Raw genomic sequence first — 57,671 nt, forward strand, 5'->3', positions numbered from 1 at the left:
TTGTTGACGGTGAAAAGATTGAAACACTAAGGCCGATGACTTCACGCTTAAGAGAGCTGAAGCAGTTCATTGACCAGCAGGTAGAGCAGCTTGTTGAAAAATATGGTGCAAATGTTTATCTGTCTAGACGCTTCGAGTACTAATGTCGAAGCGTCTATTTTTATGTATATAGCAATATAGGTATTTTGATGTAGACGTTGGGAAAATATGTTTAGACAATCTCATCCATTTCCATTATTATTAATTCATACAAAAATGCTAGGGATTAGAATTGGAGGAGAAATTGATGAATTGGAATTCTACTAAAAAAATTGCCGCATTAGCACTTGCAGCCAGTATCGTTGTTTTCCCGCTTGCCAAGCCAGCTTATGCTGCCCCTCTTACTGCTGATGAGTACCGAACTTTTTTAAGCAGTAAATTTGATTTAACGGTTTCCGATAACGTAACAAAAGGACAATTTATTTCCTATGTTGCAGAGCTTCTGCCAGGTGAAGCTGCAGAAGAATATACATTCACTGATCTTGCAGCAAGCGATGAATTTTACAAAGCAGCTGCGGAATTGTATGAGAAAGGCTATCTTTCCAGCACGACCGTTGAGGCAAAGCAGCAGCTTGACCCATGGGTAGCTGCGATTCTAGCTGTACGTGCAGCCGGATTGCAAGAATTGGCCGCCACATATACGGATGAAAAAATCGAATCTGCGCTTGCAAAAATCAACTCATCCTCTTCACGTTGGGTAAAGCATGTTGCTCAAGAGCTTGCTGTTGCAATTGACAACAATATCGTTCCCGAACAATTCTATAGTGAATTGACTGCAAAGCAGCCTGCCAGCTCTGACTTTGTCGCTTATGTACTAGGTGAAGTTGCAAGCTATAACGGCAGCTACAAAAACTATTTGGGTTACGCTTCTGACGCAAGCTTAATTGCTAAGCTGATTAGTGCGTTCAATTCCTCTGACATTATTCAAGTCAGCGAGCTTCAAAAAATTGTTGACACAGCCTTGGAGCAAGAAATTATTACTGGCTATAACTTCAAGGATGCGCGTTATGAAGCAAACTTCGTTGATGAGTACGCAATTACATATGGTCATTCTGATTTGAAACATGCGATCCAGCTAATCGGCCTGCTGCGCAGCGAAGGAATCGATGCTAAAGTTCAACTTGAACCAAAAACTTCTGCCTTCCTATACTTGAGTGAATGGGGCGAGCCTTCTGAGTCTGAATCTTTCCAGGTAAAACAAATTAATAACGGCAATTATGTTGCATTCTCCAAAGAGTACGATCTTAGCTTTGAATTCAACACGATCGAAGATAAGGAAGCCTTCCAGCAAATCGTGCTTGACTACGCTAAAAAAGATGCGGACGATGAGCCAGGACTGATTTACGGCTCATGGTGGCAACCGCTTTACTATACGAATACTCAGCTTGAGGATTATGTTTCCATCTCCAACAATAAAGTATCCCTTGGCAACTATTACGCTCAAACCTTCTCATTAAATGAGCAGGTGAAAGATATCGCTGAAGGATTCAAAAAGGTTAATGCTGATGTTGAAGTCGAGAGCTACCAATTCTGGGCTAACATCGCCTTCTACAACTACCTTGGCGGAACTGATTTCAAATAATAGTAAAAGAGGAGACCAATTCGGTCTCCTCTTTTCAATTCCGTTTACATTACATTAATGTGATCATGGATTAGCGAGATGCATTAAGCATCTTTAAAGCTGTCTGCACAAAACTTCTCAACCATTACAAGCTCATCGTCTTCCATCTCGATGTCGAGATAAGCGCCAGTGCCTGCGGTCTGAAATTCGTATCTCACGACTTTGCCATTCCCGTCAATAACGGCGTACACAACACGCAGCCTAACCCCTTCTTCATGAAACAGCTCGTCGTCTTCCTCAACCTCAACATCAATCATAAATTCATAGCGCTCGCCTTCCAAAATACGAAACGGATCCGCTACTGTTTCTACCGTATATTCCTGAATTGTAAACATTATTAGTCTCCTTTTTCCATGCCATTCTTACGTATTATACCACTGCTTGCCAACTTGTGCTATGTCGGCTACTTGGAATTCACTAAATACACTGCGAAATAAACAAGCCAAGCGCAACTAATTCGAGCAGTTACGCTTGGCTTACTGTGTCCTTATTGTTGGGCGGCCTCGACAAAACTGCGAAACAACGCCTTGCTTGCCTCATCCGTTTCGTGTGAAAACTCAGGATGCCATTGAACCGCCTTTAAAAAACGATATGCTGGGTGCTCAATCGCTTCAACGACTCCATCAGATGCACGTGCCATCACTTGACACCCTGGTGCCAGCTCATGAATAGCTTGATGATGATAGCTGTTGACATTCAGCATGCTCGTTCCCAGCAAGCGGTAAAGCGAGCTTCGTCGCTCAATCATCACCTCATGACATGGCTGATGATAAGGTGGGCGTTGCTGATGATTTAGCCTCGTCTCATATTGTGTTGGAATATCCTGATATAGTGTACCGCCGAGCAGCGCATTAAACAGCTGAATACCGCGGCAAATGCCGAACATCGGTAAATCCACTGCATGAGCAAGCTGAAACAACCGCTTTTCCATCTCGTCTCGTTCTGTAATAACTGTTCCACATTCCTCGACAGGCTGCTGTCCATACAAAGCTGGATGTATATCGTGACCACCAGTAAACAATAGCCCGTCTATTGTCGTAATGAGCTGCTCCAATACGGACGAATCATTGGTTAGCGGAAGCATTAGTGGAATCCCTCCCGCTTCCTCAATCGCCTTCATGTACCCTGGCAGCATCCAGTAGCTTTCTTTATGTTCATCATATAATGGAGATATACCAATTAACGGTTTTCTCATTTTTCTGCCTCCTACTTCTCCTAAACCAGTATATCTCCATTGTATAAAACGAAGTATGTTAGCTGAATACACTACTTTCATGAAGATTTACACTTCCTGCATAAGGATCGCGTTGAATCCCCTTACATAGCAACTATGAGAGGGAATTGCTTCACGTTGATTCACTCAACAAGCTCCTGGCCCTGTTCAGTATGCTGTTTTAACGCTTCGATATAGGCTTCTGCTAGCATAGACAAGGTAACATTGCGATGTGCAATCCAGCCAATTTCGAGATGGTCGTCAATATCAAGCGGTACAGGTATTATTTCATTGCCATTCAGGTCTTTGCTAAGCACACCAGAGGATATCGTGTAGCCGTTTACGCCAATTAGCAGATTAAATAAGGTTGCCCGATCATTTACTTTAATGCTTTTAGGCCTTGATACGGTACTCTGAATTTCCTCAGAAAAGTAGAAGGAATTATACTCCCCCTGCTCAAATGACAAATAAGGGTATTCCTCCAAATCCTCCATTGTAACGCTTTTTCGAGAAGCTAGTGGATTGTAGACGCTAATGAATACATGAGGCTTGGCTACAAATAATCGATGAAACTGCAAATTTGCTTCACGTAGCAGCTTCGATATGACTTTTCGGTTGAAGTCATTTAAAAACAAGATTCCGATTTCACTTCGCATCGTCTTAACATCTTCAATAATCTCATACGTTTTTGTTTCTCGAAGGGCAAACTCGTATTTTTGCTGTCCATGCTCCTTAACAAGATGAACAAATGCGTTTACTGCAAATGCGTAATGTTGAGTGGAAACGGAAAAATGCTGCGGAGATGGGGCTGCGTTCATATATTTCTTTTCCAGCAGCTCGGCTTGCTCTACTACCTGTCTGGCATAGCTAAGAAACTCAATGCCCTCCTGAGTCAGTGTAATGCCTTTATTCGTTCGCTCAAAGATCGTGATGGAAAGCTCCTTCTCCAGATCCTTGATCGCATTTGAAAGACTTGGCTGAGATATAAAAAGATGCCTCGCGGCTTCGTTCATTGAACCGTGTTTATTCACTTCTAGCACATACTTCAACTGCTGTAATGTCACTTCAATCCCTCCCACCTAGCTCCATTGTAGCGATTATGGCACTGCATGACTAGACATTTACGTGTTCCGTACTACTTGATGCAACAAAAATAGACGATTCCTCTATGAAGAATCGCCTTGGATTGTATTATTTTATACGTTATTGTATCTCTAACAGCTTCAAAATTTGTCTCGACATGGCATTCGCCTGTGCGAGCAAAGACACGGATACTTGAGACAGCATGTTGGCACGTACAAAGTTCGTCATCTCCTCAGCCATATCCGCATCACGGATTCTGGATTCAGCTGCGGTTAGATTCTCAGCATAAGTTAAAACAAAATTGTTGCGATGCTCCAGTCGATTCTGATAAGCCCCTAGCTTGGCGCGTTCATTGGAAACATCGTTTACCGCTTTTTTCAAATCCCCCATTGCTTGTTGAGCGCCTGCACTTGTTGAAAGATCCAATCCATTCAATATGCCAAGCAAGCTTTGCAAATTCGGCATATCCATCTCCAACGTATCATGTGCTTCACTGCCGATTTGCAGCACTAGCCCTTTTTTATTGTTGTTTGGATCCTTCGCAGTGTCGCCATTCAGAAGCATAATACCGTTGAATTGTCCGCCATTAGCAATACTAATAATTTCTTCTCGCAGCTGATCAAATTCGAGCTGCAGCTTGTTGCGATCGTTATCATCATACGTACCGTTTGCTGCTTGGTTGGCAAGTACATTCATTCTTTGAAGCATTGCATGAATTTCATTCATGAAGCCTTCAGCTGTTTGCAATAGTGAGATTCCGTCCTGAATATTACGCGAAGCCTGCTTCAAGCCATTGATCTGATATCGCATTTTTTCAGAAATCGCTAATCCTGCAGGATCATCAGCTGCCCGATTAATACGATAACCAGTAGAAAGTCGTTCCATTGATTTGGCTAACTGATTTTGGTGTGTCTGAAAATTACGCAGCACATTTAATGCCATTGTATTCGTATTGATATACATGGAACGCTTTCTCCTTTACGATCTATTCACGGCTACGCGTGTTCTGCCTATATTATACAAGACTTACCATCATTTTTACAGGTTTTTGGCAACTTGTTTTGCTGTTTTTCATTATTATTTGTAAGTGTTGTGTCAGTTTGGCAGCAGTCCTTGTAGCGTTTCCCTGTTTTTTCTTGACGTACGGACACATCGAAGCACTAACTACTAATTACTTTTTATGGTAAACTAACAATCGTGGAGGTGAGAACATGGTAAGCTTATTGCGATATATAGCCTGGGCAGCTTTGCTTGGAGGTTTTGTGTTAGGTTTTGTATACGGAATAAAAGTCAATATACTCGCTCCAGGGTACCATCAAACTGAATTCAGTATTCTAACTGCTCTCGTTTGGTGGGTGAGTGGAATCGTAGCCTCTCTACTGTTTTACACGCTCTCTTACGCGATTGCTGTTATCGAAGATATTCAAAACAAGCTGGAGCAATTATTACCTAAATCTTCAGGGCAAAGAGCATATCCCGAAACAGGAAAATCGAAATCAACAGCAGATGTCTTGGAACCCAGTGATGATTTTAAGCTGCCACCTATTGATAAAAATTTGTAAAACAAAAGGAGATAGAATTCCTGTTACAGGGAACCTATCTCCTTTTTCGTTATGGGTTGTGATGCGCAATCAAAAATACCGATTTCATCGAGTATTCACTCCATATAATCGGTATTTTATAATGTATGTATTATGTAAAGGAGTAAGACGCCTCACTCCTCATCCTTTCAAGACACCTTATGCTCAATTCTTAGCTTATCTGCCACCATCGCTATGAATTCGCTATTGGTTGGCTTAGATTTGCTTATGTTGACCGTATAGCCGAATAGGTGGCTGATACTGTCGATGTTGCCGCGCGTCCAAGCGACTTCAATCGCATGACGAATGGCGCGTTCTACGCGTGATGGTGTCGTTTTGAATTTTTCGGCGATTGCAGGATACAATGTTTTCGTAATTGCACCCAAAATTTCGATGTTATTGTACACCATCGTAATCGCTTCACGCAAATACTGATAGCCTTTAATATGAGCTGGAACACCAATTTCATGGATAATGCTTGTGATGTTCGCATCAAGATTTTTATGCTTGCCGATTGGGACCACATTAGAGCGGCTAGTTGACAAGCTTGAAGTGAATGAGGACGATGTCGTCGAAGTTGACGGCACACCTACAAGCTGTCTAATACGATTGGATAGCATATCCATATCAAATGGCTTAAGCATATAATAGGATGCACCCAATTGAACAGCACGCTGTGTAATATTTTCTTGACCAAATGCTGTTAGCATAATCACTTTTGGCATCGGATTAAGATCCATTTCACGAATTTTTTCTAATACACCAAGGCCATCGAGATGAGGCATGATGATATCTAGGACAAGTACGTCAGGTAGCTTTCTTGTACTTTCTAAATGCCGCAACACTTCTTCTCCATTATAAGCTACACCGCATACATTCATATCACTTTGACTGGCGAAATACTCCGATAATAAGTTTGTAAATTCTCGGTTGTCATCTGCTAATAGTACGTCGATCTTCTGCAAGATGTTTGCCTCCCTTTAATTAAATATGAATGTAAGATTAACTTCTGTCTTTTACAATTTCGACATGCCCATCATAATTCCTCCTGTCGAAAAACTTTTTTCTTTATTTTTTTTCATCTTTTCGCTATAATTAATAATTCACAACAAAAATCATTCTGATTCGACATAAGCAACCAGATTTCATCATAAACAAGAAAATGCTGTCCGATCTCCAATGAATCGGATAGCATTTTCTTGTTTATGAAGCTAAGTCCGTACCTTCTGCTTCATTTGTGTGAAGCAGTACACCAGCGTCCTGAAGCATCCATTCAATAAAGCATCCATAGCCTGATGTCGGATCGTTAACAAAGACATGTGTCACTGCACCAATGAGCTTGCCATCCTGAATAATCGGGCTACCGCTCATTCCTTGTACAATTCCACCTGTTTTGTTAATTAGACGTTCATCCGTTACCTTAATGACCATACCTTTAGTAGCAGGTGAGGATTGCTTCGCAACATGAACAACCTCGATATCAAAGCGCTCCACCTTTTGGCCGTTTACTACAGTCAAAATATGAGCTGGTCCTTCCTTAACATCCTCTGCGAATGCGACAGGAATAGCTTGTTCCTCGAAGCTGTGTGTTGGCATTTCATTCATTTTGCCGAATATGCCGAACGCAGTATTTCTTTCAATGTTGCCAAGTATTTGCTTTTCTTTTACAAAATGTGCCCGTTTTTCTCCGGGATCGCCTGTTTGACTTTTATTAATCGACGTGACACTTGCTTGAAGAATTTCTCCGTCACCAACGACAATGGGTGTTCCAGTATCCATATCCGTTATAACATGACCTAATGCACCATATACGCCTTGGTCAGGGGCATAAAACGTTAACGTTCCGACACCAGCAGCGGAATCTCGAATATACAAGCCAATTCGCCATTCCTTCTCCTGCACATCATAAATCGGCTTTAGCTTCGTTGTCATCGATTTGCCATTGCGTAAAAACGTAACCGTTAATGGTTTCTTATGAGAACTGTACTTTTCACAAAGCTCGCCAAGTTTTTTTACGTCATTGACCTTTACCTTATTGATTGCTGTAATCATGTCACCAAGACGAAGGCCTGCTGTCTCTCCAGGAGACTGCTTGTTGCCCGCTTCGTCCACCACTTGATGATGTCCAACGACAAGAACACCTGCGGAATTCACTTTTACACCAATCGTTTGACCGCCTGGTACAACTTTTAGGTCTGGAACAATGTCAACCTTAACGGTTTTGAAGGGAATTTTGCCAAAAAGCTTTACCTTCATTTGTGTTTTTCCAATTTGATAGGAATGTAATGATAACGGTTCTTTCAAACTAACGGATAATGACGATTGTGCTTTACCATTCACTTGCAGTACTTCTGGATCAACCGTTAGTTCAGCCTGTACAGGCACACTGTACTGTACGTTTTTAAGCTGTCCTGTAAATAGTCTGAGCTCATTAGGGAATGCTACAATTTTCTGCATCGGTGTAGACACCCCGATTAGACCGACTAATACGACAAGAATTAATCCAAAAATACGTTTAGGTTGCTTTGGGTCCAATCTATTCACGCTCCTGTCATTCCATCGCTTAATCGCCAATGGCGTAACATTAAGTTACCCTGTGCAGAAAGATTTATGACCACAAAAACATCCCAAATTTCCTTGATTCAAGCACCTTTCAAGCCTGTAGCCAAATCAAGCATCTCTTGTGCATGATGTTTAGTTTTTTCCGTAATTTCCACACCACCAAGCATACGTGCAAGTTCATTAATACGCAGTTCGCCTTCAAGCTCAGTAACAGAGGTGAACGTTCGCTCACCTATAAATTGTTTACTTATCTCATAATGGTGATCAGCCATGCAAGCCACTTGCGGTAAATGTGTAATCGAAAATACTTGGCAATCATTAGCAAGTCTGGACAGCTTCTCTGCGATGGCCTGTGCAGCACGTCCACTAACCCCAGTGTCCACTTCGTCAAAGATAAGAACTGGGATTTGATCGATCGTCGCAAAAATGGTTTTAAGTGCCAGCATAATCCGCGACATCTCTCCACCGGATGCAACCTTATGTAATGGTTTTAATGGTTCACCAGGATTCGTACTCATCATAAATACAGCATGATCAATTCCAGTTGCGCTTAAGCGAACCGAGCTCGCATCTTCATGAGGAACAGTTTGCATATTCACTTCAAAATTAGCTGCGCCCATTTGCAGCTGTGTTAAATGCTCTTTAATTTCTGAAGCAAGCTGCTGAGCAGTACGTTGTCGCAGCATGGAAAGCTTTTGTGCCAGAACGAATGCAGCTGAATAAATCGCTTCTTCCTGCTCCTTCAACTGCTGCAATAGCTCATCTCGATTTTCCAGCTTATCTCGCTCTTCCATAATTTTTTCGAGATATGCATTAATTTCCTCAATTGTTTCACCGTATTTGCGTTTCAGGCTGCGAATAAGATCAAGCCGATCCTCAACCTGTTGGAGCTGCAATGGATCAGATTCAATGCCGTCACGGTAACCACGAAGCTGATACATGACGTCCTCTGCAGAATAAAAAGCTGATTGCAGCTGTTCAAGCATCGGCGCAAGAGCTGCCTCATCGTAGCTTACAATATCCGTAAGCCTGCTAATAGCGCGACTAATCGCATCCAGGCCTTGTCCGTCGTTCAGCAAGCCATATGCCTCATTAACAGAAGCTGAACGTTTTTCTGCATACATCAGCATTTTACGCTGCTCCTGAAGCTCCTCGTCCTCACCTGGCTTTAGCTTAGCAGCGCTAATTTCATCAATTTGAAACAAATACAAATCCTGCATCTGTACATTATGTCGAGAGGTATTGTCCAACTCGTGAAGCTGTGAACGAACAAGAAGCAATTGCTCATATTGAGCGCTATATTGCCGCTTCAGAGAAAGCAGCTCGGCCCCTCCGTACATATCAAGCCATTCCAAATGCTGCTCGCTTTTTAACAGAGATTGATGCTCATGCTGACCATGAATATTGACAAGACTTTCACCAATTTCCCGCAGCATTGTAATCGTAACCAGCTGCCCGTTGACACGACTGCTGCTTTTTCCAGAGGAAGTAAGTTCCCTTCGTACGATGAGCATTTCCGATGAATCATGCTGTATGCCGAGGTTGGATAAGCGCTGCCAAACAGGATGCTCCATTGGCAAATCAAACAAAGCCTCTACTTCAGCCTTCTCGCACCCGTACCTGACCATGTCAGCAGAGCCTCGACCACCTACGACAAGACTTAATGCATCAATCAAAATAGATTTACCTGCCCCTGTTTCTCCCGTTAAAACATGAAAGCCCTTATGAAATTGTACGTTCGCTTCTTCAATTACTGCCAAATTTCGTATCGACAGCTCGTGTAGCATGAAGAATCGCCTCCTTGAACTATTCCTTCACTTTACTTATCCGAAACTTTTCTGTTCGCGATTTCTATTTCAGCATGGCAAGAAACCGTTCGACAACCGCCTTGCTTTGCTCCTTCGAGCGACAGATGATCAAGATCGTATCATCCCCTGAAATTGTGCCCATAATATCTGTCGTATCCATACTGTCAATTAAGGCGGCAATCGCGTTAGCTGTACCAGGCAAGCATTTCATCACAACCAAATTATCCGTATAATCGATATGTGTAAAGTGGTCCTGCAACGCTCGCTTCAGCTTATAAATTGGATTGGCCTTCTGAGTCTCACCGGGCATGGCGTATTTGTAGCCACCGGAGGTTGAAGGTATTTTAATAAGCATCAGCTCTTTAATATCGCGTGAGACAGTGGCCTGAGTTACATTCATGCCGCTTTCACGCAAAGCATCCACAAGCTCCTCCTGTGTTTCAATATCACGGTCTAAAATAATTTCCTTTATTTTAAATTGCCTGATTCCCTTCATACTGTCCTTGTCCCCTATTCATTTTATTCCGCAACATGGAACGCGATTTTATGAATATAATTTTCTTTATGGTTGATATACAAAATGCCGCTCATATCCGGCAATAATAAGGTGTACATAAGCAGCTGCTTCTTCAAATCAGCTGCAGTCAATTCTATAGGCTGACGTTCTCGCTCGTACTTTACAATGTATGACAAGCCTTTTTTCTCTGCAATATAATCAATAATGATGGATGTTGAACGTTCTAGTATGTCATTGTCAACTTCTACGACAACTGGAATCTGATGTCTTCCAGAGATGACAACATATCCATGTCGTTCAAGCAGCTCTACGTTCGGATCATTATCTTTAAGCTTCCCACCACGCCCTAGCTTAATTCTTGATATCGTTGCCGGGGCATGCAGCCATCGATAAAAAGAGCGATACAACAAAGCCAACAAAAATATGCCTGCTATAATCATAATAAAAAGTTCAACAAGGTTATCCATATTCGCCGATCTCCTCTCAGCTTATTCACAATAGAGAACACTTGTTTGCATTTCTAGTTTATCAAATGAGCTTGCTTGCTGTAAAGAGAAAAGATGCCTTCCGAATAAACTCGTTAGGCATCTTTGCTGTGCGTATTGATTTATCGTGATATTTTAAAGGTTGTATTCGACTCTTCAACCACATCATGTATTAACTGTGTAGAGGTTTCATCAATAAACGGCTTGTTTTCCCAAGTCCAGTGCGCCAAAAATTCAATATTCCCTTCTCCACCGGTAATCGGTGAAAAAGTTAAATGATGAAGCTTATATCCGATCTCAGACGCCATCGTTAAAACCTGATTGAGCACCTCTTTATGAACGGCAGGCTCCCGAACAACTCCGAGTTTCCCTACTTTTTCCCTACCTGCTTCAAATTGCGGCTTTATTAATGCTACAACCGAAGCGCCAACTGGCAGCAGAGTCGATAAATTCGGCAAAATATGCTTAAGTGAAATAAACGATACATCAATGCTTGCAAAATTCGGAGAAGGCCCTTGCAAGTCCTTCATCGTCAAATAACGAAAATTCGTTCGTTCCATGACATTTACTTGCTGATGCTGTCTAAGCGACCAATCAAGCTGATTATAGCCTACATCAATGGCATACACGTATGCTGCACCGTGCTGCAAGGCACAATCCGTAAATCCGCCCGTGGATGAGCCGATATCCAGCATCGTTACATCCTTAAGATCCAGCTCAAAGCTTCGAATTGCTTTTTCCAGCTTCAACCCACCGCGGCTAACATAAGGGTGCAGCGCCCCCTTAACCTTTATCTCAGCTGTGCGAGCGACCTTCATGCCAGGTTTATCAATCGGAACTTCATCAACCAGCACTAATCCTGCCATTAGCGCTTTTTTTGCTTTTTCACGACTATCAAAGTATCCGCCCTCAACGAGCAATACATCGATTCGCTCCTTAGGTACTGTTGTCATCTTTTACCTACCTATCCAACCAGCTAATTCGCATTTCTTTTACGCTTAGCTTTCATACTTTGAACTAACTGCACGATGCTCAATGCATTCAAGCCTACCTCATTGCGCTGTTCTACAATGCTGCCATGCTCGATGAACAGATCCGGAACCCCTTTAATGCGAACGCTCATATCATCAATGCCCTGCTGAGCATAAAACTCCAGAATCGCACTGCCTAAGCCGCCAAGCTCTGCACTTTCCTCAATCACAACCAGTTTCTTATGCTGACTGGCAAGGCGAAGCAGCATTTCGTTATCCAAAGGCTTTATAAACCTTGCATTTATAATTTCTACATCAATACCTTCTCTAATAAGCAGCTCCGATGCTTCTTTTGCAATTTTCAGCATTGGACCAATCGCCAAAATGGCATAACCAGACTCGCCTTCCTTTAGCACTTCCCAAGTACCAATTGGAATAGATGTAAGCTCAGGCATAAGCTCGACGCCATCTACATTAATTCTCGGATAACGAACCGCGATTGGACCATCATTGTAATCAACGGCTGTTTTCATCATTTGACGAAGCTCATTTTCATCCTTCGGCATCATAAGCACCATATTCGGTACATGACGCAAATACGGAATATCATATACGCCTTGATGCGTTTCACCATCTGGGCCAACAAAGCCGGCACGATCAATAGCAAAAATAACATTCAGGTTTTGTCTGCAAATATCGTGCACGACTTGATCGTATGCTCGCTGTAAAAATGTAGAATATACCGCGAACACAGGCTTCATGCCCTCGATTGCAAGTGCAGCTGACATCGTTGCCGCATGCTGCTCAGCAATCCCAACGTCAATCATCCGTGTCGGGAATCTATCTGCAAATTCAAGCAGCCCTGAGCCGCTAGGCATAGCAGGTGTAACCGCAACGATTCGTTCATCCTGCTCAGCAAGCTCAATCAGCACATCACCGAATACTTTTGTATACATCGGAGGCCCAACTGCTTTTACCATTTTTCCGGATTCGATCTTGTACGGAGATGCCCCATGCCATGTATGTGAATCGTTCTCAGCAGGCTTATAGCCCTTGCCTTTTGTCGTAATGACATGTACAAGCACGGGACCATTAATTCGATCTGCCTGCTTCAGCGTTTCCAGCAAAGCCTCCGTGTCATGACCATCGACAGGACCTAAGTAAGAAAGACCAAACTGTTCAAAAAGGATGCCGCTCATGAGCAAATACTTTAAGCTGTCCTTAAATCGCCCGACCGTTTCAGCCAATTTACCGCCAATCGCAGGAATTTTATTAAGCAGCTGATGAACATCCTCTTTTGCTTTTTGGTATTGTCTGCCTGTTCTAATTTTCCCTAAGTACTGATGAAGCGCTCCAACATTAGGAGCAATAGACATTTCATTATCATTAAGAATAACAATCAGCTTGCGCTTCTCATGACCAATATGGTTAAGCGCCTCCAAAGCCATACCGCCAGTTAGCGCTCCGTCCCCGATAACAGCCACGACACGGTTTTTTTCTCCTTTAAAGTCGCGCGCCGTCGCCATGCCGATCGCAGCTGACAGCGACGTACTGCTATGTCCTGCTTCCCATACGTCATGCTCGCTCTCATTACGTTTTATAAAACCACATAACCCTTTGTACTTACGTAATGTATCGAATTGATCCTTGCGTCCCGTAATAATTTTGTGAACATACGATTGATGACCTACATCAAAAATAAACTTGTCGCTTGGACTATCAAATAAATAATGCATCGCCAAGGTAAGCTCGACAACTCCAAGATTCGGAGCAAGATGACCACCCGTGAGAGACAATTTTTCTATTAGAAATTGACGAATTTCTTCAGCTAATTGATCGAGTTGATCAACCGTTAATTGCTTCAAGCGTTTCGGGTCATCTATTTGATCTAAAAGCACATCGCTTTCCTCGCTTTCAAAAAAAGAGTGGTTATCCCAACTAACAGACACTTATCTGTATTATATCACAATCTTTGACATCCTACATAATAACAGTTTTGGATGATGGTTAGGACTCCCGATTAACCAAATAATCTGCCAGCTCCAATAATTGATTAGGGAAGGCCAAATCAGCAGCAAGAACAGCAGCCTTCGCTTCTTCTGTCAGCTTAACGACTAGCGACTTGCTTTCTTCCAATCCAATCAAATATGGATAGGTAACCTTCTCTTCTGCAATATCACTTTGTACAGGTTTGCCCAGCTTTTGCTCATCGCCAATAAGATCGAGCACATCATCTTGTATCTGAAAAGCCATACCTATATTACGTCCATACAGCTCAAGTTGTTGCAGTTGATGCTCGTTGGCACCTGCGATTCTCGCACCAGCTTTAACGGAAAAAACAATTAAATCGCTTGTTTTATGCTGATGAATGAATTGAAGCTGCTCAATTGAAGTAATCCCCTGTTCGCCTTCCATATCTGCTACCTGGCCGCCAACCATACCAAGCGCACCTGCATAAGTAGAAAGCTCGTCAATAATATCAACCGCGATGCGAGCATCCAGCTGTCCATCGCGAACTAATGAAGTAATAAGGCCAAATGCACCTGTTAATAAGGCATCTCCTGCTAATATCGCCAGCGCCTCGCCAAACACTTTATGATTGGTCGGCTTTCCGCGACGAAGATCATCATTATCCATGGCGGGCAAATCGTCATGGATGAGGGAATACGTATGAATATACTCCACTGCACAGGCAGGAGCTATCGCTTTCGCGACTGTTGTCTCATCAGCATTAATCGCATAAGCTGCTGCCAATACCATATATGGTCTGATTCGTTTCCCGCCAGCTGTTAGCGAATATTCCATTGCTTCAATCAGCTTTTCAGGAGCTCCGTCATATGCCTTCAATGAACGCTTAAGCTCCTCCGTTATTTCACTTGCCACCATATGTATATGCTCTTGTATGGATTGTGAATGCTTCAACGTGTTCTACTCTCCTTTATCAAGTTGGGAAGCAGCAAATGCCTTCGTTGCCAGCCCTTGCTCAGTCTGAATTAGCATTTCGATCTTGCTTTCAACCTGCTGTAGCTTGCTGCTGCATATGCTCGACAGCTTCATCCCTTCCTGATACAGCTCAATTGCTTGTTCTAGCGGAACATCCCCGCTTTCAAGCTGCGCTACAACTTGCTCCAACCGATCCAGTGCTTGTTCGAAGCTGATATTTTCCAAGTCGCTCATGCTTTCTCCTCCTTTTTATGTTCCACTTTGCATAGTAAGCTGCCGTCCGTTACCCTTACCTTAATCGTATCTCCTACGTTTACCTGTGAGACCTGCTTCAAGAGCTTGTTATCCTCCGTATAGCTAAGACTGTAGCCTCTAGCCATTACCTTTAACGGACTTAGTGCATCAAGCTGCCGAATTAACGCTCCAGTTTGCAGCTGCTTCTGCTTGTATGTTGTTTTCATTAGCTCCAGCATTTGCTGCTGCAAATGATCAACCTGTCTTTTCAGCATTTGAACACGTTGTTCAGGATGCATACGTACCAGCTTGCTTTGACGTTCCGAAAGCTGAAATTTACTGCGCTGCAGCTTGTCCTGTAAGCTGTTTTTCAACATAAGCTGCAAGAAATCCACACGTTCAGCATGCTGCAAGAAATAACGCTTTGGTTGTGAAAATACCGTGCTTCGCTGCACGCGTTTCAAGCGCTCGGCATAGCTTAGAACTTTACCTTTTATAGCATGGTCCAAGCGTTGATGATAGCGCTGCAGAGCAGCCTTCATCTCCTGCACATGCGGAACAGCTAGCTCTGCTGCTGCTGTTGGAGTTGCTGCACGCACATCTGCAGCAAAATCTGATAGTGTATAATCCGTCTCATGACCGACTGCACTTATGACAGGAATAAGGGAGGCTGTTATCGCCCGCACAACCACCTCTTCGTTAAATGCCCACAGCTCCTCCATAGAACCGCCACCACGACCCACAATCAAAACGTCACAAGCCCCAAAGTCATTCATTGCTGCAATCGCTTTGGCGATAGAGGGTGCTGCTAGCTCTCCTTGAACATGAACTGGAGCGAGCAAAATATTGGCAGCAGGAAATCTGCGTTTAATCGTCGTTATAATATCTCTGACAGCTGCGCCTGTTGGTGAAGTTATAACCCCTACCGTATGCGGAAAAAGAGGAAGAGCACGTTTGCGTGACTGAGCAAACAACCCCTCCTCTTCTAGCTTTGCTTTCAGCTGCTCATAAGCAAGATATAAGCTGCCCAAGCCATCCGGCTGCATCGCGTTGGCATAAAACTGGTAGGCTCCATCTCGCTCGAATACTGAGATTGTACCTCTGGCAAGCACTTTTGCCCCTTCCTTAGGTACAAATCTCAATCGAGCATTATGGGAGGCAAACATCACACATTTAATACGACTGTCCTTATCCTTCAAAGTAAAATACATGTGGCCACTTGAATGGTGAGTGAAATTGGAAATTTCCCCACGCAGCCAAACATCAGACAGTACAGCATCGCCGTCCATCTTCATCCGTATATACTTGTTAATATCCTTTATCGTATAAACATGTGGCTCCAGAAGAATCACATCCCATTTGCTTTTTTAGCCGCTGTAATCGTATTTTTCATCAGCATCGTAATCGTCATCGGTCCTACCCCACCCGGAACAGGTGTTATATATCCTGCTGTTTCAAGGCAGCTTGCATAATCAACATCTCCAGCCAGCTTGCCAGTATCAAGTCGGTTAATTCCAACATCAATAACAACTGCACCTGGCTTAATATAAGAGGCATCAATCGCATTTGCACGACCAATCGCTACTACTACGATGTCAGCCTGCTTGACCATCTCTTGCAGATTCGCTGTACGAGAATGACAGATTGTAACAGTAGCATTTTCACGAAGTAGAAGCATGGCGACCGGCTTACCTACAATATTGCTTCGGCCAATTATGACTGCATGCTTTCCTGATATTTCCACACCGCTGCGCTTAATAAGCTCAATTACACCCGCTGGCGTACATGGAAGCAAGCTGTCATCTCCAATCACAAGATTGCCGACACTTTCAGGATGAAAGCCGTCTACATCCTTATGTACACTAATCGCATCTATGACCGCTTTTTCGTTGATATGCTTTGGAAGCGGCAACTGTACCAAGATTCCATTAATCGTTGCTTGATTATTCAGTTTGTCAATCAAGGCAAGAACATCCTGCTCTGTTGTATCAGCAGGCAGACGATGCACCTCAGAGTACATGCCAAGCTGAATACAAGCCTTCTCCTTCGAGCCAACATAAACCTTGCTTGCTGGATCTTCACCTACTAAAACAACTGCCAAGCCCGGTGTAATTCCTTTTTCCTTTAATACGTTTACTTCAGCTTCCATCTCAGCACGCATTGCCGCCGAGATTTGTTTTCCGTCAATTATGTTAGCTGCCATCACGAATCTCTCCTCTTCATGAACAAATTGTATATATAAAAACAACACCTGCTAACAATAAAGAAGCTTATCGCCATAGGAGCGACAAGCTTATGCTTTTGTTGAATCCAAGTTTTTCAACAGCTTGGCAAGAACGCCATTAACAAACTTTCCTGATTCCTCTGTGCCATAATGCTTTGCAAGCTCAATCGCTTCATTTACCGCTACTTTAGGCGGCGCATCATCACTAAATACCATCTCAAAACATGCTAAACGTAAAATCTGGCGATCAACACGCGACAGACGATCCACCTGCCAGCCTGTTAAGCAGCTTGTCAGCAAATCATCAATTGCCGCTTGATTCTCCACTACACCGAGCAGCAGCTTGCGCGCAAATTCATTCGTATTATCATCACTGAATTTATCGCTTACTTCATCATCAGCCATAATTTCTTCAATGACTCGTTGCAATGCCTCATAAGCCTGTACCTCGTTTAGCTCCATGCTATACAAGCTCGAAATAACCATCTCTCTTGCTAATCGTCGTTTCATGTACCCTCCACGTATATCCCATAATGCGAACCATATCCATATGATCTCGTCCCTGCTGCGAATCGCATCTTCCTATCCGAAGCACGGAGGAGACCACAGCTTAGCGATATGGTCTAAAAAGCTTCGCGATTGATTGCCACATTCGTTCCCAATGAAAAACAGAACCGGATGTGAATTCCTTTTGCTTGCCATACCAATAACCTGCACCAATTAGTAATCCTAAGAATAGCATATCCCAAAAACCAAACGCTAAATAGATGATTCCAAAAAACAAGCCTGCTCCTGCACCAATGATTCGCTTCCAGTACTGATTCCAAAGCTCTTTCCACATCAATAGACTCACCTCTACTCAACACGACTTTTAATCGTATTGGTTTGAATGATATTGGCAATATATACGGAAACGTTCGTTACAGGAATACCTGTAATTTCCTCCACATAGCTTTTCACTGCTTTTTGTACATCTTCTGTCAGCTGTGGAATAGCTACTTCACCATCTACAACCGTTCTAAGTACGATGTCCATTCCCGCATCAGTAGCATGTACACGAGCACGAAGATCCTTGACACCGCGCTGCTTCATAGCTGCTTTTAGCGCCAGATTTTCCATCGTTTCAATGGAAATGCGAATATCACCGTATTCCGTACGTTGATCTACAGACTGGGAAGAGACTGTTCCTCGAGAAAGTGAGACAATGAAAAATCGAAGACTAATGAGTAACAATACGATTCCAATAATAGCGATCGTTATTTGAAGATTGCTATTGCTATACAGCCTGTCGATTGCATCAATCGTCATTGAGCCAGTAATCCATCCAAAACCGATGCAAATAGCAGCAACAGAGATGACAGCAATCACGATACTGTACAAAAACAACAATAACTTGTCCACAACTCTGATCAAGATCTTCATCCTCTCGTCTAACGTAATCAACCCCCTGCGCCGAGCGCATTGCTTAGGCTTCTAGGGGGTTAATAATTCACTTACTTACTTCACACGCTGCGATTGATCATCTGTCTCGATTTTTTCCTCTGATTTAAGATGAACATCATGCACATGTACATTTACCTCTACCACGTTCAAACCTGTCATAATTTCAATAGAACGCTTAATATTCTCTTGAACACTGTTCGCAACCTCAGGAATTTTAAATCCATATTGAACGATGACTGATACATCGACTGCTGCTTCTTTTTGACCGACCTCTACTTTAACGCCTTTAGCAACATTTTTCCTACCAAGCAATTCAGCAATTCCACCTGCAAGACCACCACTCATGCCTGCGATACCTTCTACCTCGATTGTTGCAAGGCCTGCAATGACTTCAATAACTTCTGGAGCGATTTGAATAGTTCCCATATCTGTTTTTTCGTATTCAGCGATTAAACTCATGTTAGTTACACCTCCACATTATCAATACACGCATATGGTCATGCTTACCTTTGTTACTTATTTCTATACTATAACATTGAGCAAGAATTATGACAAACACTTGTACTGATTCTTCTAAGATGCTCCGTTAATATCATGATCCTCAAGGAATTTAATATCAAAATCACCGCTTACAAACTTTTCGTGCTCCAGTACTTTCAAGTGGAATGGAATCGTTGTTTTAATGCCTTCAATTGAGAACTCTTTCAAAGCACGCTTCATACGAGCTATTGCTTCTTCACGCGTCGCTCCCCAAACGATCAGCTTCGCAATCATGGAATCGTAATGCGGAGAGATTGTATAGCCAGGGTATACTGCACTATCTACACGCACACCGATACCGCCAGGAGGCAGGTAAAATGGAATATGGCCTGCTGATGGCATAAAATTGCGTTCAGAATCCTCTGCATTGATACGGCATTCAATCGACCAGCCATGAATGTTAAGATCATCCTGCGAGAATGAAAGCGGATTGCCTTCAGCAACCGAAATCATTTCCTTTATCAAATCAACATTCGTAACCATCTCCGTCACGGGATGCTCAACTTGAATACGCGTATTCATTTCCATAAAGTAAAACTTCTGATCCGGACCTAGCAAAAACTCCAGCGTACCTGCACCAGAATATTGAACAGCAAGCGCTGCACGAACAGCTGCTTGTCCCATCTCTTCTCTAAGCTCTGGCGTCAGCGTAGCACAAGGCGCTTCTTCGATCAGCTTCTGACGACGTCTCTGAACCGAGCAGTCGCGTTCAAATAAATGCACCGCATTGCCATGCTTATCGGCCATAATCTGCACCTCAACGTGCTTCATGCCCGTAAGAAACTTCTCAAGGTAAACTCCGCCATTGCCGAAGTTGTTCAGCGCTTCCTGCTGCGCAGTCGTAATCTGAGAGATCAGGCTTGCTTCATCCTCAGCGATACGAATCCCTTTTCCTCCGCCGCCAGCTGTTGCTTTAATAATGACAGGATAGCCGATATCACGCGCCACCATAATCGCTTCATCCAGATCTTCAATGAGACCATCAGAGCCTGGGATAACAGGTACGCTCGCATCCTTCATTGTTTGTTTTGCTACCGCCTTGTCGCCCATTTTGCTTATAGCTTCTGGAGACGGACCAATAAAGGTAATATTGCACGACTCGCAAATTTCTGCGAAGTCAGCATTTTCTGCCAAGAAACCATAGCCTGGATGGATGGCATCGCATTCAGCCAACGTTGCTACACTCATAATATTCGTCAAATTCAAATAGCTGTCCTTAGATGCAACTGGACCAATGCAATACGCTTCATCTGCAAGCTTAACATGCAGAGAATCGCGATCAGCCTCAGAAAAAACTGCTACTGTTTGAATTCCAAGCTCTCGACATGCTCGGATAATTCGAACCGCGATCTCACCACGATTCGCAATAAGAATTTTTTGGAATTTCATTTTAATGAGAACCCCTTTCAAGCTTCTATTCACGACAGTGGTAAACAGCTAGTCCGCTTTAACTAGGAACAATGGTTGTCCGAATTCAACCAATTGACCATTGGAAACCAGAATCTCTACAATTTCACCATTTACTTCTGCTTCTAATTCATTCATAAGTTTCATTGCTTCAAGAATACATACAACTGACTTCGTATTCACACGATCGCCGACTTTTACAAATGGCGCTGCCTCTGGCGATGGAGAGCTGTAGAATGTCCCTACCATTGGCGATGTAATTTTATGATAATTGTTCGAAGCCGCTGATGACTGCTCTGGAGCAGCAGTTGCTTCCTGTACAGGAGCTGCTTGTGGAGCAGACTGGGCAGGAATTGCAGCAGGTTGTGTATATGTATGCATAACTGGAGCTGGCTGCACCGTAACCACTTCTGATTTACCAGGCTTACGAATATGGAGACGTGAACCCTCATTTTCAATCTCGAGCTCTTCAACGGAAGTTTGATCAACTAATTTGATTAACTCTTTAATCTCGCTCAACTTAAACATGAACGTAATCACTCCTTTTTTCACATAACGTTTAACATTATATCACATTCTTTTCATAACACGAATTATTTTTTGCAAAACGCTGAATAACTCCATTACAAGCGATATATTCGCTTGTAATGGAGTTATTTCCTGTATGACTTCAAAATTTTTTTTCAAATGTACAATTTATTGTTTATTATGGATTAGGAACAAACTCCACGGACACTTGATCCGGACGCACCTCAAGGTCTGCGATTACTTGCTCAATAATTTGAGCAGCTTGCTTTTTCTCGAGATTGTCGCTAGCGATTACAACTTTGAACTTATCGTCCACCTCTTCTGAGATATGAGCAATCTCATAGGTTTCCTGCAACTCACTCTCCAATTGAGTCAGCTTCTCCATTTTTTGCTCTAGTGCAGCCAGCTCACTAATTGCATCCTGTGTACGATCCTTGTCAGCAGAAACATCTGCAAGAACCGACATAACTTGATTTTCTTTTTCCTCTAGCTGATTTTCGCGCTTAGCAATCAAATTGCTGAACGTGCTGCTGTTGAAATAGCCATCCTTTTCAAGCTGAGTTAGCATTTCCTGCTCAAGATCGCTAATTGTGTAATTGCTTCCGTCCTCAGCAGTACCGCTAACAGTTGTCGCTTCTTCATCGACAACAAGGTTTACTTCGGATGAATTTTGCAAATTCGTTGCATCAGTCAGCTGCTTATCGCTATTGATGTCTTGTGTAAAAAGATAATAGGCCGATAGAATTACCATTAAGCTCAGCATTGAAACAAGCCAAATTGTTTGTCTTTTCGTATTCATGAAAAACCCTCCAAATATATTATTTTTTACTCGGTACAACCGAGATCCGAGTTGGAACGACATTCATTCCTTTTTCAACTGCTTGTATAATCAATTTTCGTACGGAAGCATCCTCAGCACCTTCAGCAACTATTAGCACGCCTCGAATCCGGGGATTAATCACCTTAGTAATGAGCGGCTGTTGTCCGTCGGTTGCCTGATAAAGCACGACCTGTCCGTCAGAAGTAACTGTTGTAATATGTCGTTTTCCGCCGTTGCGATCTGTTTCATCTGTCGTATTTTCACTCGTATTCATATTGCGTTCAACGACCTTTTCTTCCGTAGATTCCACAGTGATCATCACATCAACCCTGCCAACTCCTACCATCTTCTCAAGCATCTCTTTCAAGCGTTCTTCTAATGTAGATTCAATGCTTGCGAAAGGACTATCACTTAAAGATGCTCCGCTTCTGAATACTTCTTCGGTAACCTGAGCGTTATCAGGCGGCTGATCGACCGTCTCGATTCGTTTGAACGGGAGGTAGGATTGAATGAGCATGAAAAATATCCCGACGGCCCCAACAAGAATAAGCATTCTTACTACAGTAATCCGCTTTTTCCCTCCGGGTCCTCCACTGATTAATTTTTCAAAACTGGCATACCAATTACTCACGATTTGCTCCTCCTCCTAATTCAAGCTCTTCAGCTGCTTGCTTGTACGAAAACTTGATCCGCTTTAACATTCCAGCTTGCTGTCACAATACGCCGAATATTATTGGCTTGCTTGTGAAATTGTTCCGTCATTACTTCTGTTCCCATCGTATCCTGCTGCGTTGGTTCAGCCTCTCCTGATGGCTGCAATGTTCCATCAATGTCAATGCTTACCGCTGGAATCGCTATATCCGTAATCGAATTGATTGGCGACTCCACTGGCTCATCCTCATTGGTCTGCAAAGCTGAAATAGCAAGAAACACTGTAACGGATGCGATGTATGGCGTCTGCTGACCACCCATTTGATTGTTCCAACCTATTTGCAGCTCGACCTCTTTTACGGGAGCATCGAGCTTGGATTGAAGCTCCTGCAGAATCGCTTGCTCGAGACTGGCGCGCGTTACATCCATTGCTGCTTCCTCTCGAACCTGCATCAACTGTTCAGCTCCTTGCGTAATTTCCTTCAAGGAAGGTGTTGAGCGACTGCTGGAAGCCATATCCTTCTCCCACCGAACAAAGCTTGCATTAAGCCTTTCATGGAAGTCTTTCTGAAAAATTTGAAGAATTGGATTAAGCATTGTCAGCATGAGAATGAGTCCAACAACCAGTCTTGAATAGCGAAGCAATTTGCTATTGGGCAATACTAACTCTACGACAATGGCTAACAGCACAACTGCTACTATGCTGGACAGCCATTCTCCCAACCAGGCTAACACATTCTCCTCACCTCCTTAACGAATCATGACGGTAGCATTTCCAGCTGTAATAATAATGGTGATTGCTAGAAAAAACATCAAACTGACTGCTGCTAGAGCAGCGAATACATATAGCATCGTTTTGCCAATTGTCTGGAGGCAGGCTGCAATCGGAGTATCACCAAGCGGCTGCATGATAGCCCCAGACAGATGATAAATAAGTGCTAAAGCAACAATTTTGATTGCAGGAAAAGCCGATATCACTAACAGAATCGTAACCCCTGCAATGCCGACTGCATTTTTCGCTACTAATGAAGCAGATAGAATCGTATCTGCCGCATCGGAAAACATCTTGCCGACTACCGGAACAAAATTCCCGGTAACAAACTTTGCAGTTCGAAGCGCTACGCCGTCCGAGATCGAACTGGTCGCCCCTTGTACGGAAATAACACCTAGAAAAACGGTAAGCAGCACGCCAAGCACGGTTACCGCAACATTGCGAAGCATGTTTGCCAGCTGCGTAAGCTTGAAGCGATCCGTAATCGCGCTTACGATATGCAGAACAGCCGAAAAGAATAATAATGGGAATACAACGACATATATGAGCGAGCCTACAATGTGAATCATAAATATTATTAACGGGTGCATAACAGAAACGGTAACGACTCCGCCCATAGACGCCAGCAATGTTAACAGCAGCGGCACCATTGCAAGCATAAAGGTAATCATTTTCTCAATGGCGTCCTTGGCATAATCCATCGCAACCATAAAGCTGTTGATAGCAATCGTAACCAGTACGATAAAAATAATTGAATACGCTATTTTACTGATCGTATTTTTTTCAAATGCCGACTGCAGCGTCTCTAGCATCATGCTGAAAATCGATAGCATCACAATAATGAGCAAAAGCTTTCCATTATAAATGATTTCTTCCATGAAAAAATGAATGAAGCCTTTTACGATCGACCAGCCGCTAAAGCTCTGCTGCTGATCTGTAAACATCATATCTGTGATGGAGGGCAGCTCCTGCCCCGGAAAATATTGTGCATAATCTCTGCCAAGCTCATTCCAATAATGCTCGATCGAATCCGTCTCCAATGCATTGACTTGATCCTGAATCCACTTGCTGCTCAAATCCTGTGCTTGCTCCTGATCGGGTGAAGCTGCTTGGACTATATCGGTTGTCCATAGAAACAACAAACTTAACAGGAGGAAGCTTCTCCATATCATCTGCTTCATGAAAGCCTCCTAGCTGCTTCCGAGCGGCAGCAGCGAAAGCAACGTTTCAATAATGACATTAATAATAGGAATCGCCAGTACAAGAATGAAGATTTTACCTGCAAACTCGATTTTAGATGCGATACTCTCCTGACCTGCATCTCTGACCATCTGTGCTCCAAATTCTGCAACATAGGCGATCCCAATAATTTTCAGGATTGTTTTCAAGTAAACATCAGGTATGCCTGATCGATTGGCAAGCTCGTTTATGACTTCTATCACTGCACCTATTTTTCCGATGACCAGCAGGAACAAAAAAACGCCTGTAAACAATGTTATGAGAAATGCAAACTGTGGCTTTTGCTCCCTCACCAAGATGACGAGCAGCGCAGCAATTAAGCCGATGCCAACGATTTGGATGATTTCCACCGCATTCACCTACTGGAATAAAAAGATCGATTTTATCTCCTGAAAGAGCTGAGCAATCACATCTATAACCATGAATATTCCGATCACAAACCCTAACACCGTAATCCAATGCGCTATATCCTCTTTCCCCATTTGCTTCAGTACGGTGTGCATGATCGCAATAATAATTCCAACACCTGCAATTTGAAAAATTGCTGTAATATCCATATTCACCCTCCAACCCTATACCATCAAGATGACAATCAAGATCGCACCTAATGTTCCTAGACTGCGCCACATATTCGCATAACGCTGCTGCTCCTGGATGGCTTGCTCCTCCTCGCCCTTCAACTGAAGCTGGGCAAGCTGCAAATGCTTTTGCTGATCCTCAGCATCACTCATGCCGAGCACTGTTCCCATTCTAAGCAATACATCCTTTTCCCGCTCCTTCAGCGCAGTGCTCCCCCATACACGGTCTATCGCTTGCTGCCAAGCTTCCTGCATCGAAAGCTCTCTTGGCTCCTCTAGCATTAAGGCGGCCTCCGTAAAGATACGGTTTATTGGCTGGGAGATGCCTTCACTGCTCTTTTGAAGAGCAGCAGGAAGTGGGGTTTGTCCATAGTTGATTTCCGTCTCCAGCCTTTGCAGCGCATAAATTAGCATGCGAAGCTGCTTACTGCGATTGATATATGATCCAGCCTGTACAAAACCAATTGCTGTTCCTGCAAATAAAATAAGAACGGCCCCAAAAAGCTTAAGCATGAATAAAGCCCGACTGATCATTCTGTATGATTCGCATGCTATTCACCTCGCTTTACAATGTGCCTGATTTTCTGGATAAAGAGAAAAAACCGCTGCCTTGCTTATTCGGCTCGAGCAATCGCTCAACAGAAATGATCCGGTGCATAAAGCCTTGTTCATTTCGCTTTAGCTCGACAATGCTGCTAAAAGCTTTTTCGGCTATCAGCGACTTGATTTCACTGCGTCCAAGCACTTCCTCAACATTAAAAGCATGTGCGGTTGCGATTACCTTTACGCCACAGTGAGCTGCCTCCCGAATGGCTACTGCGTCTTCAACTCTGCCAATTTCATCGACAATGATAACCTCAGGCGACATCGAGCGGAGCAGCATCATCATGCCTTCTGCTTTAGGACAAGCATCCATGACATCTGTTCTTGGCCCTACATCGAAGGAGGGAATGCCCTTCACACATGCGGCTATCTCTGATCGTTCATCAACGATCGCTACCTTCATTGCCGGTTTTCTTGCTTCGCCATAGCTGATAGCTCTTGCCAAATCTCGCAATATCGTAGTTTTCCCTTGTTGTGGTGGAGAAATGATTAAGGTAGACTGCAAGCTACCAGCGGGACCTCCGAACAGCTTGGGCAGCAGCTGCTTGGATGCGCCGACCACTTCCCTGGCAATTCGAATATTGAAGCCGCCAATATCACGAATGCCGCGAACGATTCCACCTTCCAAAATAGTACGGCCTGCAATCCCGATTCGATGACCACCGGCAATTGTAATGTAGCCTCGGCGGAGCTCCTCTTCCATTGCATATAAAGAGTAGTTCGTAATGCGTTCCAGCAGCTTTCTGCATTGCTCCTGAGTGGGATGATAGGCTTGTCTGGAATCGTGCACGGCCCCGCCCTGTTCCGTTACATAGTGAAAGCTTCCTCGATGCGAAATCTCCAGCGGACGATTCTCTCGAATGCGAATTTCCTCCAAGCTATCCTTTATGTCCTGCGATAACTGATACACAATTGATTTTAATTCGTACGGTAAAATATGAACGATATGCTCTAGCATAGCTTGAAAGTCACTCCTTGCTAAATGCTGTTGACGATACAAGTCTATGCTTGTCTTTTCGAAAATATCCCAAATTTTTATTGAAAATAATAGCTTACTAGGGTGTGTCTGAGAACTCTGAGGACAGCTAATTTTGCCGAAAACCATGCAAGGCATGCTTGTGAAGGATACCGGGGGTACGTGTAAGCAAGCGTAACGCAGCAGCGGGCTAAAAGGCGGTGAAAGATGCTACTAAACGGGTTTTCAGATACACCCTAGAGCTAAAAGTCGCAACTATTTCCTGATGACACGTGCCTAGCTTTTGCTGCATACGGTAGTGTAGGTATTGATGAAAGAAGGTCTTAGGATGAGAATACAAGTCATATCTAATGCTAGCGATGCTCATCAGGCTCAATTTATAGGAAAAACCGCGATCGTAATTGATGTCATACGCACATCAACCACGATTATCGCTGCGCTCGATGCTGGCGCGGCTTGCATAATACCTGCTGAGACAGTTATGGAAGCAAAGGCTATTGCCAAGGAAGGAGATCTGTTGGGAGGAGAACGATTCTGCAAACGAATTTCAGGCTTCGATCTTGGAAATTCGCCACTAGAATATAGTGAAGCTACGGTCAAACATAAGCGAATCATTTTAACAACAACGCATGGCACTAGAGCCATTCAGCGTTCTAGGAAAGCTTCAAAACTATTTATCGCTGGATTAACAAACGCGACTGCATGTATTCAAGCTGCTCTGCATACGAAACGCGATCTAGTTATAGTGTGTGCTGGAAGTCATGACCAATTTACAATTGAGGATGGTTTTTGCGCTGGTCTCATGATTGCAAGACTGAAGGAAATGCTTGGAGTAGAATTTACAATGAATGACTTTGGCTATGCGATGCTGTCACTTTACGAACATATGAAACAACAGCTTCCAGAAATAATGAAGGTTGGGCTCTCAGGCAAACGACTGCAGGCGATTCAGATGTATGATGATATCTCAGAATGTGCGAAAATCGATCAGTCGACAATAGTTCCACATTACGTAAACGGAGCGCTTGTTCCATTTGCCAGCATGCAATAAGCGAAAAAAACAGGCTAATGAAAATCTATTTTTTCATTGTCGCAGCCTAACAACAAGCACACCCTTCCAATACTATTAAAAAAACCAAACTTCAACGACATTCTGTAAAAGAATTCGATTGATAGTTTGGTTTTTTTAGCTGAATACTTATTGCCACAGCCTTTTCTATGACACAGGTATTAACGACGTTCCGAAGGACCGCCAACAAATACTTGCTCATTTGCATCAAGACCGTACGCTGAATGAAGCGCAATTACAACATCGTTTAATTTTTCTGCTGCGATGACGCAGGATACTTTAATTTCAGATGTACTTACCATATTAATGCTTACGCCAAGCGAAGATATGGTAGAAAACATTTTCGCGGCAACACCTGGATTACTTACCATTCCCGCGCCAACGATTGATACTTTTACAAGATTGCCTTCTGAGATGACTTCACGGTAAGGGACCGTTTCTTTCAACCCTTCAATAACCGCAATCGCCTTATCTTTAATATCGGCTGCTACAGTGAACGCAAAATCAGCTTTCCCGTTTTGCACACCACTTTGCACAATAATATCTACATCAAGGCCATTATCAGCTAACGGGCCAAATACGTTGGCAAGTACGCCTGGAGCATCCTCTACGCCATTGATCGTAATTCTCGCTACGTTTTTCTCAAAGGCAATGCCGCGAACCGCTACGCCCTGTTCCATAATCGCTTCCTCCTTAACACTCGTACCTTCATTCTTCGTAAAGCTGGAACGAACAACAAGCTGGACATTATAGTGCTTCGCATATTCAACCGCACGAGGATGCAGCACTGCCGCGCCCAAATGTGCAAGCTCCAGCATCTCATCATAAGAAATTTCATTCAGCTTGCGTGCATGCTTAACGACACGAGGGTCCGTTGTATATACGCCATCAACATCTGTATAGATTTCGCACAGATCTGCTTTTAATGCAGCAGCTAGCGCCACAGCTGTTGTGTCTGATCCACCACGACCTAAAGTCGTAATTTCACCTTCTTCACTTGCACCTTGGAAGCCGGCAACAACAGCAACATGACCAGACTTCAAAGCTGCGAACACGCGATCCGGTTGAATATCGGCAATTTTGGCTTTACCATGCACCGAATCGGTTTGCATGCCAGCCTGCCAGCCTGTGAAGGACATGGCCTTTCCCCCGGCTGCTTCTATTGTCATGGATAGCAAAGCGATTGAAATTTGCTCTCCAACAGTCAAAAGCATATCCATTTCACGTGCTGATGGATTTGGATTCAATAATTTGGATTGATCAATAAGATCATCCGTTGTATCTCCCATCGCAGATACGACTACTACTATTTCATTACCTTCTTGTTGTCTCTCAATGATTCGTTGTGCAACAAGTTGCATTCTTTCAGGCGTTCCTACTGAACTGCCACCGAATTTCATCACGATCAAAGACAAAGCTGCTCACTCCCAACCTTGACATATGCATACGGTTATATATTATATCACCCATTGAAAGAATTGAATACCGCTATATGAAAAAAAGCTGCTTGAGTTTCTTCAAGCAGCTTTACGCGTGTTCTATGCACGAGAGATGTATTTACCTTCGCGAGTATCGATAAGCAGAACATCTTCCTCGTTAATGAATAGTGGAACTTGAACATTCAGTCCAGTTTCAACTTTAGCACTTTTTGTAGCGCCTTGTGCTGTATTGCCTTTTACACCTGGCTCTGTCTCAATAACTTTCAGTTCAACACTGTTAGGAAGTTGAATACCTAGAATTTCTCCTTGATAGCTGGAGATGTTAACATTCATGTTTTCTTTTAGGAAATTCAGCTCCCATTCCAGCTGTTCGCGAGTTAGCGTGAACTGGTCATAGGTTTCATTATCCATAAATGTATACTCGTCACCAGCGCTGTATAGATATTGCACTTCGCGGTTTTCAATCATTGCACGGCTTAGTGTTTCACCAGCACGGAATGTTTTTTCAACCGTGTTGCCGTTGCGCAAATTTTTCAGCTTAGAACGAACAAATGCTGCACCTTTACCAGGTTTAACGTGTTGGAACTCCAATACTGTGAAGATATCTCCATCAACTTCGATCGTTAGACCTGTTTTAAAATCGTTTACTGAAATCATTAATGATTCCCTCCTGAAAATAAGTTCCAAATCACAGAAGAATTAACTCTTTCGGCGATGAGGTTAATCGTTGATTTCCGGATTCGGTAATTACAATATCATCCTCAATTCTAACTCCGCCAAAACCAGGGAGATAAATTCCAGGCTCTACTGTTACTGTCATTCCGGCTGTTAATAATGTATCACTTAAGCGTGAAAGACGCGGCGCTTCATGGATTTCCATACCAATGCCGTGACCTGTACTATGTCCAAAGGCATCTCCATAGCCATACTTCGCAATCACGTCTCGGCAACACGCATCTGCTTCAAGGCCAGACATACCGGCTTTTATCTGCTCCAATGCATGAAGCTGCGCTTCAAGTACAATATTATAAATTTCGTAATGCTTCTCAGTAGGCTTTCCTACAAAGACCGTTCTCGTGATGTCCGAGCAGTAGCCCTTGTAATAAGCACCAAAATCAAGCTTTACAAATTCATTATTGCCAATCACTCGTTCGCTCGCAACGCCGTGTGGCAATGCAGAGCGCTCACCAGATGCGACAATCGTATCAAAAGACGAGCTTGTAGCACCATTAGCTCGCATAAACATTTCAATTTCAAGTGCGATATCGAGCTCCCGCACACCCGGCTTAATCATATTCAATATATGGGCAAAGGTACGGTCTGCCAGCTCGGCTGCTTCTTGAATGATCTGTATCTCATGCCCATCCTTGACCTCACGAAGCTGCTCGACTAGTCCTGAGCACCCCGTTAAATGAACGCCGTGAAATGCAGCTTCATAGCGCTTGTATTGAGCAAAGGAAACAATATCCTGCTCAAATGCAACGTGATGAGCTTGCTGCTGCTTCAGAATCCGACTAATTTCTTCAAGCGGACTCGACGGATAAATGACTACCTGAAAGCCTGCTGCCTGCTCCACAGCTTGCACCTGATAACGAAAATCAGTTAATAGATAGCTGTCTTGCAACGTAATTAGCAGCGTACCAGCAGAACCTGTAAATCCACTTAAATAGCGACGATTAATTGGGCTGTCTATGATGATTGCGTCAAGCTGCTGATTCGCCAGCAATTGCTTCAGCTTTTCTACTCTTGTTTGACTCATCAAAATACCCCTCTTTCGAATAGCTTACATTACTGCTTGATATGTTCCAGTAATGCCTCAAGAGCTAACACGTAACCTATAGGTCCAAAACCAGCAATTTGTCCAATTGCGATCGGTGCAATAACAGAATGATGTCTAAACGCTTCTCTCTTATGTATATTCGAAAGATGAACCTCTACGACGGGAAGTGAGACTGCACTAAACGCGTCACGAATCGCATAACTGTAATGCGTCCAAGCTCCAGGGTTAATGATGACGCCATCTGCTTGGCCAAATGCGGCGTGAATGCGATCAATCATTTCACCTTCATGGTTGGTTTGAAAAAAACTTACTTGTACGCCAAGCTGCTGCGCTTTTTCAGCGATCATCGCTTCAATAGCTGACAGTGATTGATTGCCATATACTCCTGGCTCGCGAATGCCAAGCATATTCAAGTTCGGTCCATTCAGCACTTCGATTCGATGCACTCCGGCACCTCCCAACCAGCGTTAACTTTGCTCATACGATGAGCCTTTGACATTTTACCACATCAATTGCCATTTGAGAAGTCAAAGTTCACTGCTAGGTTGAACTGGCAGGCTCTCGGGACGCTTCATCCGTAAATTCAAATGCAATAGAGTATCCGATAAATAACCCCCACACGATAAAAAAACAAAAATCAGTCGATGCTAATGTAAAGGTAACATCGCGTGAAATTTGTGTGAAGCCGAGAATTGGTCCAAGGCCGAATAATATTCCCCACCAGCCTAAGCCATACCAAATGCCTGGCCACGGCCCCTCCAGTGTACGGAAAAACCATAGATACAAATACGTTGCTAGTATAGAGAACACTATAAAAGAAATCGTACCCACGATATGACCAAATGGGCTGATCAGTTGTTCCTTCGTAAGCCACATTTTAATTAAGAATGCTGCTGGCTCCTTCGTAAAATTGCAGTAGTATGCGATGAGTCTGAAGCCCCCCCAAATTAGACCTGCAAACAATCCAACGATCAACGCAAAGGGAAGAGGCTTAGTCACACCAGTTTGCTGAAAATTTCGAAACATATTCAACTGACACATCTCCTTTCATGTACGCAGATTGTAATTACTGACATGTAGTATAAACAAGTTCCTTTTCTCTTATCCGCGGTTCGCTTTCAATCTATATAAAAATCAAGTACAATAAAGCTATATACGTAGCATAGGAAGGGGATTTATTCTTGTCAGACAACTCTCGCAATATATATGGTGGACAAGCAGTCATTGAAGGTGTCATGATGGCAGGCAAACACGTCAATGTTACGGCCGTTCGTCGCAAAAATAATGAAATAGAATATTTCGAAGTGCCTAAAACTACAATCCCTTGGGTGCAAAAACTGAAAAAGATTCCTTTTTTACGAGGAGTTGTAGGCATTATAGAATCAAGCGCAAAAGGCTCTGTACATTTGAATTTTTCAGCAGACAAGTATGCTGAGGATGAAATGGAAGATATGACCGAGGAAGAACGTGCAAAAGAGATTGCTAAGGCGAAGAAAAAAGAAGGCAAGCTTGATCTGACGATGATCTTTAGTGTAGCCGCAATCGGAGTACTTTCCTTTGTTTTCGGTAAGCTCATTTTTACTGCTGCACCTGCAGCGGTTGAGGAGCTGCTGTTTAAGAATTTGTTTGACAGCAAATTTGGTCACAACCTGCTCGAAGGTCTCATTAAAATCATTTTTCTGCTTGTTTATTTGTATCTTATGACGCTGACTCCATTAATAAAGCGACTATTCCAATATCATGGCGCAGAGCACAAAGTAATTTCTGCATATGAGGCTGGTGTCGACCTTACCGTTGAAAACGTGCAGCGTTACAGCCGTCTGCACTACCGCTGCGGATCAAGCTTTATTATCTTCACGGTTATAGTAGGTGTAATTATTTATTCATTGCCTATTTTTACGTGGGATACGATTTGGGAGCGCATATGGATTCGAATTTTGCTTCTGCCTCTTGTACTAGGCGTTTCTTATGAAGTGCTTCGCGCAACGAACGCAGTACGTGACATTCCTGTGCTTCGCCTATTAGGCTATCCAGGACTATGGCTGCAGCTTCTGACAACAAAAGAACCAAAAAATGATCAAGTGGAAGTATCAATTGCTTCCTTTAATCGTATGCTAGAACTAGATAAGCAATATGAAAACGGCAAGGCTCAACAATTATAAGCAGAAAGGGGTTAAGCAGCTTGAGAACATCTAATTTGGGTAGCTACATCGTTTTGCTTTTAATCGCGATTGGCATAATTGTAACCCTGATCAATCATCCGCTGTATGTCATTATCCCTGTCGTCCTGTTCGGCATTATTTATTACTGTATCAAGCGTCCGCCTGCTTTCCTCAGTAAATATAGCAAACCGCAAAACAATTATCGCAGCGCAGCAAAACAAAGCAAAGCAAAAAAAGAGCGTTCACGCTCCAAAACAATCCCTTTTAAGGTGATTGAGGGTGGTCGAGACGACAACGACACACCTCGTTATCATTGAATAGCCAATTAGACAGTAATAGAGCCGGGCGGATAATACCGCCCGGCTCTATATATATGCGCATCATGCTAAGTCGCGCTAGCTCATTCCTCTGAATCCATTTCTTTGCGTACCTGTTGCAGCTCTTCCAGTCTAGCTGCGTCTCTTCGAAAATATTCTACTAGCGTTTCAATACAAGTAATAGAATCCCAGCTTAAGTGATGCTCGATCCCTTCTACATCACGATATATATTTTCAGATTGCACACCAATGGTTGTTAAAAAGGCTTCCAGAAGCTGATGTCTCTCCATCAACCGCTTCCCCATCTTCTTCCCTTTCGGCGTCAATATTAATCCGCGATATTTTTCATAGATCAAGTAATTATCCTTATCAAGCTTTTGAATCATCTTTGTTACCGAAGAAGGATGAACGGACAACCCCTCAGCAATATCGGACACGCGCGCGTAGCCCTTTTCTTCCATTAACTTATAAATTCGTTCCAAGTAGTCTTCCATGCTCGGAGTCGGCATTGAAGAACCTCCTATCATTGCTTCATCACCGTTACATTGGTGTCACTTGATCTATCATACACTTTTTCTGCTTAATCCTGCAACTTTTTGTAGGAAGAAGATGGATAACGTCGGAAACATGGTTAAACACCAAGATCGTACACTGCAATCCGCAAATTAACCTGCCTATAATATAAAAAAGCCGCCTCGCAAGCAAGGCAGCTTTACCCAATTAGAACTTTAACCATTCCGGTGTAATCATATTGAGCCATACGGTAATTCGTGTCATCTGATCCGTAAACAGTAAAACACCCATGAGAATCATAACGGCACCACCAATCTTCATAACACGCTCCGAGTATTTCAATATCCAGCGTGAGGAGCCAAGGAAAAACGCCATTACAAAAAACGGAATGGCGAAACCTAACGAATATGCTGTAGTCAATGAGAACCATGTCCCTGGCTCTGCTGCAGCCATCCCTATAATAGCAGCAAGCGCGGGTCCCATACATGGCGTCCAGCCCGCTGAAAAGCCAAGCCCAAAAATGTACGAGCCAATATAGCTTGTCTTTTTCGGAATGAGATTGAACCGTGTATCCTTCATTAACAGCTGTGGTTTAAATACCCCTAATAGAAAAAGCCCCATCAGTACAATCAATATCGCAGACAATCTTCTTATTAGATCCTGATAATCACTAAAAAATTCGCTGAATGCATGAGTTCCATACCCTAATGCGTAATAGATCGTACTAAAGCCGAGCAAAAAGAAAAACGTATGGCTGAGCATCAACCATCTGCTTTTTCGGTTTAGTTCAGAATTTGTAATTTCTGATACTGAAATGCCGGTAATGTAAGATAAATAGGACGGATAAAGCGGCAAGCAGCATGGCGATATAAAAGATGCAAAACCAGCGCCAAGAGCAATCCATAGCGTAATTTCATTCACTTGATTCACCTCAATTTTATTAGGTTACGCGTGAAAGGATGTTTCGGCCAAGCAAAATACATAATAGGAAGGCAATCAATACCATAACAATGGTACCACCCGCTGCCAAGTTCCATACACCAGCGATCAGCAAGCCAATAATAACGGCAAGCTCGCCTACTAAAACAACAATTAAAATGCTTTGTTTAAAGCTTTTGGCAAGCAGCAAGCTACAAGCAGCAGGTATCGTTAGCAAAGCAGAAACAAGCAAGCCGCCTACAATTTTAATTGAAATACTAATAACGAGTGCGGTTAATACACTGATTAACACATTATAAAAGTTAACCGGCAAACCGCTAACTGAGGCAGCCTCTTCATCAAATGTAATAAGAAACAACCCGTGAAGATGCTTGCCTACCATAAGCAGCACGGCAATGGATACACCAAGCATCGTCCACAAATCTAGTGGCGTCAGCGTATAAATAAACCCAAATAAAAAGCTGTTAGCATCCATGCTTAAATCTCTGCCAAGCGTGAAAAAGATCGAAGCTAGCGCGATTCCTCCTGACATAATGATCGCAAGCGAAAGCTCAGCGTAGGATTTATAGGATTTGCGAAGCTTTTCAATCGCGAATGATGCCAGCAATGCAAACAACAATCCAAACAAAATAGGAAAGTCTCCAATAACAAAGCCTAGAGCTACACCTGCAATCGCTGCATGGCTTAGCGTATCGCCAATCATGGATAATCTGCGCAAAACGAGAAAAATCCCTATTAACGGTGCTGTAATCCCGATTAGCATCCCGCCCATTAACGCTCGTTGAAAAAAACCACTCATAATAATGTCCAAGCTGTTAACCCTCTTTCCGGCTTTCCATCTGAGAGCGTAAATGCTTCAGACTATGTGCTAAATTTTCTTCAACACAATCCTGTGTTTCATGGGAATGTCGGATATAAAAGTTTAGCTTGCCCGCTGCTGACTTAGGCTGCTCACCCAAATACCCTTTAATCATTTCCATATCATGCGACACCATGAGAAACGTCATGTTATGATGCTGGTGCATGTGCTTGATCATATGAAAAAAGCTCTCTTGCGTCTCATGATCAATTCCAACGGTTGGCTCATCCAAAATGAGCAGCGAAGGATTATTAATGAGTGCGCGTGCTAGAAAGACACGCTGCTGCTGTCCGCCAGACAGCTGTCCGATCCGCTTATCTGCAAGGTCCTCCACGCCCATCGCCATTAAGGCATCATCACATTTTATGTAATCCTGACGTGAATGTAGACCAAACCATTTGCGTTTTCCTGCCAAGCCAGAAAGCACTACCTCTTTAACTGTCGCAGGAAACAACGGATTCAAATTGTTTTTTTGTGGCACATAACCGATTCTCTCCCAGCCTTTAAACTGCGAAATAGGCTCTCCAAACAACCTAACCTCACCTGCAGTAGGCCTTAATAAGCCCACAATAATACGCAGCATCGTTGTTTTGCCTGCCCCGTTTGTACCAATTAGTCCAATAAAATCACGTTCCTTAACATTAAAGCTAACATCGTTTAATACAACACGCTGTTGATAGGAGAACGATACCGAATCGACAGTGATAATGTCGCGATGACAAGCCTCAGTTCCTCTATTCATCTTTTCCTCCTCCACAGCAAAACGGAGCTTACATAAGCTCCGCAGCCATTCCATTATTTCTATTGTAATGCTTCAACTAGATTTTGCAAGTTTCTCTCCATTAATGTCAGATAATCTTCACCAGCTTGCTCCTGCTTCGTTGTTAAACCCTCCAGCGAATAGATGACGTTGGTATCCACCTTCGCTTCTGCAGCAAGCATTTTGGCCAAATTATCGGAAACTAGCTCCTCGAAGAAGATAACACGTACGCCTTTCTCCTTCACCAGATTCGCAATGTTCTTAATATCCTGCGCTCTCGGCTCGGCGCTTGGCGATAAGCCCATAATCGAAATTTGCTCTAAATGATAATCACGTGCAATATAACCGAAGGCTTGGTGAGAAACGACAAATGTACGCAGACTCACTTTGCTTAGCTCTTCTTCATATTTTTCGTCAAGCGCTGTAATTTTCGCTTTAAGCGCTTCATAGTTTTGTTCATAGATTTCAGCGTTCCCAGCATCCGCTTCAACCAAGCTGTCTTTAATGTTGCTAGCTAGAACAAGCGCTGATTTCGGCGACACCCATGTATGCGGGTCAATACCCCCATGATGATGGTCATGATCATGGTCCGCATGATCGTCAGCTTCTTCTGTCGCATGGTCATGGTCGGCATGGTCGTCAGCTTCTTCCGTTGCATGATCATGGTCGGCATGATCGTGAGCTTCTTCCGTTGCATGGTCATGATCCGCATGGTCATGCTCTTCCTCTGTTGCATGATCATGGTCGGCATGGTCATGGTCTTCTTCTGTTGCATGATCATGGTCCGCATGATTGTCTTCTTCAGCTGTCACATCGATAAGATTGATACCAGTACTAACTTCTTTTATAAGTACGCCGCTGTCTTTCTCAAGACCCTGCTTAAAATTATCAATCCAGGTTTCCAGTCCTACCCCATGATAGAGTAATAGATCAGCCTGTGATGCTGTTAATAGATCTTTACTTTTTGGAGACCAATCATGTGGCTCAATACCTGCTGGTATCAAGTTCGTTACTTTCACATGCTCTCCACCAATCTCCTTAGTCAAATAGTAGATTGGATAAAAGCTAGTAACAATGCTCAAATGCGCATCTTCACTGCCTGAAGACGTTTGCGGCTCATTGTTGCTGCATGCCGTAATAAACACCAATAACATCACTAGTAAAACAGATAGCACTCTCTTTTTCACGTTTTCTCTGCTCCCATAATTTATATATTTAATAGTAATCGTTACTATTACTTTATCAAGTATATGACCTCTTAATCGTAATGTCAACTATTAACCGAAATAAAAAATGAGTATATTGCCAGCTTTGGCAACATACTCATTTTTCATACCGTTACTTTACAATCGCACCGTTAGGCATTGCATCCGGCACTGTAGCTAGTGTTAGCTGATCATCCTTGGATGCAGCCAGGATCATCCCTTGCGAAAGCTCGCCGCGCAGCTTAACAGGCTTCAAATTCGTTACACAAATTACCTTTTTGCCTACAAGCTCTTCTGGCTTATAGAATTTGGCGATGCCAGATACAACTTGACGATGCTCATAACCAAGATCAAGCTGCAGCTTAAGCAGCTTATCTGCTTTCGGAACAGGCTCAGCTGAAAGCACTTGTGCAACGCGCAGCTCTACTTTAGCGAAATCCTCTATTCCGATTTCATCCTTCAGATCTGCGGGCTTTTCTTCCAGCAATGCCTCAGTTTCCTTTTTTCCACCGCTCATAGATTCAGTAATAAAAGCAACCTCTTCCTCCAAATCAAGGCGAGGGAAGATTGGAGCTGCCTTCACAACTTTCGTTCCTGCTGGAATCGTGTTGTAGCTGCCTACCGTCTCCCATCCAGTTAATGCTCCATCTGAGATGCCGAGCTGCTCCCAAATTTGACGCGGGGCATGAGTTAGATACGGCTGCAGCATAATGCTGATGGAACGAAGCGATTCAGCCAGATGATTCATTACCGAAGCGAGTTGGTCACGATTGCTCTCATCTTTTGCAAGTGCCCAAGGCTGCGTCTCATCAATATATTTATTCGTACGGCTGACAAATTGCCAAATCGCCGTTAGTGAAACTGAGAACTCCATGTTCTCCATAGCTTCCTCAACCTGCTTCAACGTTTGCTGTGCAAACTGCTCTAGCTCAGCATCGAACGCGGTAGAAGCAGAAATCGCTGCTGGAATTTCGCCATCAAAATATTTCTCAATCATCGCAATTGTACGATTCAGCAGATTGCCTAGGTCGTTCGCAAGATCAAAATTGATACGTTCAACAAAGTTTTCCGGCGTAAATGCACCATCTGCACCGAATGGAACCTCACGAAGCAAATAGTAGCGAAGAGCGTCTAATCCATAACGATCGATTAATACAACAGGATCGACAACCGTTCCCTTCGACTTCGACATCTTGCCTTCCTTCGTTAGCAGCCAGCCGTGCGCAAACACTTTTTTCGGAAGCGGCAAGCCAAGCGCCATAAGCATAATCGGCCAATAGATCGTATGGAAGCGGACAATTTCCTTCCCAACAAGATGCACATCAGCAGCCCAATATTTCTCGAACATGTCTTGCTTCGCTTCATCACCGTATCCAATTGCCGTAATATAATTCGTAAGGGCGTCAATCCACACATATATCACATGTTTAGGATCACCAGGCACTTTAATACCCCAGTCAAATGTTGTACGTGATACAGCCAAATCCTCAAGCCCCGGCTTAATAAAGTTGTTGATCATTTCATTGCGGCGGGACTCCGGCTGAATGAATTCTGGATGGTCCTCATAATATTGAAGCAAGCGATCAGCGTATTTGCTCATGCGGAAGAAATAGCTCTCCTCCTTCACAAGCTCTACTGGGCGACCGCAATCCGGACAATTTCCTTCCTGCAGCTGACGCTCAAGGAAAAACGATTCACATGGCGTACAATACCAGCCTTCATACGTCCCCTTGTAAATATCGTCTTGGTCAAGCAGCTGTTGAAACACTTTAGCAGCAACCTTTTTATGACGTTCTTCTGTTGTTCGGATAAAGTCATCGTTGGAAATCTCAAGCTTTTTCCATAGCTCCTGAATGCCTTTGACGATTTCATCAACGAATTCAATCGGCGTCTGGCCCTTCTCTTGTGCTCTACGCTCAATCTTTTGTCCATGCTCATCTGTACCTGTCAAGTACCATACATCATATCCACGAAGACGCTTATAACGCGCCATTGCATCACCCGCTACAGTCGTATACGCATGACCAATATGCAGCTTGTCGCTAGGATAATAAATTGGCGTAGTAATGTAGAACGTTTTATTACTCATTGTCATTCCTCCTCAAATTAGTCAATCTTGATTTTAAATGCAAAAAGCTCCCGTCCAACATGGGACGAGAGCGAATATACTCACGTGGTACCACCCAAATTCCAAGACATTGCAGCTGCTACAATGCTTGCTTCATTACACCGATAGGTATCGTCTTTATCGCAGACCTACGCCTTTCCCTTACAGCAAGCTGCTGCTCAAAAAAAGTGCCTCCAAGACCATATTCCATTAGCCCTGCCTGCCGGCTTCCACCAAAGTACCGTGCTCTCTATAAGGCTCCTCTAATGTACTCATCTCTTCACTGGCTCGTGATATACATTAAATATAAAAAATCTATATGCGAAAGTCAAGTCGACTCGTGTACTCATAGTTATGATTGTTTCTTAAGCTTTGGCTCAGGCACATAATCAATGCCGCCAGGATGAAAAGGATGGCATTTGCAAATTCGTTTAATCGTTAGCCAGGAGCCAACAAGCGCACCATGCTTATCAATCGCCTCCAGCCCATAAGCTGAGCAGGTAGGATAAAATCGACAGGTTGGCGGCTTCAAGGGCGAGATAAACCGCCGATAGCCATGAATTGGAGCCTTCACTGCTTGCTTCATAATAAACGAGGCCCGCGAGCTACTCACCTTGCTGAACTCCCTCTTCTTCGCTACATGCCTTGCAATAGCCAAACACCTCGAATTTATGGCGAATCACCTGAAATTCATCCGGTACTTCTGTTTGATCCATTGGGCAAAACTTAATCGGATACGTTATCCCGCAGCCTAGACAGATCATATGGTGATGATGATCGTGCTCACGGCAATGCATTTTGAATTTTACCCCTTCTTCAAACATAACCTGCTCCAAAACTCCCAGCTCTTCCATAACGCGCAGGTTGCGATAAACGGTATCAAAGCTAAGGCCTGAATATGTTTTTCCCATAAAGTCATAGACATCTTTAGGGGACAAATAGCCCTTTGTTTCGAAAAACAGCTTCGCCAATGTTCTTCTCTGATCTGTTACTCTTAGTCCTTTAGATGACATGAGAGAGACAATTTCTTCTATCGTTTGCATAAACGTTCCTCCATTGAAAATCCACGTCTACAGTCTATCATTAACAAAAAGCTCTCTATTTAATTAAGAGAGCCTAGCCATTCATATACATATTGCTTATAAATGCCGCACTCATTGCGATAAACAATACGATTGTAGTGGCAACCAGCCCGTTACGAATCGATCTCAGCTTATTGCTTCTCCTAGTATCATCAGCATGCTGCGATGCCATCGTAACAGCACGATGCATGAAAAGCGTAATGATAAACGATGCGACGAAGAAAAGATTGATCACAAACCACAGCGCAGTTAAGTTCATGCTGTCACCTCCCGATCGCTACACATACCATGTATTGATTATTACTAAAAATAAGATCGAGCTTACAATAGCACCAGCAAAGCTAAACCATCCTGTACGGAAACGCTGCTGAAACATTTTTAAGATGCCGAAGCTGAGCAATCCAAAGATAAGTAGAATAAAAACAACTGCAAGTATAAAAAAATCTGCTGATACATCACTTACATCAACTACTGACAATGCTTACACTCCCTCATCATACATATCGCAATCATTAGACATTATACTAGATCGCGACTTTAATAGCTAGTTTGAATGTGATGCTCGTAAAATTTTCTCGATCTGGCCCGCTTCGTAAGACGAATTTGCAGCTCGTCATTAACTGTCTTGGCACGACAATATTTTGCTTTAACTAGCCTTGGAAGCTTAATCATCTCGATAGAATCATCCGGTAATCCTTCTAGCCGAATATAATCTTCACGTACAAACAGCCTGAGCTCCTGAACATCCGTATTCACGGGAAGCTGAACAAGAACATCAAGATGCTCCTTGCCTTCCTTGAAGCGATAGCTTTTCGGCAAGGAACGATCCTCATCTGATTGCGAGCCTCTTTTCAGATTGTTAAAAAACTGATCGACAATCGGAATGTCCTTAAAGGCTGACATGCTTTTTTCAAAATTCGTGGTATGAAGCCATTTCTCAAGATCTGACCAATTATTCATGCGCTCACCCTCTTTAACATTGTTGTTTAATGTAGCATATGCAGAGCACGACAAGTAGGCACCTGTCGTATAAACATTGTCACATCTAGGCTAATGCTGCATAGACTACTATAAAACAATGGAAAGCAGGTGAGGCTATGCCAGCCTTTGTAGGCTTCGTCAATATTGTCAGCAACGGTTCAGGAGGAGTTATACAATTCGGTGATGCGGTAGGAGTCACACCTAACAGTGCAACAAAAACATTTGCTGGGTCTGGTTCATTTATTACAGGCAGCTTAGCCAATTCCAACACTGGTGCGAGTGCTACCAATGCACTGGACACAAACTTGGTTGGGAATCTAGGAGGAGCTACAACATAATGTTTCATGTACAGCAGCATATTTATATTGGTACGATACGCATTGACTCCATCAATAATAGCTCCATGCTTCAAGTGGGCACATCAGGCGGAGTCAATGCAACATCCTATGTCCAGGGGCAGACCTCTGAATCCTTTTCCGATTGGGCTGACTCAGATGTAGATTATTTCAGTCCCTCGCTCGTCCCTTTGCCTAATCCAAATTAATACAGAAGGGCTCTGATTGACTATGTACAACTCTGAACCTCCTTCTAATCCTTATCAAGCTTGGCAGCATTGGGCACTTCGCATGGAACAGCGCCTGCAGGAGCAGCAGCAGACGATTGAGAAGCTGGAGCAGGAGCTGCAGCTTCTCAAACAGCAGCTGACGAGTCAGGAGCAGCAATCCACCATCTATCATGTTGAAAAAATCGAATATCATTTTGATCAATTAAAGGTGGATACACTGGAAGGCTCCTTGCAAATCGGACTATCCACTAGCAATCCTGAGCAGTTGCCGATGATGATTGAAGACTTTGCAATGCAGCAGCAAAACGCCAACGCACCTCCTATTCAATATAAGAAGAACGGTCAAAAGTCATCATCCAATGCGCCTTATGGCAAGGCCGCGCCCTATGCATCTCCTTATGTAGCCAAGCCCAATTCCAATATCATGAATCGGCCGCAAGAGGGTGCTGCGGGCATGACTCAACCAGCACAACATGCTTCGCCAGCGACAGAAAATCTTGAGCAAGCAGTCCAAGACCAGTCAACAAAGCAATCTCACCCTTCGACGAATGCACCAAATGCCACAGTTCAAGCCAATTACAATGTTATGCTTCATCAACAGCAGATCGAAACATGCATTGAGCATGTTCGCTCATCGCTAGAGCAGCGCTTCACGCCTTATATTGATCGTCAAAGCTCGTTGATGCAGGTTGAAATGACAGAAGATCATAAGAAACTCATTGTTGACGATATCGATCGTCAGCTGCCGGCTAGGGTACACTACTACTATGAAGAACGGATGAAGAAAAATACTGCTGCAGAAGAGCTAATTCACCAAGTATGCCATCTCACCATTAACGATATTGAAAGTGCCATTGATCATTATTTGTACGGCTTATCTCAGCAAGATAAGGAGAATAAATAGATGCACATTCATATTCATAACCAACAGATAAAGGTTGGCGAGATCGAAGTCATTGACGTGTCTGCCAGTGCCAATTTACAAATTGGAGACAATAATCAAGTATTGCTTTACTCCAGCCTGGAGGCTCCGCCTTCCGGGATTCAAATTGGCCCGTTTCCTCCGCTCAATCCATATGGATACATGGACTCTGGTCTCGTAACTGTTCCTTATCGGGTAAAGCGAAACAAAGCACCTAGTTGATCTTAAAGGAGTTCAAATCCAACATGAGCATGAATACGCTTGTATCCGTAAAACTGGTGGACATTATAAGTAATTCGACTAGTGGAATTGTGCAGTTTGGCGATCGTCAACACAGCTATTTGCACAGTCAAAGCTTTTCTATTGTACGGAATAACTCGAATTATGGACCTGATGAACCTTATTTTGAACGCTATCCGCTTTTTACAAGGCCACTTCCTAAACTGGAGATGATGCTTCCGTCAGGAAGTGTAGAGCATAACATGATAGGAAAGCTTGTTTCTTTACCGAATCAACCCCCAACTATAGAAGTTGATAAATTGATTGTCATCTCCAACTCGCAATCTGCCAATGTACAGCTTGGCAACAGCATGAAGCTCGTTGCTGAAAATCGCCAAAAAGCTATTGAGCAATATATGAACATACCAAAAGGGGCTCGGACTCATCGTTAACATGAGTCTGAACCCCTCTTTTTACTGCAGTTTATTAAGTTCTTTATACTTGGAAGCATATTTACACACGGATTGCACCAATGTTGCATGCGACCATGTCAGCGGAGCTACTGATAGAGGCGATCCATCAAATGGATTCAGCTGCTCAGGCAATAATCCGCTCGGCAGCGCATGCCTTGTTACCCATTCCAGCGTCTGTTTTGGACCTTCAAGCTCCTTAAGAGATGTCGCTGATTCAATTTCAAAATTCGCAACCCAAAGCGTACATATAATCCAAGGATTACCCGGAATCCGATCAATATCGCCCGTTTGCTGGAAGTAATAATCGTTTTTATAGCGTGCTATGCCGCCAATTTCTGTTTTCACCTGCAAACCATGCTTGATAGAAAGCATCGTCTTCTGCACGCGTTCATCATCAACTGGAAGTACGCCGAAGTCCAAAATACCAAACATGCTGCTCTCAAGCGTCATATCCTTGACCCAGACTTCTTCCTTCTGAATCAGACCGCGTGCGAATCGGCCCTCCTCCTCATTCCACAAATGCTCCAGCAACCCATTCTTGATCCGATCGGCTGTGCTGCGATAATGATCACTGCGTTCATAATCACCGAATAAGTCCGTAAAATATGCTGCCGCCATTAATCCACCGTATACGCTCGCGACCGTATATGTCCATATGCCGTAACGCTCCTCCCACAGGTCATAGCTTGGCTTCGGTAGATCAAGCTCCGGTTCAATAAATTCGCTTAAAAAATTTGCTGCCTTACGAATCAGCTTCGAGTACAAGCCCTGCGGAAGTTCGATGATCTGATGTCGCGTATAGTCCTGCCATAGGGCAAATAAAACGAGTGCCGTCTCATCCTCTTGAATCGGCAAGCGCCTGCTGCCTTGAACAATATAAGGATGCCAGCTTGAGCCTACTGTTCCATCCGGATTGTACTTATGATATAGATAACCTTCATTCGAGATCGCATTTGCACAGAAGGTAAAAAAGGGCGCAATCATGCTTTGATAGCCGGCAAGCGACATCGCATCTGCAACAAGTGCACCGTCTCGCGGCCACATATAGCTGTAGTGATCCCGGTTATACTGCAGAATGTCCGTGTCATTAGCGGCTAATATCGCACCTCGCTCATCCGTTTGCGTACGAACAAGCAGCAAGCTTAGCTTGAACAGCTTCTGCACCTGCGGCGGGAGGTCGCCAAGATCGTTTTCTGCGCGCTGCAGCCAATGCCTCCAATATACAACAATTCGGCTTAGCAGCCGCTCGGGATGATGCTCGCGAACATATTGATCGAGACGCTTTACCTCTTCAAGATTCGGTCCAATCGACATCCAATAATAGATCATCTTATCACTGCGAGCTCCTACTGTCGTATGAAAGCTAAGCGTACTGTCAACAGAGCCTTGCGCAATACTGTTGCCCGCCAACGAACCATCCTCTGCATCACGCCATGTTCCTTCCGCTGTATTGAATCGCTTTACCCCTGTTGTATACTGCTTAATTCCACCTTCATCGGAAAAGCCATTAAACATAAAAAAGTTCGAGCGCTTATAATGAAAAACCGTATGATTATCGGGATAATATACAGCGGTATCTCCTACCTCAGTGCCCTCGATCATCAAGTCCTGATGAAAGAAAAGCCGAATCTCTCGAGCATCGTCCTGCTTATTGCGAATGGTCACCTGCTTCAAAAAAATACATTCCCGCTGATGAATGCCATCATTGATCTGCAGCTCAATGCCAAGTCGATCATGACGCACAACCAGATTAGTAACGAGTGAATCCTCCAAGTAATCAAGTTCGAATTTCCATTCAGGGTTATCCAGCCATGAAAATTCTCCCTGCACCCAAAGGCCAACGCGGCAATAATGACCACCTACATGATTGAGCTGACCAACATATGGATAATATATATCGCGTATAAATCCGTGCTGATCCATATTGACAAGCAGCTTGCCGTTCCCTACTACCAAATGCCGTGCCATGAAGATTCCCCTCTCCTAGAAGATATTATTGAAGCTTGCGATACATCGCTTTATATTGCTTGGCTGAGCTTCTCCAGCTATAATCCACACGTGAACCGTTATCAACTATTTTCTCCCATACGTTCGGTTTCGCATAAGCCTTTAACGCTCGCTGCATTGTATATAGAAACTCATGCGCATTATAATCGACAAAGGTAAAGCCATTGCCCATTTGTGTCGTCTCATCATATGGAATAACTGTATCCTTTAGCCCACCGGTTTCCCGCACTATCGGCACCGTGCGATACTGCAGGGATATAAGCTGACTTAAGCCGCACGGTTCAAAGCGTGACGGCATGGCGAATATATCTGCTCCTGCGTAGATTCGACTCGCCATTCGATCACTATATCCAAGCCAAAACCTAAATTTGGTTGGATGTCGTAGAGAGGCTTCATAAAAATATCGCTCATACTTTTCATCGCCAGAGCCTAGTACGATCATTTGCACATCATGGTTATGCAGCAGCTCATCAAGTGTTGCTATGACAAGATCAAGACCTTTTTGCTCTACCAATCTGGACACAAGACCAATAAGCGGTATTGCCTCATCAACAGGCAAGGACATTTCCTCCTGCAGATCAAGCTTGTTTTTGCGCTTGCGCTGCAGAGAATGACGATAAGGCACTTTAATGTGTGCATCATTCATAGGATCAAAGATTTCGGTATCCAAGCCGTTAATAATACCTATGAGATCCTCCTTGCGAAAGTTAAGCAGCGAGTCCATGCGTTCGCCATAATAGGACGTCTGGATTTCTTTCGCATAGGTAGGGCTTACTGTAGTCAGCTTATCTGCAAATTGAATTCCCGCCTTCAAACAGCTCGCATCGCCAAAAAACTCAAGCCCTTCAGGTGTAAACCACTCATCCCCAGCCCCTAACAGCTCCTTCATCTGCTCGATGCCATAAATGCCCTGATACATCAAATTATGAATCGTAAATACGCTTTTGACATTTGACCAGTATGGGTGCTCGGAAAAGCGCTGCTTCAGTAAAAATGGAATAAGTCCAGTCTGCCAATCATTACAATGAATAATGTGAAAGTCTTCCTCGTAATAATCCGCTGCTGCCATAACCGCAACGCTAAAAAATACAAAGCGCTCCGCATCATCCCCATATCCATACAAGCCGCCGCGTTTGAAATAATATTCATTGTCGATTAAGTAATACGCTACGCCATCCAGCTCACCCTTGAACAAGCCTACATACTGGTTACGCCAACCAAACTCAACTTGAAAATGAGCAATCTGTACGAAGTTCTCGAGCAGCTCTTGCTTAATCAACCCGTATTTCGGCATTACAACGGCTGCGTATACAGCTTGCTCCTTTAATGCTTTAGGCAGCGCTCCAGCTACATCCGCCAGCCCTCCCGTTTTGGCAATAGGCACTGCTTCAGACGTTGCCAACAGAATGTTCATCCTCTCTACCTCCTCCTATTCTATTTCTTTCTATCATTAAACGGGCTTCGCCGTTCAATGCGCGCTTTATCAGATCACATTTCGCTTCGCTGCTACATACGGTCCAGATCTGACACCCTTTACCTCGCGGTTTTCTTCGATTACAACATCCTTGTCAAATATGCTGCAGCTTACAATGCTATTGGGCAGAATCACCCCATTTTGCATAATAATGCTATCCTCAACTACAGCTCCCTTATGCACATGTACCCCTCGAAACAGTATGCTGTTGTGAACTTTCCCTTCGATCATGCAGCCATTGGCAATAATAGATTGAGATACTTCTGCATCATGCGTATAACGTGCTGGTGGTCCATCCTTCACCTTGGTATAAATCGGAGCAGGCTCATAGAACAAATTGCGCCATACCTCAGGACGCAGCAGCTTCATACTATTGCCATAATAGCTGCTTATCGTATTCACCACGGCTAGAAAGGCTTCATGAACATACCCGTATACCTTTAATTGATTCAACTTCGAAAAAATCGCATGTCTGACGAGATGATCCTGACCTTTGGCTAGCGATGTCTCTACCAAATCCATGAGCAATTCTTTTTTCATAAGGTACATTTCCATATTCGAATAATCGCTAATCATCGGCCCATACGAATCCTGGATCTCAACAATGCGATTATGCTCATCCATACGCACCTTTCTTGCTTTGCCTAGCACAGGCTCCTTGCTGTGATGACAAACCACTGTAATATCTGCCCCTGTTGACTGATGATGGTCTAGCACCTGTCTATAATCAATATTGCACACCATATGGCTTCTGGTGATGAGAACATATTCAGGCTTCGAGCGAATAAAGTAATCTCGGTTTTGATAGAAATGAAAAAGATCGCCTCTGCTTAGCTCCTGCACATCATCCGTTATCGGCGGAAGCACAAACAAGCCGCTCTGCCTATGCTGCAGGTCCCAGCTCTTCCCGCTTCCAATATGATCCATGAGCGAGCGATATTTTCGATGTGCGAACACGCCAACTACGCTTACGCCTGAGTTAACCATGTTGGATAAAGTAAAATCGATTAAGCGATAACGTGAACCGAACGGGACGGTAGCTGTGCAGCGCCCCTGCGTCAAGGTGTTCAGTTCGTCCGTTTCATGGATAAGATTAATGACACCCATAATTTTTTGCTTGTTCATGACTCCACCTCCATCGCATTTTCCTGTGCGCGAATATGCTCGCCAACTGGAATGACCGTAATATCTTCACTGTCGGGAGATCCAATGACGGCATAGTCATCTATAATGGCCCCATCGCCAATAATTGCACGATGAATCGTGACATGCTTGCCGATCTTGACCTGAGGCATAATGACAGATTCTTGAATGCTGGATTGCTCGCCTACGGCAACGCCATAGAATAAGACTGAACGGGTAACCTCCCCTTCAATCATGCAGCCTTCCGAGATCAAGCTCGAGCTTATTTTCGCAGATTGTGCAATAAACTGCGCAGGTTGATTCGGATTCACGGAATAAATCCGCCATTCGGGGTCATCAAGATCTAATGAGGGCTTATCCTCAAGCAAATCCATATTTGCTTCCCATAGACTTTCAATCGTTCCAACATCCTTCCAGTATCCGTTGTATCGATAGCAGGATAAGCGAAGTCCATCCTCCAGCATAGCCGGAATAACATCCTTGCCAAAATCATTACTTGACCCAGGGTGTCCCTCGTCTGAAATCAGGTAGTGCTTCAGGACATCCCAGCTGAATATATAGACGCCCATGGAGGCGAGATTGCTTGTAGGCACCTTAGGCTTTTCTTCAAAGCCGATAATAAGATCGGCTTCATCGGTACGCATAAGCCCAAACCGACTTGCTTCCTTCCAATCAACCTCCAGACCGGCAATTGTTACATCCGCGCCTGCCTCCTTATGATGCTGCAGCATCAAATCGTAATCCATCTTATAAATGTGATCGCCAGATATAACCAGCACATATTCCGGTTCATAGCGCTCGATATAGGAGATATTTTGATAGATAGCATTGGCAGTGCCTTTATACCAGACGCCTCCAGCCTTTTGCATGTATGGAGGAAGAATCGTCATGCCTCCGTCCCTTCGATCAAGCCCCCATGGCGTACCGATCCCGAGATACCGATTCAGCTCAAGCGGCTGATACTGGGTCAGCACACCTACCGTATCAAGACCGGAATGGACACAATTGCTAAGCGTAAAATCAATGATGCGATATTTTCCTCCAAAATAAACAGCCGGCTTTGCCAAATCCTTGGTCAACACACCAAGTCTTTTCCCTTCACCACCAGCAAGCAGCATGGCGATCATCTCTTTTCGAGCCATAGATATCATCCCCTTACAAAATGTTGACCTGTCTATTCCTCCGACTGGAAGGCATAAAGCAAAAAGGTAAACGGCGGGAGCTCAATTGAAATGCTATAAGCCTGACCGTGCATTGGGATTTCTTCGCTGTAAACATCTCGCTGGAGAACCGTCGTATTACCTCCATACTTGACTTCATTACTATGCAGAAGCAGCGTATATATACCTGACATCGGGGCCCCAATGCGATATTCGCAATAGTGATGGAGTGAAAAATTTGCGATGGCTAACAGCATGCCTGATTCGCTTTTTCGAATAAAGGATAGTTGTGATTGAGAAGCATTGTTGACATCAATCCATTGAAAGCATGCGGGGTCAAAATCGTTTTGCCATAACACTGGCAAGCTGCGATAGAGATAATTCAATTCCTTGACATAGCGGTGCATACGTTGGTGGGATTCATATTGCAGCACTTCCCAGTCCAGCATATGCTCATCCTTCCACTCGTCGAATTGCCCCCACTCACCGCCCATGAAGAGCAGCTTTTTTCCCGGGTGTGCGATCCAGTAACCGTAAAACAAACGAAGCTGTGCGAATTTCTGCTCATAGCTGCCCCACATCTTGTTAAGCAGTGAGCGTTTGCCATGAACAACCTCATCATGTGACAAGGGAAGAACATAATTTTCACTAAAGGCATACCAAATTGAAAATGTAACCAAGTGATGCTGTTGTGTGCGGTCAGCAGGAGAACTTGCCATATAGCGCAGCATATCGTTCATCCAGCCCATATTCCATTTGTAGTTGAAACCTAGCCCTCCAAGATCGGTCGGCTTCGTGACCGATGCGTAGGAAGAAGAATCTTCGGCTAGCATTAATAAATGAGGGTAATAATGAAACACTGTTTCATTCAATGCTCTGAGGAATGCGATTGCGTTCAAGTTAAGTCGTCCGCCATCTGCGTTTAAGGTGTGTAGCTCCGGTGGCTTGTCCATATGAAGATCCAGCATTGTTGCGACTGCATCAACTCGCAAGCCATCAAAATGAAATTGCTCAATCCAGTATATCGCGTTGGAAATTAAGAAGCTGACAACCTCGCTTTTTGCGTAGTCAAAGCTGAGTGTGCCCCATAAAGGAAGCTCTGCCCGTTTCCAATCAGCACCTTCATACAAAGGACTTCCGTCGAATCGCCGCAGGCCGTGCGCATCCTTGCAAAAATGGCCGGGAACCCAGTCCAGAATAACGCCAATCCCATGACGATGACATTCATTAATAAAATACTTCAGCTGCTCCGGAGTGCCATAACGGCTAGTTGGACTGTAGAAGCCTGTTACTTGATAACCCCATGACTGATCGAGCGGATGTTCCATTAGCGGGAGAAATTCGATATGTGTATAGCCCCATTCCAGTACATAAGGAATAAGCATTTCTGCTAGCTCTTCGTAGGTGTAGTAGTGTTCCTTGCCCTTGATCCTCCAAGAGCCGGCATGGACTTCATAAATAAGTAGTGGTTGATTGTAGGAAGGAGTTTTTTGCTGCGTCTTATACCATGCTTGGTCGCTCCATGTAAATTCAGGAAGGCCGTATACAATGGAAGCGGTACTCGGTCGTCGCTCGCTGTAAAAAGCATAGGGATCGCTTTTTAACACGATATCATCTTCAGCTGTGACAATGCGGTATTTGTATCTGGAGCCGGGACTTATCGTTTCAACAAACCCGATATGTACGCCCGTACTGCCCACTTGCTCTAAACAAGCACCTTCAGTATCCCAGCCAAGATCATCGCCTACAACGGCTACGCGCTTAGCTTCGGGAGCCCAAACTGCGAATCGGACCCCTGGTTTGCCCCTCCATCTAATAGGATGAGCACCCATAAATCGATAGCTGTGATGTGATGATCCACAATTAAAAAGGAACAGTTCTTCTTGCGTAATGCCCCAATACGATTTATTCATCACTTCACCTCCAAGCTAGAGATATATGAAGTATACTATGTTTTAAGCTTCCGATACATGAAGGTTTTCCCTATAAGTTTGCACTCTAATTCTAATTTAAGAGGAGTTTACGGTAGTTGACAAGCAAAACATGGAGCAAGCAGCCGGATTTACAAACACTTAACCTGCCGCTTGCTCCACTGACTTCATTAATCAAGAAATGGCGATGGCTGCCCAAGAGAAAATAGCTGCAGCTCATGCATTGCGCGTGTGCATGCAGTATAGAACAGCTTGCGCTCACTTTCAAGATGATAATTTGCACTGCTCGCATCATAGATTAACACACAGTCAAATTCCACGCCCTTAGCAAGATAAGCTGGTATAACCATAATTCCCTTTTCAAAGGTAACTGTCTCTTGATTGATAAGACTTAGTGTTTTCCAGCGATCCGCGAAGCGTTCATATACAATAGCACTCTCCATAGCCGTTTTGCAGATAATCGCAACGGACTCATAGCCTTCTCTAAGCCAGCCGTGCAGTACTTCGTCAATCGCCTTATCATATTGATCATCCGATTCGAGTACGGTCACAACTGGTTCTTTCCCATGACGATTGAATGGTACGATTTGATCTCCACCCTCAATCATTTTCGCTGTAAATTCAATAATTTCTTGTGTCGAGCGATAGCTTCTGAGCAGTGTCATATATTCCGTCTCTTGTTCCCCATACAAATTCTCGAACGGACTAAAACTGTCCTGCGTGCTGGCATGAACAAAGATCGATTGATTGATATCTCCTACAATCGTCATGCGACTGCGGGGAAATATTCGCTTTAAGTAATGGAGCTGAAAAGGTGAATAATCCTGACCTTCATCAATAAACACATATTTGACAGCGGTATTGGTGCTAAAGCCCTCAAGACGCTCCTTGAGATAAAGATATGGAGTCGCATCCTCATATGGCATTTCCTTCTGAATCAGACGTTCCTCTGTCAGTGCCGCTATAGACCGCCATAACGCATTTGTTGTGCCTATTGGAGCATGCTCCTGATGAAACAACGCGCAATAAATCATCGGCATATCAATATATTTCAGCAGCTTTACCTGTCTGCGAATTTTCTTAAACTTCTCCTGCACGATTCGAGCTGCAAGGAAATTCCGTTCAGCCTCATAATCGTTAAACGAGTTTTCATGGTACTGCTTTTTTCGCTTAAGCTGTTGAAAAGCTTCGACAAACTGCTCAGTGCCAAGTAGCTCCAACTCTTCGTCAACCCAGCTTTCCTTTTGCTCCTCTTTGCTAAGTGCTGTCAGCTCTTTAAGCAATTGAGTTGTCAATTCCCGAAGTCTGATCGGGATATTCAGGCTTGGATCAAGCGAATAGAACATTTCAGTTATTTTCTTCTTCGAAATTAGCACCTTCCCGCGAAATACAATGCTCTTGAATTGCATGCCGGCGTGCCCCAGCTGCTGAACGTAACGATCAATGTATTCCATAAAAGCGGTAGTCCCTTTTAGCTTGATGCTTGAAATAATGGTATCGTAATCAGGGTCATCGTAACCAGTCAAGCAATATTCCATCTGCTGAAACTGGTCCTCAAGCTCGAACGCTTTACCCAATCGATGCTCCAAATATTGACCGTAGGTCGTCTGCTGCATGTTTTGCTCGCCAAGCTCAGGCAAAACCGTCGACACATAGCTGTTAAACATCGGATTCGGAGAAAACAAGACGATTTGCTCTGCTGTCAAAGATTCTCGAAAGCGATATAGCAAATAAGCGACTCTTTGCAGCGCGGCCGAGGTTTTTCCGCTGCCGGCCGGTCCTTGCACAACGAGCAGCTTGGCATGCTCATTTCGAATGATCGCATTTTGTTCTTGTTGGATCGTAGCTACGATGCTTTTCATTTGCGCATCGGAATGCTTGCCTAGTACGTTCTGCAGGATTTCATCCCCGATCGTTACCCCCGTATCAAACATGGATAGAAGCTTGCCGTAACGAATAATATATTGCCGCTTCAGTGTCATTTCTCCAGTAATCGCGCCATTCGGAGTTCGATAGGTGATTGGCCCAGGACCATAATCGTAATAAACGCTTGAAATCGGTGCGCGCCAATCATATACGAGATATTTATCGTTCTGATCATCGAGCAGCGAGCCCACTCCCAGATAGATGGCTTCGACAGAACCTCCATCCTCCGAAATATCAATTCTTCCGAAATAAGGGGACATTTCGAGCTTATGAAGAAGCTTTACCTGATCACGCAGCAGCCGCTGGCTTCGCTCGCGTTCAGACAGCAGCTCTGCCTGCTGCTTCATGCTGGCATAGGTCTCTGCTGTTTCCGCCGCATCTTCAAAGTTAACCGTAACGTCTTCCCAAAAATTACGCTTTATATCTACAATCTCAGATTTGATCTCGCCATTTTCATCTGTAATTCGCTCCAGGCGATTGCGAATCAGCTCTGTTACTTCATGTACTCGCTGCTGCTCTGTCTCATAATCATCTGGTATATTCGACATAAGTACCTCCTTCTGTGATATAGCCAATTGCGTCTATTATCATACTGCCCTGCTCTTGCTTGAATATAAATGAAATAGATTCCATATCTGACGCAAATAATGCGCCATCACGAGGATGCTGCTGTTCAATGAGCGAAATCGGTATAATATAAGTTTGTAGTAAAGGTTCGACTGCAACGTCATATTTCCCTTTCTTGATATTTTCCTCGAGCCAATCAATTTTCGTGAAATCATGGGCAGCTGGATGCAAGATATGATAATAAGGCTCAAGATCAACAATCTCCTGTCCCCATTGCGTAGCCTTTATATTCAATAAAAGCTGCAAGCCAGTGTAGACTTCATCATCTGAATGTCGTTCCTCATCAGCGGCTTGGTTAGACACGTTTTCAGGTGAATCCGAATCAGCTGCTGTTTCATGATCTGCTTCTGCTTTCAACTGCTTGGAGCGATCAGCTTCCACATCCGAATGTTCAATAGCGTCCCCTTCTGGTTGATCCACTTGATTTTCACCTTGATTGTTAGCTTCTTCTTCATCCGGTTCCATCATTCGTTCCGCTCTTGCCAACGACACGACAATCGCACTGACCTGTTGATTTCGAGCAGCAACGCTGAGATGTTTAACGGGAAATTCAATCTCACTGAATTCTTCATTCCACGTTACCCATAGCACCCGATTTTGCTTATCTCCACCGCTCCTGCCTTTTAAGGCGATATCTTTCGCTGTCATTGCATGATCGTAGTACTTCAGCTTATCCTCAATCTTGGCTATATGTTCAAAGTCATACCAATAGTTCATTGCTGAGCTGCTGTAACGACTCACATAACCAGTTAAAGGTAGTTGATCTCCTATCGACCTGAAGTCCTGAAAAACAGCTTCATAGATAGGCTCGCCTGTAAAGCTGGCCTGTAAAAAGCTATGGATGAACAATTGAGCAGCAAGCCTCTGATCATTGCCGTTCATTAGATCAGCAGTGTTTAATGCGAGACCGCCAGGAAATCGCTCATCGTATTTTCCCCAGACGGTATTAAACTGTCCATGATTCGCATGGTATATTTCTACTGTAGCCTTAAAATGTCCTTCTTGTGTAAATCTCGTTCGTTCATACTGGCGCTCTCCGAATGACTCTGTCAAGTCAGCATCCATCGTGCCATGCAACGTCAAATAATTAACATTATGCAAATTTGCCAGCTTATTGTTAACCCGGTAATCGGTTGGCGCTATCGCCACAACTGCTTTTATCTGTATTTGATCCAGAATCGAGACCACAGGTTCATCCGTTCCGAGCCATTTTTTTGCATCGACAGCCATGGCAGCAGCCTGCCCACCGCGTGAATGACCGATTAAAGCAACCTGATCCCAATCCGCTGCAATCGACGGTTGCTCATGCAGCTTGTTCATATGGGCAAGCATCAACCACGAGCGCAGAAGCTGATCATCATCAACGATGCCCGACCACACTGAATAATTCAAGAAATTCGCGTCTATCGAGCTCACAATCATGCCATGTGAAGCAAGCAGCTCTGCTAAATACCCGTAGCCATCAGAGGAGTCCTCCTCACTTAGATGATTGCCATGCATAATAAACACAATTGGAAATGGACCCTCTCCATCAGGAATCCACAGCTGACCTTTCATCGCTATTTCCTTCTCGGTAAATCCCCAATACAGCTCCTTCGTCCAAGACCAGTCCTTTAATACCGACGATCCGTCTGTTGGAGAGGTGTATATCGTTAATGGGTTCCCATCATCTTCCCAGGTGGGATCAGAACTATAATGATAATGCTGATAGGAGTAGCTGCCAGGCTCTGCTAACTGGACGGGCAACGGTTGCAGCTTCATAAGTTGCTCAGCCTTATGATCTGTACGCAAATCCGAATCATCGGATGAGGAATCCTTAGTGGAATCCTTTGACGTATCCGTATCTGTCCTCGAATCAGGACCAGCACCATCTGTTTCCATATTTTCAATATCCTGAAGTAATATAGCTGCGTATTGCTCGATATATCTTTGCTTCTGTACATCGTTCCAATAATACTTGCCAGCTATTCCAGCCATCACAATACAAAACAAAGAAGCAAGCGTAGCCATTACAGTGAGCATAGAGGCTCTCCGATAAGCGTACAGATAGGAAACGAGCAAGGCCAGCGCCAGCAGAATTGCAACGATAATGGTTGCCATTATAGACGTTGCTTTCCAACCCCAATTGCTCTTTTGTAATATAACGGATGTTTGGATAAGAATACAGCTCACACCTGTTAGCCAGCCTGCAATAAGCTTTAAGTAAAAGAACGAAAATAAAAAAACGATCATTGCCATAACCGTAGCAGCAGATATAATATATACGGTGCCAATAATTAAATAATCCGCCCATAAACCAAGCCCTGTAGGTATCCCCGGTATCGTAAGCGCGATTTCCATACAAAGTCCAGCGAAGAATACAACGAGAGCCGCCTGATTGGATCGGCTTGGCATCGCTTTTGCAATCATAAAGCGACCTTTCACCCAGGACAGCCATTTTTCCTTTAACGTTGGAGTGGCTGCGATCTCTACATTAGCTTCTTGATCGTTAACCAATACCGCTCATTCTCCTTTGCCAGCTGAATCGGCACCTCGTAAAAGCTCGACATAGTCGCTTGTGTTAGCACGTTCTCCGTGCTGCCCTTAGAAAAAATTTGGCCTTCCTTTAACAGCAGTGTATGAGTAAAGCATGGCAATATTTCTTCAACATGGTGTGTTACATAGATTAAAGTCGGACAATTTTCCTGCTTGCATAAGGTCGAAATCATTTCAAGCAGCTGTTCGCGTGCAATCAAATCCAATCCCGTACTTGGTTCATCAAGAATAAGCAGCTTAGGATTGTTCATCAATGCTCTAGCAATCAGTACACGCTGCTTCTCGCCTTGCGACAGCGTGCGATATGGTGAGTTGGCAAGATGCATGCAATTCAATGTCTCAAGCCAAGCAAGTGCACGCTGCTTCTCCTCTGGAGTAGGCGTGTCATAGATGCCGATAGAAGATTCTCTACCGCTTAGTACAATTTCTGTCGCCGTGTCGCTTCCATACAGCTTTTGCTGCAGTGATGTGCTGACCCAGCCAATTTCCTTGCGCAGCTCTCGTAAATCATAAGTACCAAACATATGTCCCAGTACAGCTATTTTGCCGCTAGTCGGCCATTGATAGCCATTGACCATATTAAGCAGTGATGTTTTACCCGAACCATTTAACCCAAGCAAGCACCAATGCTCGCCTTTG

General features: G+C 43.8%; 64 protein-coding genes (2 of these 64 cut by a window edge). 11 read left to right on the top strand and 53 right to left on the bottom strand.

The window, feature by feature from the left end; genetic code table 11:
• Positions 1-143 carry the 3' portion of a mechanosensitive ion channel protein MscL gene (locus tag ACFP56_RS06955; RefSeq protein WP_379232637.1) on the top strand. Its footprint begins 19 nt before the window's first position, so the window shows 143 of its 162 coding nt (coding positions 20-162); the start codon falls outside the window, past its left edge; the stop codon is at positions 141-143.
• A 143-nt stretch (positions 144-286) separates the two neighbouring features.
• The gene (locus ACFP56_RS06960) at positions 287-1,621 is read left to right on the top strand and encodes a hypothetical protein (protein ID WP_379232639.1); all 1,335 of its coding nucleotides are present in this window, start codon (positions 287-289) and stop codon (positions 1,619-1,621) included.
• A gap of 83 nt (positions 1,622-1,704) precedes the next feature.
• Here the strand turns inward: ACFP56_RS06960 and ACFP56_RS06965 are convergent, their stop codons facing one another.
• The 4 genes from ACFP56_RS06965 to ACFP56_RS06980 form a co-directional block, all read right to left on the bottom strand.
• Positions 1,705-1,995, bottom strand: coding sequence for a DUF6509 family protein (locus ACFP56_RS06965; RefSeq protein WP_379232641.1), 291 nt, complete (start codon positions 1,993-1,995; stop codon positions 1,705-1,707).
• A 152-nt stretch (positions 1,996-2,147) separates the two neighbouring features.
• Positions 2,148-2,855, bottom strand: coding sequence for a gamma-glutamyl-gamma-aminobutyrate hydrolase family protein (locus ACFP56_RS06970; RefSeq protein ID WP_379232643.1), 708 nt, complete (start codon positions 2,853-2,855; stop codon positions 2,148-2,150).
• A 161-nt stretch (positions 2,856-3,016) separates the two neighbouring features.
• On the bottom strand, positions 3,017-3,937 hold the full coding sequence (locus ACFP56_RS06975) for a LysR family transcriptional regulator (RefSeq protein WP_379232645.1): 921 nt from the start codon (positions 3,935-3,937) through the stop codon (positions 3,017-3,019).
• Positions 3,938-4,076: 139 nt separating this feature from the next.
• Entirely contained in the window at positions 4,077-4,919 is an 843-nt protein-coding gene (locus tag ACFP56_RS06980; protein WP_379232647.1) for a flagellin, read from the bottom strand.
• A gap of 248 nt (positions 4,920-5,167) precedes the next feature.
• On the opposite strand from ACFP56_RS06980, the gene ACFP56_RS06985 reads away from it, so the two are divergent.
• Positions 5,168-5,518, top strand: coding sequence for a hypothetical protein (locus ACFP56_RS06985; RefSeq protein WP_379232650.1), 351 nt, complete (start codon positions 5,168-5,170; stop codon positions 5,516-5,518).
• A gap of 167 nt (positions 5,519-5,685) precedes the next feature.
• On the opposite strand, the gene spo0A is transcribed toward ACFP56_RS06985, so the two are convergent.
• The 25 genes from spo0A to spoIIIAA form a co-directional block, all read right to left on the bottom strand.
• Positions 5,686-6,501 carry a sporulation transcription factor Spo0A gene (gene spo0A, locus ACFP56_RS06990; RefSeq protein WP_379232652.1) on the bottom strand — a complete coding sequence of 272 codons (816 nt, stop codon included), beginning with the start codon at positions 6,499-6,501 and terminating at the stop codon, positions 5,686-5,688.
• 238 nt (positions 6,502-6,739) lie between these two features.
• Entirely contained in the window at positions 6,740-8,071 is a 1,332-nt protein-coding gene (gene spoIVB, locus ACFP56_RS06995; protein WP_379232655.1) for a SpoIVB peptidase, read from the bottom strand.
• Positions 8,072-8,178: 107 nt separating this feature from the next.
• Positions 8,179-9,885 carry a DNA repair protein RecN gene (gene recN / locus ACFP56_RS07000; RefSeq protein WP_379232657.1) on the bottom strand — a complete coding sequence of 569 codons (1,707 nt, stop codon included), beginning with the start codon at positions 9,883-9,885 and terminating at the stop codon, positions 8,179-8,181.
• Between the two features lie 64 nt (positions 9,886-9,949).
• Positions 9,950-10,402, bottom strand: coding sequence for a transcriptional regulator AhrC/ArgR (gene ahrC, locus ACFP56_RS07005; protein ID WP_379232660.1), 453 nt, complete (start codon positions 10,400-10,402; stop codon positions 9,950-9,952).
• 23 nt (positions 10,403-10,425) lie between these two features.
• Positions 10,426-10,890, bottom strand: a complete 465-nt coding sequence (locus tag ACFP56_RS07010; RefSeq protein WP_379232662.1) for a hypothetical protein — start codon at positions 10,888-10,890, stop codon at positions 10,426-10,428.
• A gap of 140 nt (positions 10,891-11,030) precedes the next feature.
• Positions 11,031-11,861: a TlyA family RNA methyltransferase gene (locus tag ACFP56_RS07015; protein WP_379232665.1), complete on the bottom strand. Its 831-nt coding sequence runs from the start codon at positions 11,859-11,861 to the stop codon at positions 11,031-11,033.
• A gap of 23 nt (positions 11,862-11,884) precedes the next feature.
• Positions 11,885-13,777: a 1-deoxy-D-xylulose-5-phosphate synthase gene (dxs, locus tag ACFP56_RS07020; protein ID WP_379232667.1), complete on the bottom strand. Its 1,893-nt coding sequence runs from the start codon at positions 13,775-13,777 to the stop codon at positions 11,885-11,887.
• 109 nt (positions 13,778-13,886) lie between these two features.
• Positions 13,887-14,801: a polyprenyl synthetase family protein gene (locus tag ACFP56_RS07025; RefSeq protein WP_379232669.1), complete on the bottom strand. Its 915-nt coding sequence runs from the start codon at positions 14,799-14,801 to the stop codon at positions 13,887-13,889.
• Positions 14,802-14,807: 6 nt separating this feature from the next.
• On the bottom strand, positions 14,808-15,056 hold the full coding sequence (gene xseB, locus ACFP56_RS07030) for an exodeoxyribonuclease VII small subunit (RefSeq protein ID WP_379232671.1): 249 nt from the start codon (positions 15,054-15,056) through the stop codon (positions 14,808-14,810).
• Entirely contained in the window at positions 15,053-16,405 is a 1,353-nt protein-coding gene (gene xseA, locus ACFP56_RS07035; protein WP_379233296.1) for an exodeoxyribonuclease VII large subunit, read from the bottom strand. Before xseA ends, xseB begins: the two co-directional genes overlap by 4 nt.
• The gene (gene folD / locus ACFP56_RS07040; RefSeq protein WP_379232673.1) at positions 16,405-17,259 is read right to left on the bottom strand and encodes a bifunctional methylenetetrahydrofolate dehydrogenase/methenyltetrahydrofolate cyclohydrolase FolD; all 855 of its coding nucleotides are present in this window, start codon (positions 17,257-17,259) and stop codon (positions 16,405-16,407) included. Before folD ends, xseA begins: the two co-directional genes overlap by 1 nt.
• Before the next feature lie 90 nt (positions 17,260-17,349).
• Positions 17,350-17,790: a transcription antitermination factor NusB gene (gene nusB / locus ACFP56_RS07045; RefSeq protein WP_379232676.1), complete on the bottom strand. Its 441-nt coding sequence runs from the start codon at positions 17,788-17,790 to the stop codon at positions 17,350-17,352.
• 100 nt (positions 17,791-17,890) lie between these two features.
• A complete protein-coding gene (locus tag ACFP56_RS07050) occupies positions 17,891-18,121 on the bottom strand; it encodes a DUF2273 domain-containing protein (protein ID WP_379232678.1) in 231 nt (76 codons plus the stop codon).
• A gap of 14 nt (positions 18,122-18,135) precedes the next feature.
• Positions 18,136-18,693: an alkaline shock response membrane anchor protein AmaP gene (gene amaP / locus ACFP56_RS07055; RefSeq protein ID WP_379232681.1), complete on the bottom strand. Its 558-nt coding sequence runs from the start codon at positions 18,691-18,693 to the stop codon at positions 18,136-18,138.
• A gap of 84 nt (positions 18,694-18,777) precedes the next feature.
• Positions 18,778-19,182, bottom strand: coding sequence for an Asp23/Gls24 family envelope stress response protein (locus tag ACFP56_RS07060; RefSeq protein WP_379232683.1), 405 nt, complete (start codon positions 19,180-19,182; stop codon positions 18,778-18,780).
• A gap of 114 nt (positions 19,183-19,296) precedes the next feature.
• Positions 19,297-20,652: an acetyl-CoA carboxylase biotin carboxylase subunit gene (accC, locus tag ACFP56_RS07065; RefSeq protein ID WP_379232685.1), complete on the bottom strand. Its 1,356-nt coding sequence runs from the start codon at positions 20,650-20,652 to the stop codon at positions 19,297-19,299.
• A gap of 48 nt (positions 20,653-20,700) precedes the next feature.
• Positions 20,701-21,198, bottom strand: a complete 498-nt coding sequence (accB, locus tag ACFP56_RS07070) for an acetyl-CoA carboxylase biotin carboxyl carrier protein (RefSeq protein ID WP_379232687.1) — start codon at positions 21,196-21,198, stop codon at positions 20,701-20,703.
• Positions 21,199-21,376: 178 nt separating this feature from the next.
• On the bottom strand, positions 21,377-21,997 hold the full coding sequence (locus tag ACFP56_RS07075) for a SpoIIIAH-like family protein (protein WP_379232689.1): 621 nt from the start codon (positions 21,995-21,997) through the stop codon (positions 21,377-21,379).
• 19 nt (positions 21,998-22,016) lie between these two features.
• A complete protein-coding gene (gene spoIIIAG / locus ACFP56_RS07080) occupies positions 22,017-22,649 on the bottom strand; it encodes a stage III sporulation protein AG (protein WP_379232691.1) in 633 nt (210 codons plus the stop codon).
• 29 nt (positions 22,650-22,678) lie between these two features.
• Complete coding sequence (gene spoIIIAF / locus ACFP56_RS07085; protein WP_379232694.1) at positions 22,679-23,404, bottom strand: stage III sporulation protein AF; 726 nt, start codon at positions 23,402-23,404, stop codon at positions 22,679-22,681.
• A gap of 15 nt (positions 23,405-23,419) precedes the next feature.
• Positions 23,420-24,622, bottom strand: coding sequence for a stage III sporulation protein AE (gene spoIIIAE / locus ACFP56_RS07090; protein ID WP_379232696.1), 1,203 nt, complete (start codon positions 24,620-24,622; stop codon positions 23,420-23,422).
• Between the two features lie 9 nt (positions 24,623-24,631).
• On the bottom strand, positions 24,632-25,030 hold the full coding sequence (spoIIIAD, locus tag ACFP56_RS07095) for a stage III sporulation protein AD (protein WP_379232698.1): 399 nt from the start codon (positions 25,028-25,030) through the stop codon (positions 24,632-24,634).
• Between the two features lie 9 nt (positions 25,031-25,039).
• On the bottom strand, positions 25,040-25,237 hold the full coding sequence (gene spoIIIAC, locus ACFP56_RS07100) for a stage III sporulation protein AC (protein WP_379232700.1): 198 nt from the start codon (positions 25,235-25,237) through the stop codon (positions 25,040-25,042).
• A 15-nt stretch (positions 25,238-25,252) separates the two neighbouring features.
• Entirely contained in the window at positions 25,253-25,771 is a 519-nt protein-coding gene (gene spoIIIAB, locus ACFP56_RS07105) for a stage III sporulation protein SpoIIIAB (RefSeq protein WP_379232703.1), read from the bottom strand.
• Positions 25,772-25,823: 52 nt separating this feature from the next.
• Positions 25,824-26,819, bottom strand: coding sequence for a stage III sporulation protein AA (spoIIIAA, locus tag ACFP56_RS07110; protein WP_379232705.1), 996 nt, complete (start codon positions 26,817-26,819; stop codon positions 25,824-25,826).
• Positions 26,820-27,165: 346 nt separating this feature from the next.
• On the opposite strand from spoIIIAA, the gene ACFP56_RS07115 reads away from it, so the two are divergent.
• Positions 27,166-27,888, top strand: coding sequence for a 2-phosphosulfolactate phosphatase (locus ACFP56_RS07115; RefSeq protein WP_379232708.1), 723 nt, complete (start codon positions 27,166-27,168; stop codon positions 27,886-27,888).
• A 179-nt stretch (positions 27,889-28,067) separates the two neighbouring features.
• On the opposite strand, the gene ACFP56_RS07120 is transcribed toward ACFP56_RS07115, so the two are convergent.
• From ACFP56_RS07120 to ACFP56_RS07140, 5 genes are all read right to left on the bottom strand, one after another.
• Positions 28,068-29,321, bottom strand: a complete 1,254-nt coding sequence (locus ACFP56_RS07120) for an aspartate kinase (protein WP_379232710.1) — start codon at positions 29,319-29,321, stop codon at positions 28,068-28,070.
• A 123-nt stretch (positions 29,322-29,444) separates the two neighbouring features.
• A complete protein-coding gene (gene efp / locus ACFP56_RS07125; protein ID WP_379232712.1) occupies positions 29,445-30,002 on the bottom strand; it encodes an elongation factor P in 558 nt (185 codons plus the stop codon).
• A gap of 31 nt (positions 30,003-30,033) precedes the next feature.
• A complete protein-coding gene (locus ACFP56_RS07130) occupies positions 30,034-31,104 on the bottom strand; it encodes a M24 family metallopeptidase (protein ID WP_379232714.1) in 1,071 nt (356 codons plus the stop codon).
• 29 nt (positions 31,105-31,133) lie between these two features.
• Positions 31,134-31,571, bottom strand: coding sequence for a type II 3-dehydroquinate dehydratase (gene aroQ / locus ACFP56_RS07135; RefSeq protein WP_379232716.1), 438 nt, complete (start codon positions 31,569-31,571; stop codon positions 31,134-31,136).
• A gap of 94 nt (positions 31,572-31,665) precedes the next feature.
• On the bottom strand, positions 31,666-32,151 hold the full coding sequence (locus ACFP56_RS07140; protein WP_379233298.1) for a YqhR family membrane protein: 486 nt from the start codon (positions 32,149-32,151) through the stop codon (positions 31,666-31,668).
• Between the two features lie 155 nt (positions 32,152-32,306).
• Between ACFP56_RS07140 and ACFP56_RS07145 the strand changes: the two genes are divergently transcribed.
• Together ACFP56_RS07145 and ACFP56_RS07150 are read left to right on the top strand one after the other, a co-directional pair.
• The gene (locus ACFP56_RS07145; RefSeq protein ID WP_379232718.1) at positions 32,307-33,287 is read left to right on the top strand and encodes a DUF1385 domain-containing protein; all 981 of its coding nucleotides are present in this window, start codon (positions 32,307-32,309) and stop codon (positions 33,285-33,287) included.
• Positions 33,288-33,307: 20 nt separating this feature from the next.
• Positions 33,308-33,604 (top strand): hypothetical protein, encoded by a 297-nt coding sequence (locus ACFP56_RS07150; protein WP_379232720.1) that lies wholly within the window; start codon positions 33,308-33,310, stop codon positions 33,602-33,604.
• Between the two features lie 83 nt (positions 33,605-33,687).
• Here ACFP56_RS07150 and mntR read toward each other — a convergent pair whose 3' ends face one another.
• From mntR to ACFP56_RS07205, 11 genes are all read right to left on the bottom strand, one after another.
• Positions 33,688-34,113 (bottom strand): transcriptional regulator MntR, encoded by a 426-nt coding sequence (mntR, locus tag ACFP56_RS07155; protein ID WP_379232722.1) that lies wholly within the window; start codon positions 34,111-34,113, stop codon positions 33,688-33,690.
• A 211-nt stretch (positions 34,114-34,324) separates the two neighbouring features.
• Positions 34,325-35,038: a cytochrome c biogenesis CcdA family protein gene (locus ACFP56_RS07160; protein WP_379232725.1), complete on the bottom strand. Its 714-nt coding sequence runs from the start codon at positions 35,036-35,038 to the stop codon at positions 34,325-34,327.
• A 19-nt stretch (positions 35,039-35,057) separates the two neighbouring features.
• Positions 35,058-35,867, bottom strand: a complete 810-nt coding sequence (locus ACFP56_RS07165) for a metal ABC transporter permease (protein WP_379232727.1) — start codon at positions 35,865-35,867, stop codon at positions 35,058-35,060.
• A gap of 4 nt (positions 35,868-35,871) precedes the next feature.
• Positions 35,872-36,657: a metal ABC transporter ATP-binding protein gene (locus ACFP56_RS07170; protein ID WP_379232730.1), complete on the bottom strand. Its 786-nt coding sequence runs from the start codon at positions 36,655-36,657 to the stop codon at positions 35,872-35,874.
• 59 nt (positions 36,658-36,716) lie between these two features.
• Positions 36,717-37,862, bottom strand: coding sequence for a metal ABC transporter solute-binding protein, Zn/Mn family (locus ACFP56_RS07175; protein ID WP_379232732.1), 1,146 nt, complete (start codon positions 37,860-37,862; stop codon positions 36,717-36,719).
• Positions 37,863-38,013: 151 nt separating this feature from the next.
• Positions 38,014-39,975 (bottom strand): methionine--tRNA ligase, encoded by a 1,962-nt coding sequence (gene metG, locus ACFP56_RS07180; protein ID WP_379232734.1) that lies wholly within the window; start codon positions 39,973-39,975, stop codon positions 38,014-38,016.
• A 364-nt stretch (positions 39,976-40,339) separates the two neighbouring features.
• Positions 40,340-40,573 carry a membrane protein insertion efficiency factor YidD gene (gene yidD, locus ACFP56_RS07185; RefSeq protein WP_379233300.1) on the bottom strand — a complete coding sequence of 78 codons (234 nt, stop codon included), beginning with the start codon at positions 40,571-40,573 and terminating at the stop codon, positions 40,340-40,342.
• Between the two features lie 19 nt (positions 40,574-40,592).
• Positions 40,593-41,030 (bottom strand): Fur family transcriptional regulator, encoded by a 438-nt coding sequence (locus tag ACFP56_RS07190; RefSeq protein WP_379232737.1) that lies wholly within the window; start codon positions 41,028-41,030, stop codon positions 40,593-40,595.
• A 73-nt stretch (positions 41,031-41,103) separates the two neighbouring features.
• On the bottom strand, positions 41,104-41,328 hold the full coding sequence (locus ACFP56_RS07195) for a hypothetical protein (RefSeq protein ID WP_379232739.1): 225 nt from the start codon (positions 41,326-41,328) through the stop codon (positions 41,104-41,106).
• 18 nt (positions 41,329-41,346) lie between these two features.
• Entirely contained in the window at positions 41,347-41,547 is a 201-nt protein-coding gene (locus tag ACFP56_RS07200) for a hypothetical protein (RefSeq protein ID WP_379232741.1), read from the bottom strand.
• Between the two features lie 59 nt (positions 41,548-41,606).
• Positions 41,607-42,029: a hypothetical protein gene (locus ACFP56_RS07205; RefSeq protein ID WP_379232743.1), complete on the bottom strand. Its 423-nt coding sequence runs from the start codon at positions 42,027-42,029 to the stop codon at positions 41,607-41,609.
• A gap of 137 nt (positions 42,030-42,166) precedes the next feature.
• On the opposite strand from ACFP56_RS07205, the gene ACFP56_RS07210 reads away from it, so the two are divergent.
• From ACFP56_RS07210 to ACFP56_RS07230, 5 genes are read left to right on the top strand one after another with little or no spacing between them, the layout of a single operon-like run.
• Positions 42,167-42,388: a spore germination protein gene (locus tag ACFP56_RS07210; RefSeq protein WP_379232745.1), complete on the top strand. Its 222-nt coding sequence runs from the start codon at positions 42,167-42,169 to the stop codon at positions 42,386-42,388.
• Complete coding sequence (locus ACFP56_RS07215) at positions 42,388-42,594, top strand: spore germination protein GerPB (RefSeq protein WP_379232748.1); 207 nt, start codon at positions 42,388-42,390, stop codon at positions 42,592-42,594. Before ACFP56_RS07210 ends, ACFP56_RS07215 begins: the two co-directional genes overlap by 1 nt.
• 22 nt (positions 42,595-42,616) lie before the next feature.
• On the top strand, positions 42,617-43,519 hold the full coding sequence (gene gerPC / locus ACFP56_RS07220; protein WP_379233302.1) for a spore germination protein GerPC: 903 nt from the start codon (positions 42,617-42,619) through the stop codon (positions 43,517-43,519).
• Positions 43,520-43,759 carry a hypothetical protein gene (locus tag ACFP56_RS07225; RefSeq protein WP_379232750.1) on the top strand — a complete coding sequence of 80 codons (240 nt, stop codon included), beginning with the start codon at positions 43,520-43,522 and terminating at the stop codon, positions 43,757-43,759.
• 23 nt (positions 43,760-43,782) lie between these two features.
• A complete protein-coding gene (locus ACFP56_RS07230) occupies positions 43,783-44,208 on the top strand; it encodes a spore germination protein GerPE (protein ID WP_379232752.1) in 426 nt (141 codons plus the stop codon).
• Between the two features lie 21 nt (positions 44,209-44,229).
• Here the strand turns inward: ACFP56_RS07230 and ACFP56_RS07235 are convergent, their stop codons facing one another.
• From ACFP56_RS07235 to ACFP56_RS07270, 8 genes are all read right to left on the bottom strand, one after another.
• On the bottom strand, positions 44,230-46,197 hold the full coding sequence (locus ACFP56_RS07235) for a glycoside hydrolase family 15 protein (RefSeq protein WP_379232754.1): 1,968 nt from the start codon (positions 46,195-46,197) through the stop codon (positions 44,230-44,232).
• A gap of 25 nt (positions 46,198-46,222) precedes the next feature.
• Positions 46,223-47,650 (bottom strand): glycogen synthase GlgA, encoded by a 1,428-nt coding sequence (gene glgA / locus ACFP56_RS07240; RefSeq protein WP_379232756.1) that lies wholly within the window; start codon positions 47,648-47,650, stop codon positions 46,223-46,225.
• Between the two features lie 69 nt (positions 47,651-47,719).
• A complete protein-coding gene (gene glgD, locus ACFP56_RS07245) occupies positions 47,720-48,835 on the bottom strand; it encodes a glucose-1-phosphate adenylyltransferase subunit GlgD (protein WP_379232758.1) in 1,116 nt (371 codons plus the stop codon).
• Positions 48,832-49,995, bottom strand: coding sequence for a glucose-1-phosphate adenylyltransferase (locus ACFP56_RS07250; protein WP_379232760.1), 1,164 nt, complete (start codon positions 49,993-49,995; stop codon positions 48,832-48,834). The genes glgD and ACFP56_RS07250 overlap by 4 nt, the downstream gene beginning before the upstream one ends.
• Positions 49,996-50,027: 32 nt before the next feature.
• Entirely contained in the window at positions 50,028-51,926 is a 1,899-nt protein-coding gene (gene glgB / locus ACFP56_RS07255; protein ID WP_379232762.1) for a 1,4-alpha-glucan branching protein GlgB, read from the bottom strand.
• Between the two features lie 188 nt (positions 51,927-52,114).
• Complete coding sequence (helD, locus tag ACFP56_RS07260; protein WP_379232765.1) at positions 52,115-54,418, bottom strand: RNA polymerase recycling motor HelD; 2,304 nt, start codon at positions 54,416-54,418, stop codon at positions 52,115-52,117.
• Positions 54,399-56,993: a poly(ethylene terephthalate) hydrolase family protein gene (locus ACFP56_RS07265; RefSeq protein ID WP_379232767.1), complete on the bottom strand. Its 2,595-nt coding sequence runs from the start codon at positions 56,991-56,993 to the stop codon at positions 54,399-54,401. The genes helD and ACFP56_RS07265 overlap by 20 nt, the downstream gene beginning before the upstream one ends.
• Positions 56,966-57,671 carry the 3' portion of an ABC transporter ATP-binding protein gene (locus ACFP56_RS07270; protein ID WP_379232769.1) on the bottom strand. It continues 80 nt past the right edge of the window, so 706 of the gene's 786 nt are visible here — the last part of the coding sequence; its start codon lies beyond the right edge, outside the window; the stop codon is at positions 56,966-56,968. Before ACFP56_RS07270 ends, ACFP56_RS07265 begins: the two co-directional genes overlap by 28 nt.

The sequence above is a fragment of the Paenibacillus septentrionalis genome (genome assembly GCF_042659865.1).
GTDB classification, from domain to species: domain Bacteria; phylum Bacillota; class Bacilli; order Paenibacillales; family Paenibacillaceae; genus Pristimantibacillus; species Pristimantibacillus septentrionalis.

Bases quoted from the DNA above. Each gene is read 5' to 3' on its own strand.
- ACFP56_RS06985 (WP_379232650.1), top strand. From the start codon at position 5,168: ATGGTAAGCTTATTGCGATATATAGCCTGGGCAGCTTTGCTTGGAGGT.
- ACFP56_RS07060 (WP_379232683.1), bottom strand. From the start codon at position 19,182: ATGAGTTTAATCGCTGAATACGAAAAAACAGATATGGGAACTATTCAA.
- ACFP56_RS07010 (WP_379232662.1), bottom strand. From the start codon at position 10,890: ATGGATAACCTTGTTGAACTTTTTATTATGATTATAGCAGGCATATTT.
- gerPC (WP_379233302.1), top strand. From the start codon at position 42,617: ATGTACAACTCTGAACCTCCTTCTAATCCTTATCAAGCTTGGCAGCAT.
- ACFP56_RS07230 (WP_379232752.1), top strand. From the start codon at position 43,783: ATGAGCATGAATACGCTTGTATCCGTAAAACTGGTGGACATTATAAGT.
- mntR (WP_379232722.1), bottom strand. From the start codon at position 34,113: ATGCCGACTCCGAGCATGGAAGACTACTTGGAACGAATTTATAAGTTA.
- spoIIIAC (WP_379232700.1), bottom strand. From the start codon at position 25,237: ATGGATATTACAGCAATTTTTCAAATTGCAGGTGTTGGAATTATTATT.
- ACFP56_RS06970 (WP_379232643.1), bottom strand. From the start codon at position 2,855: ATGAGAAAACCGTTAATTGGTATATCTCCATTATATGATGAACATAAA.
- ACFP56_RS07235 (WP_379232754.1), bottom strand. From the start codon at position 46,197: ATGGCACGGCATTTGGTAGTAGGGAACGGCAAGCTGCTTGTCAATATG.
- ahrC (WP_379232660.1), bottom strand. From the start codon at position 10,402: ATGAAGGGAATCAGGCAATTTAAAATAAAGGAAATTATTTTAGACCGT.
- metG (WP_379232734.1), bottom strand. From the start codon at position 39,975: ATGACAATGAGTAATAAAACGTTCTACATTACTACGCCAATTTATTAT.
- ACFP56_RS07195 (WP_379232739.1), bottom strand. From the start codon at position 41,328: ATGAACTTAACTGCGCTGTGGTTTGTGATCAATCTTTTCTTCGTCGCA.
- ACFP56_RS07250 (WP_379232760.1), bottom strand. From the start codon at position 49,995: ATGGCTCGAAAAGAGATGATCGCCATGCTGCTTGCTGGTGGTGAAGGG.
- ACFP56_RS07170 (WP_379232730.1), bottom strand. From the start codon at position 36,657: ATGAATAGAGGAACTGAGGCTTGTCATCGCGACATTATCACTGTCGAT.
- nusB (WP_379232676.1), bottom strand. From the start codon at position 17,790: ATGAAACGACGATTAGCAAGAGAGATGGTTATTTCGAGCTTGTATAGC.
- spoIIIAB (WP_379232703.1), bottom strand. From the start codon at position 25,771: ATGCTTAAGCTTTTTGGGGCCGTTCTTATTTTATTTGCAGGAACAGCA.
- ACFP56_RS06980 (WP_379232647.1), bottom strand. From the start codon at position 4,919: ATGTATATCAATACGAATACAATGGCATTAAATGTGCTGCGTAATTTT.
- spoIIIAE (WP_379232696.1), bottom strand. From the start codon at position 24,622: ATGAAGCAGATGATATGGAGAAGCTTCCTCCTGTTAAGTTTGTTGTTT.
- yidD (WP_379233300.1), bottom strand. From the start codon at position 40,573: ATGAAGCAAGCAGTGAAGGCTCCAATTCATGGCTATCGGCGGTTTATC.
- ACFP56_RS07210 (WP_379232745.1), top strand. From the start codon at position 42,167: ATGCCAGCCTTTGTAGGCTTCGTCAATATTGTCAGCAACGGTTCAGGA.
- ACFP56_RS07190 (WP_379232737.1), bottom strand. From the start codon at position 41,030: ATGCAAACGATAGAAGAAATTGTCTCTCTCATGTCATCTAAAGGACTA.
- accB (WP_379232687.1), bottom strand. From the start codon at position 21,198: ATGTTTAAGTTGAGCGAGATTAAAGAGTTAATCAAATTAGTTGATCAA.
- ACFP56_RS07140 (WP_379233298.1), bottom strand. From the start codon at position 32,151: ATGTTTCGAAATTTTCAGCAAACTGGTGTGACTAAGCCTCTTCCCTTT.
- ACFP56_RS07015 (WP_379232665.1), bottom strand. From the start codon at position 11,861: ATGACAACAGTACCTAAGGAGCGAATCGATGTATTGCTCGTTGAGGGC.
- ACFP56_RS07205 (WP_379232743.1), bottom strand. From the start codon at position 42,029: ATGAATAATTGGTCAGATCTTGAGAAATGGCTTCATACCACGAATTTT.
- accC (WP_379232685.1), bottom strand. From the start codon at position 20,652: ATGAAATTCCAAAAAATTCTTATTGCGAATCGTGGTGAGATCGCGGTT.
- glgB (WP_379232762.1), bottom strand. From the start codon at position 51,926: ATGAATAAATCGTATTGGGGCATTACGCAAGAAGAACTGTTCCTTTTT.
- ACFP56_RS07050 (WP_379232678.1), bottom strand. From the start codon at position 18,121: ATGTGGAAAGAGCTTTGGAATCAGTACTGGAAGCGAATCATTGGTGCA.
- helD (WP_379232765.1), bottom strand. From the start codon at position 54,418: ATGTCGAATATACCAGATGATTATGAGACAGAGCAGCAGCGAGTACAT.
- glgA (WP_379232756.1), bottom strand. From the start codon at position 47,650: ATGAACATTCTGTTGGCAACGTCTGAAGCAGTGCCTATTGCCAAAACG.
- ACFP56_RS07075 (WP_379232689.1), bottom strand. From the start codon at position 21,997: ATGAATACGAAAAGACAAACAATTTGGCTTGTTTCAATGCTGAGCTTA.
- xseB (WP_379232671.1), bottom strand. From the start codon at position 15,056: ATGAGCGACTTGGAAAATATCAGCTTCGAACAAGCACTGGATCGGTTG.
- glgD (WP_379232758.1), bottom strand. From the start codon at position 48,835: ATGAACAAGCAAAAAATTATGGGTGTCATTAATCTTATCCATGAAACG.
- efp (WP_379232712.1), bottom strand. From the start codon at position 30,002: ATGATTTCAGTAAACGATTTTAAAACAGGTCTAACGATCGAAGTTGAT.
- ACFP56_RS07130 (WP_379232714.1), bottom strand. From the start codon at position 31,104: ATGAGTCAAACAAGAGTAGAAAAGCTGAAGCAATTGCTGGCGAATCAG.
- recN (WP_379232657.1), bottom strand. From the start codon at position 9,885: ATGCTACACGAGCTGTCGATACGAAATTTGGCAGTAATTGAAGAAGCG.
- ACFP56_RS07115 (WP_379232708.1), top strand. From the start codon at position 27,166: ATGAGAATACAAGTCATATCTAATGCTAGCGATGCTCATCAGGCTCAA.
- ACFP56_RS07215 (WP_379232748.1), top strand. From the start codon at position 42,388: ATGTTTCATGTACAGCAGCATATTTATATTGGTACGATACGCATTGAC.
- spoIIIAA (WP_379232705.1), bottom strand. From the start codon at position 26,819: ATGCTAGAGCATATCGTTCATATTTTACCGTACGAATTAAAATCAATT.
- ACFP56_RS06960 (WP_379232639.1), top strand. From the start codon at position 287: ATGAATTGGAATTCTACTAAAAAAATTGCCGCATTAGCACTTGCAGCC.
- ACFP56_RS06965 (WP_379232641.1), bottom strand. From the start codon at position 1,995: ATGTTTACAATTCAGGAATATACGGTAGAAACAGTAGCGGATCCGTTT.
- folD (WP_379232673.1), bottom strand. From the start codon at position 17,259: ATGGCAGCTAACATAATTGACGGAAAACAAATCTCGGCGGCAATGCGT.
- ACFP56_RS07225 (WP_379232750.1), top strand. From the start codon at position 43,520: ATGCACATTCATATTCATAACCAACAGATAAAGGTTGGCGAGATCGAA.